Genomic DNA, 57,671 nt, shown 5'->3' with positions numbered 1-57,671 from the left:
GTGAGCCGGTTTACCTGAAGTCTGTACTGCATCCAGAATTTGGAATTTACGGGCCGGTAAAGCGTTCGGATATTGAAGCTGCCCTGGATGAGCACAGTGAGGCGCGCCTATTGGTAATTACCTCCTGCACCTATGATGGATTGCGTTACGACCTTAAGCCAATTATCGACTACGCCCATGAGCGTGGAGTGAAAGTGCTAGTGGATGAAGCCTGGTTTGCCCATGGTTTCTTCCATCCCGAGTTGCGGCCTACAGCACTGGAGTGTGGGGCGGATTATGTGACCCAAAGCACCCACAAAATGCTGTCGGCCTTTTCCCAGGCCAGTATGATCCACGTGCAAGACCCGGACTTTGATGAATTCCGTTTTCGCGAAAACCTGAATATGCACGCCTCTACCAGTCCTCAGTACGCAATGATTGCGAGCCTAGATGTGGCGCGTAAACAAATGGCGATGGAGGGGTATGGTCGTTTGAAGCAATGTCTAAAGATGGTGGAAGTTTTACGTAATGCCGTCAATGAGACAGGTGTGTTCCGCGCGCTAACACGTGATGACTTAATTGCTGACCCACTTGCCAGTGATAACATTCGCCTTGATCCCACCAAGGTGACTATTGATATTTCCAAGAGTGGTTACTCTGGCAATGAAATGCAGATTAAATTGTTTGATCAGTATGGCATCCAGGTGGAAAAGACCACCTACAATACCATTACTGTACTTGTAACCCTCGGTAGTACAGAGAGCAAATTACTTCGCTTGATTCATGCTCTTAAGCAATTGGCAGGAAATACTCACAAGCGTATTCATATCGGGTCGCCGAGGCGTTTGCCAGAATTTACCCGTTTTACATGTCTACCGGCAGATGCTTATTTTTCGGAAGCAGAAGAATTGCCGCTGATGGATAATGGCACAGAAGCTATTGAGAACCTGGTTGGTCGGACCAGTGCAGATGAAATTGTTCCCTATCCGCCAGGTATTCCGGTCCTTGTGCCGGGACAGGAAATTTCAGCCCAGATAGTGCAGTTTTTACAGCAGCTACTTCAGGGGCAGAATACGACAGAAATTCACGGTCTTATTTTCCGCTCTGATGAGCCGATGCTAAGGGTCGTTAAGGAAGCCTCCAAGGGCAAAGCTGAGAAAGTGTAGTCTTCTGGAGAGAAAAAGAAAGGAAAATAGTAAAACTCCATAATCCGGCATGGAGGCCGGTATGCTCGAAAGTCCACAATCTGTGTTGATAGCCGGTGCTTCCGGTGGCATAGCGCAGGCTATTGGCGCCGAAATTATTCGGCGCTATCCTCAAGTTACATTATTGACCTTGAGTCGAATCACAGTTGATATGATTCCTGGCCATGTCGGTGAGCGACACCATTTATCCGTTTGTTTAGAGCAAGCCGAGTCCATCGATATTGTTGAAAATTTTTTGGCCGAACACTCTGAGCCACCAAGTTGGGTAATCAACTGTTGTGGCATTTTACATGATGAGTTCCACGGACCGGAGAAGTCCCTATCGCAATGTGATGATCACTGGTTATTGCAGTCGATTCAGGTCAACGTACTTTCCCATTTACATTTAGCGCGCGCACTGGATGGATTCTTGAAGCGTAGACGCCCTTTGTTGTGGGCATCGCTTTCGGCAAAGGTGGGAAGTATCACGGATAACCAGCTCGGTGGCTGGTACAGCTACCGGTGTAGTAAGGCCGCATTAAATATGCTGGTTAAGAATCTGTCTATTGAGTGGGCGCGGAAACTGGAGGAAAGTTGTGTGGTAGCGATTCACCCAGGTACGACAGATACTTCACTATCCAAACCTTTTCAGTCTAATTTGCCCCCAGATAAACTCTACACCCCTGAATTAAGCGCGAATCGTATTGTAGATGTCTTGAGTCAACTGGCATCGGCAGACACCGGAAAATTACTGTCATGGGATGGAAGTTTTATACCCTGGTAGCGATCAGCGTGAAATAGGCGCGATAGTAGCTGTTATCGTATCTTAAGTTATAAGAGGGTTTCCCCGCTCCAGAATAGTGGCGATATCAATCCCAGTGGGTAGGCTTCCAGTATTGTGTGTGCCGTTAATCCCTATTCTTGATTTGATAAAGGCGTCAGTTACACAAGGGTTACTCCCCTGTAGCAGAAGGTGCGCCTGCATGGTCAGGGCCATTTGGTCAATAATATGACGGGCACGGTATTCAAATTGATTTAGGTCGGAAAGATCGTTTCTTAACTTGTCGACTGCCGTATCAAATTGTGTGTTTATGCCTCGACTAATGTTTAACTCATCAAACCAGTGGCTAATTACTGCAGGGGTTTTAGTGATGGCACGTAACACGTCCATCGCTTGAATGTTCCCTGAGCCCTCCCAGATTGCATTTATCGGAGCATCTCGGTACAGCCGTGCCGTAATAAAGTTTTCAATAGCTCCATTGCCTCCCAGGCACTCCATAGCCTCATAGGCGTGATGGGGACTGCGTTTGCATATCCAGTATTTTCCCACCGCGGCCCCGAGCCTGAGTAGCATCTTCTCGTGTTCGCTGCCCTCTTGATCCATTGCTCTGGCTATGCGCATGGTAAAGGCAATTGAGCCTTCCACCTCCAATTGAAGGTCGGCAAGCACATTTTGCATCAGTGGTTGATCAATCAGCTTTTTGCCAAATGCTTTGCGCTCACTAGCGTTGTAAATTGCCTGGATAACAGCTTGCCGCTGCCCTGCAGATGAGCCCATCATGCAATCAAACCGCGTAATCGCTACCATCTTGATGATGGCGCTGACCCCACGCCCTTCTTCGCCGATTAGCCAGCCCAATGCGCCGCGTATCTCAACTTCTGAAGAAGCATTGGAAACATTGCCACACTTTGTCTTCAGGCGTTGAATCTCCAGCTGGTTCTTCGAACCATTCGGCCTCCATCTTGGAACCAAGAAGCAGGATAAGCCGCCGGGCGCCTGGGCAAGAATTAAAAAGGCATCGCACATAGGGGCGGACATAAACCATTTGTGCCCTAATAATTCATAGGTTCCATCGGCGAGGGGAATTGCAGCGGTGGTATTTGCCCTGACATCTGAGCCCCCTTGTTTTTCGGTCATGCCCATACCGATCGTCAATGAGTTTTTCTCAAAATATGGGCGATTACTTCCATCGTAAGTGCGGCTGGTTATTTTGGGTATCCATTCGATGGCGATTTCAGAGTTTAGCTCGATAGTGGGCACTGAGGCGAAGGTCATAGTGATAGGACACCCGTGACCGGCTTCAAGCTGAGTGTGCAAGTAATTTTTTGCAGCTCTGGCCACGTGGGCACCTGCGCGTGGGTCGGTCCAGGGAGAGCTGTGTAAACCTTCTGAAAGTGCCAGCTGCATTAGCTGGTGATAAGAGGGATGGTATCGAACCAAATCAATGCGGTGGCCGGAACGATCGTGACTTTCGAAGATAGGTTTAAATTCATTGGCGGCATAACCCCGCTCAATCATTTCTGGCCTGCCACACACCTCCCCATACCGCTCCAGGTCATCTTCAGCCCAATGGGCCCCATTAATATGTACGGCTTCCTTTAACGCCTGATCAGTAATATAGAGGTTATGACCAGTAAGTGGGCGAGGCTGATTGCTAACTTGATATGTGGATTTGTAATCTGGCACATAGTTTTGACTGTTCATAACTTCACCTAAAGGACTTGAGATTTCAATTGGTGTAGCGACTTACTTTGTACAATTTTACCAATTAATTGAAGGTAATAATTCAAGAAATAGCTGAATATGAGCATAAAACAAGCTTTCCTTGATTACTATTTAAGCTGTTTGATTGTGGTCAGTTATTTTGTTGCTTTTATTTACAGGGCTGTATGTTTTGATTTGAGGGTAATGTTTACTCGATCAAATATGGTTTTAAAGTAATGAAATGAAATTTATATTTAATTGCTATCGAATACTATTTTTTCAGTTTATCTACTGTAGCTCTTGAATAGTTTGATGTTTGTCATCTCATTTTAGCTAAGGTTTTTTTTTATCTCAAATTGATCAAAATAAATTTAATAATACTGTGGACCAGTATAAAAAAATTGATATTTATGAGTTCTTGTTTGCTGGGAGAATCTATACCAAAGCATGTGAATTTTTCTTTTCGGTTCACCTTTCTATGATACCTTAGTATTACTAAATGGTATGAGGGAACCAAGTTGGCACACTTAAGATTGAATTTTTGATATCTAGATCACTACCGGTTGAAGTCATTGGGTTGATCGAATAGATTTAGCTCACAGCATAAGATGAGCGCGGAAACTTAAAAAATAGTTAGCCTGGCAACAGGCTTAAACATAAAAGGACTGCACATTGGGGGAACCCAGATGAATTTGCATAAGGATTATGCACCGCTAAAGGTTGTTAGCCCTAAGTCAGAAAAGACAGGGATTACAGTTGCCTTTTTAACCGCATGCGTCAATCTACAATCCTCAATATTTGCCGGGCGAATTGAAGATGAGTTTAAGACTACTTGCGCTATTTTGCAGCGCTCGACACTTTCTTCGCTGAGTGGCATTAAGGCTGAATACCTCCTTCTTGATTGTGCCGATGTCTCTGCTTCAGAGCTTGAATTACTCTTAAGGGAAATACACTCCCTGCCCAGTCCACCAAATATCGTATTGATCAATGTAGGTCAGAAATCGGATATTGATTTTGTTCTTCACTGGGAAAAAGTCTTGGGATTAATACCCTCTGAGTGCGAAGCAAAAGTCATTATGGAGAGGTTAGGGAGGATATTCTCAGGGGAATACTGGTTCCCAAGAGATGTGCTTCATAACTTCCTTAGGCAGCATAGAAAGCCAAAAAAATGGTGCGATAAAGTATCAAATCTTACTCAGCGGGAACGGCAAATTTTGCAGTTGATTTGTGACTGTAATACTAACGCTAATATAGCTGAAGCCTTGTGTGTCAGTGAACATACTGTTAAGAGCCATCTATATAAGATCTATAGAAAAATAGGCTGTAAGAATCGCCTAGAAGCAAGTAGCTGGGCCAGTCAAAACTTGTAATATTATGAAATCACTATTAATAAGTGCAGCTGTGTTTACAGTTGCACTTTCATGTATCGTATACAAAAGTTATGCCCAAGAAACAGGTGAGCAAATCTCAGAGGAGTCTCTGCTTACTGGACTGGTTATTGATAATACGGTAAGTGGTATCGGCCATGAGTTTGCGAGATCTCTTTCTATTTATATCACGACTAATTTCACTGGGTTTGATTACAATCTGACAGTGCATGAAAGGCCGTCGGCTAGATGGGGTAGTGTTGTTTGGGTGACCTTCGATAGCAAGCAGGTTTTTAAGACAGTTATTTACCCTGGGCGAAGAAAGTTCGGTGCAGTTGTTGAGCAGGCAGCATCGCAAATAAATAATAATGTACGTCAGCAGCGGTTACAGGAGCTGTTATCTCAAAATATTGATTTGGCGGGGGATGAAATATAATGAAATATATTTGCGCGGTAGCTATTTGTATTTTTTCTTGTTCAGTGTTTGCAACGGAGTTGGTGTATACGCCAGTTAACCCATCATTCGGGGGTAATCCTTTAAATGGTAATTATTTGTTGAATAATGCTAGCGCGCAGAACAGTAAGAAAGATCCTGATGCTAAGAATTCCCCCTATTCTGATTCTTCTTCCCTGGATAGATTTACAGACACTCTAGAATCTCGCTTGCTTTCACAGTTGTTGACAGATGTCGGGAACGGTAATGACGGGACTTTGGTGACTGATGACTACATTGTAAATATTGTTGATATTGATGGTGAGCTAACAATAACGATAACCGATGCTGTTACAGGTGAAATATCTGAGATTGTGGTAGTGGGTCTCAATCCTACCAATTAATAAAATTTTATCGATAGGCTTAGGTTTTTGTGGGGTGGTGCAATGTTGTTAAGAATATTGTTGTTTACTGTTATTTTTGGGTTGAGTGCGTGTAGCTCTGTAAAAGAAGCTTTATTTGGTCCCGGTCAACAAAAGGCAACGCTGACAGACCGAATGAGCACTTATTCTGATTTGGTTAGCTTGCCTGCTCCCAGGGGAAAAATAGTCGCAGCTGTTTATGGTTTTAGTGATCAGACTGGGCAGTATCGGCCTGCGCCTTCCAGTTCATTTTCGACAGCGGTTACTCAGGGAGCTGCTGCCATGCTTGTTCAGGTTCTGAATGAATCTGGATGGTTTGTAACGCTTGAGCGAGAGGGTCTTCAGAACCTATTGACGGAAAGGAAAATAATTAGGGCCGCAATAAAAGAACAGGATAGCCCTGCAAGTCCTGTGTTCGATTTACCTTCACTAATGTCAGCAAACATTATGCTTGAAGGTGGGATTGTTGGTTATGATACCAATATTAAGACTGGAGGAGCAGGTGCCCGTTACTTTGGTATTGGTATTTCCGAGCAGTATCGTGTCGATGAAGTGACCGTTAATTTACGTGCAGTAGATGTGCGAAGTGGTCGGGTGTTGAGTAGTGTTTTGACTAGCAAGAAAATTTTGTCGAGGCAGGTTCAGGGAGACGTTTACACTTTTGTTGAGTATAAGCGATTGCTTGAAATAGAAGCAGGTATGACAACTAATGATCCTACTCAGTTATGTGTTCTTTCGGCCATAGAGTCAGCGGTAATTCACCTTATTTCACAGGGGGTCAATGCTAACCTGTGGGCGCTAGAAGATAATAGCCAATACCCTATGTCTGTACTTAGCGAATATGCAGCAACTCCAGTTAAAATATTATAAATTTTTAAAGAATATTAAATTTTTCAATACATGTTTCTATTTGTTTGGTTGGTCTGGAGTAGTTTTATTTGTTAATTGTCAAATTTTATTTGTGAGCTTTAATGTTTTTGTGTGTAATTAGATGGAATGGGTTTACGTTGGCATTTTGTGTGTTTTGGGCTTGTGGTCTAAGTTAATACCAAAGTCTTATATTCTTCTTATTCTTTTTTATTAAATATAATCTTTCTTCTGATTCAATATTTCTCTTTTTTATCTATAGTTGTTCTCGTTGTTTTTTTAGTTGTTAACCGTTCTTTATTGAGAGGTGGTTGGTGATTGCTACAGCGAAACGAGTAACGGTAATTACACTTCTGTTCCTGGTTTTACCGCTTTCGGTGTGTTGGGCTTCTGATCTGGATAACCACGATGAACTGTCTGCGGGGCAGGGGGCCCTGGATCTTCTTTTATTAAGAAAAGATTCAATTGCGGGCAACTTGGCTCAGGTTTCACAAACGGGTGATTATAACGTTGCAGAGATTACCCAGTCCGGTTTTTATAACCAGGTCGTCCTGATACAAGGAGGTGAATCCAATGCTGCATTAGTGCAGCAAACAGGCGATTCTAATTATGCTGCGATATCGCAGTCTGGGGCCTACAACCAAGCTACAGCGATACAGAGTGGTGTGGGTAACGTGGCATTGATCAGTCAGGTTGGCTACGGAAATTCCGCAAACATTATTCAAAACGGTGATGGATTGTTTGGTTATGTCGCTCAGTTCGGTGACGACCATGCGGTGCAACTAGTGCAGTACGATTAAAGCACTGCACTCTTTTACTTGTATTTATAATTTTATTCCGAGGGAGATTGATAGATGAAAAAGGTTACACTTGCTGCTGCTATTGCTTTGGTTGTTGGCTCTAGCCAGGCACTAGCTGATAACAACTTTGGTGATCAGGTGCAGCTTGGAAATGACAATGATGCCAATGTTATCCAGGTGACAGCAGCTACCAATAATGCGGCGTACCAGTGGCAGGAAGGCGAGTCAAACTACGCCAGAGCCATTCAATCTAATGCTGATGACAACTACATTGACCAAACACAAATTGGCAACCGTAATTCAGCTAGAACAACCCAAGAATATGGCCAAGTAGGTAGTGAGGCAACTACTTATCAAGATGGTGAGGGAAACAACGGTGTAATTCATCAGTGGGAAGGTTCGTATAACACGACTCATATTGCTCAAATCGGTAGTGAAAACCAGCTGCATGTAGATCAGTTCTTTGGGTCTAATTTCAATTACTCTGACATGTATCAAGTGGGTAGCGATAACGCCGGACTCTTACAGCAAGAAGGTGATGGTAACTACTTTGTCAGCACCCAAGAAGGCGATAGTAACGGTGTTTGGAACAGCGCAGTTCTTTCTTCTACCGATGGATTTTATGGCGGTCAGCTAGGTGACTTCAACGTGGGGTCAGTCTATCAATATGGTTCTGCCAACAATGCTAATTTGATGCAAAGAGGCGACTTCAACCTATTAGACGTTGGACAGGCCGGAGCTAATAATACGGCTAATGTCTTACAAGAAGGCCTGGGAAATGCGGGAATGGGCTATCAATCTGGAGATAATAACGTTGTTAATATCAGCCAGAACGAAACCTTCAATTATGGTGTTATGAATCAAGTGGGTAATGATAATAGCGCTAATCTTGTTCAAACTGGTGACGCTAATGTGGCCGACTTCGGTCAGTATGGCGATTTGAATCTTGTTAACATTGACCAGGCTGGTATTAGTAATGAGACATACGGTTATAGTGCCGGTGTATCAAATATTGTAGATGTAGATCAGTTTGGGGAGCTGAACTTGGCTGAAGTGCATCAAGATTTTGGTGCTGATAACCTGGTAACCGTAGCTCAATCAGGCGCCGAGCACTTCGCTCACGTTGGTCAGTCTGGCTATGAAAACATTGCCACTGTTAACCAGACAAGTACCTTAAATATGGCTAGCATTGAGCAAGTTGGCGCCAACAATATGGCTACCATCACTCAGAACTGATCTTGAAAAGTTTCAGGTATGAGAAAAAACCGCCCTTTTGGGGCGGTTTTTCATGAGGCCAATGTGGTTTTAGGTAAACAAAAAGTGACTAGATTATCCGTTGACCAGAAAAGTTGAGGATCAGCTCTAATAGCCCTGTCCATGGAGATTGCTGCCCACTACCACCTTTGATAGAGACATCTATAGCCCGAGCGCGAATTAATAAGCTTTCTAGTTGCTTCCTATTAAGTCTATGTAGGGCTCCTTGGACCAATGGCTGTCGCTTTTGCAGCCGAACCAATCTCGCTAGAGGTTGGCCTTGATCCAGTTTTTCCATGATGTCGAGAAGAGTGCGAATTTCTCTTGCTATTGCCCAAAGTACAATGGGTGGTTCAATACCTTCGACCCTCAATCCGTCGAGTGTTTTGATTGCTTTGGCTGAATTGCCAGAGAGTGCTGTGTCAATTAGGTCAAAAACACTGTAACGGGCGGAGCTGGTAACACTATGCTCCATCATTTCCCGGGTAATTTCTTGCTCGGGGATGGAAAGCTTAAGTTTTTCTATCTCCTGGCTTGCGGCAAGCAGGTTGCCCTCTACTCTTTCTGCCAGGATTTGTACTGCTTCTGGCTCGGCTGAAAGGCCTGCAGATGCAAGGCGCTGGTTGATCCAGCGGGGCATTTCCTGAATCGTCACAGGCCATACCTGAACCAGTACTCCCGATTGTTCTAGGACTTTGACCCATTTGCTGTTGAGTTGCGATTTATCAAGTTTCGGTAATACCAATAAAAGTAAAAGATCTTCACTCGCCAGTGAAGCAAACTCTTGCAGGGCTTTACTGCCCTTATCCCCCGGTTTTCCTCCAGGCAAACGCAGCTCGACGAGTTTTTTTTCTGCGAAAAGAGACATATTTCCGGCTGAAGCAACCAGCGTGTTCCAGTCAAAATTATGCTCTGCGTGAATAAGTTCTCGCTCGGTGAAACCGTGCTTTTTCGCTGTTGAGCGGACTAAATCGCAGCACTCTTGTACTATTAAGGGCTCATCACCAGTGATAATAAAAATTGGCGATAGGCCCTTTTTTAGATTTTGCGATAATTGATGGGGGTTAACGCGCATTAATAAAACTAACCTAGTAGCTCTTTTCTTCTAATGAGGCATTCACATCGATACGCCGTAAGCGATCGATAATGCGCCCAATAAGCTCCCGCTGCATCTCCGCGCGCAAGGTATTTTCCTCTTCACTTTTACTGACAATTTCATCGACATCCCACTCCAAGGTGCGGTAAACATCTGCCTGTGCTTTATTTAGGAGGACTTGGCCTGAAGCTGTGCGTACGCTATAGATTGCACTGGTAATTAATTCGTATTCAGATGCTCGCCCTTCAGAGTCTACAGCTACGGTTAGTTTTCTCTCGGTTTCCTGGTGAATGATGAGTGTATAGTCAGCTTCTGCAGGTGATTCCGCCATAGGCACACCCGCATTATTGAGCAGTCGAGTTAATTGATCTGCGATATCACTGCGAGGGTCTACTGTGGATATATAGAGTGTACTACCGGGAGGAAAATTCTTAGGGGCTCCTCTTAGATGCCAGCCGCAACCGGCAATAGTGATAGCGAGAAGAAAAATAAAGGCTCGAATTGCGATTGTTTTCATAAACTACTTGCCTTGGTCTTGTCGGCTACAGCGAGCTGACTTAAGTGAGCCGGGAGTGAAACTCCCGACATCATATTGCGGGTCTCTACTTGGCGACAATATTAACCAGCTTGCCAGGAACGACGATTACTTTGCGCACCGTAGCTTCACCGATAAATTTCTGAACGTTCTCATCGGCGAGGGCGAGTTTTTCCAGGCTCTCTTTATCTGCATCAGCAGGCGCATCCAGTTTTGCGCGTACCTTGCCATTGACCTGGACGACCAAAGTAATCGAGGTGCGCACCAGTGCTTTTTCATCTGCCACTGGCCAAGGAGAATCGATTAGGGCACTGGTATTCCCCATAACCTGCCACAGTTGATGACAGATATGAGGAGTAACCGGAGCCAACAGCAAGACGGCGGTCTGTAGGGCTTCTCTCTCTACAGCCAGTCCTTGATCACTGTTGCGATCTGCCAGCTTGCCGACCTCATTGAGCAATTCCATTACTGCTGCGATAGCGGTATTAAAGGTTTGGCGGCGGCCATAGTCATCCCCCACTTTTTGGATGGTCTCGTGGGTTTTGCGGCGCAGCTGCTGTTGCTTGTCATTGAGGGACTGCTGGTCGATCTGTGCTTCACTGGAGCCCGCTGCAATATGGACGTGAACGGTCTTCCAGAGCTTACGCAGGAAGCGGCTGGCACCTTCCACACCGGCATCGTGCCACTCCAAAGTCTGCTCCGGAGGGGCGGCAAACATGGTGAACAGGCGAACGGTATCGGCACCGTACTCCTCAACCGCAGCGTGAGGGTCTATGCCATTGTTCTTGGATTTGGACATCTTTACCACGCCGCTGGCAATAATCTCTTCGCCGGTGGCTCGCTCAATCGCTTTGGTCGGCTTGCCCTTGTCATCGCGCTCGACGTCCACATCGGCGGGGTTGATCCAGGTCTTGTGGCCGTGCTCTTCCTTATAGAAGGATTCGGCTAACACCATGCCCTGACACAGCAGCTGCTTGAAGGGTTCATCGCTATTGACCAGGCCCTCATCCCGCATCAGCTTGTGGAAGAAGCGTGCGTAGAGAAGGTGTAAAATGGCATGTTCAATACCGCCGACATACTGGTCAACTGGCAACCAGTAGTTGGCGCGGTCCGGATCCAGCATGCCCTCTTCAAAATCGGGACAGGTATAACGGGCGTAGTACCAGCTGGACTCCATAAAGGTGTCGAAGGTATCGGTTTCACGTTCTACAGAAGTGCCGTTGAGTTCGTCTTTACGCCATTCGGGATCGGCTTTAATAGGTGATTGAACGCCGTCGAGCTCGACATCTTCCGGCAACAGGATCGGCAGCTTGTCTGCGGGTACTGGTATTTCTCCGCCGTCGGCCAGGTTGAACATGGGGATGGGCGCACCCCAGTAGCGCTGGCGGGAGACACCCCAGTCGCGCAGGCGGTAGTTGGTCTTAACCCGACCCTTACCTGCAGCAATCAGCGCTTCGGAGATCGCAGTAAAGGCGCGATCAAAATCCAGGCCGTCAAAACTGTCGGAATTTACCAGTTTGCCTTTCTCCGTATAGGCCTCTTTCTCCAAGTCGATGGACTCGCCGTCGGCAGCCTCGATAACCTGGATAACGGGCAGCTGGTATTTTTGCGCAAATTCCCAATCGCGCTGGTCGTGTGCCGGTACTGCCATCACTGCGCCTGAGCCGTAATCCATCAGAACATAGTTGGCCACCCATACGGAGACTTCTTCCCCACTGATGGGGTGAATCGCCTTGAGCCGGGTATCCATGCCTTTCTTGTCCATCGTGGCCATATCGGCTTCGGATAGGGACTGCTTTTTGCACTCGGCGATAAAAGTTTTGAGTTCGGGGTTGGACTCGGCAAGCTCCAGAGCGATGGGGTGCTCGGCGGCGAGGGAGACATAGGTAACGCCCATCAGTGTATCCGGACGGGTGGTATACACATCGAAGTGGTCCATACCCGCAATAGGCTTGGGCAGGGCAAAGCTCAGCTCTACTCCCCGGCTCTTGCCGATCCAGTTGCGCTGCATGGTGCGCACCTGCTCGGGCCACTCGGGCAGTTTGTCCAGGTCTTCGAGCAGCTCTTCGGCATAATCGGTGATCTTGATAAACCACTGGGCCAGCTCGCGGCGCTCAACGGTGGTGCCACAGCGCCAGCAGGCGCCATCTTCGACTTGCTCATTAGCCAGTACGGTCTGGTCGTGGGGGCACCAGTTCACTGCAGAGTTCTTCTTGTAGACCAGGCCTTTTTCGTAGAGGCGGGTGAAGAACCACTGCTCCCAGCGGTAGTAGGTGGGCTGGCAGGTGGCCAGTTCGCGGGACCAGTCAAAGCCAAAACCCAGGGCCTTCAGCTGGCCTTTCATGTACTCGATATTGGCATAGGTCCATTTGGCTGGAGCGGTCTTGTTCTGGATGGCCGCATTCTCTGCCGGCAGACCGAAAGCATCCCAGCCCATCGGATGCAACACGTTTTTGCCCTGCATGCGCTGATAGCGAGTAATTACATCGGTAATGGTGTAATTGCGCACATGCCCCATGTGCAGCTTGCCGCTGGGGTAGGGGAACATGGATAGGCAGTAGAACTTTTCCCTGCCGGCGTCTTCCTTTACTTCAAAGCTCTTCTCGGCCTCCCAGAATTCCTGGGCGGAAGCTTCGACTGCGGAGGGGTTGTACTGCTCTTCCATCGATTCGGGACCTATACTCTGTGATCAAAATTTGCGGGAAACTGTTCAGTGTTTATTGGGGGATGTGAACGCTTGTCAATCGGTAAAGATTGATCGCGATCAAGTTTCGCTCCCAGTGCATCTTTTACGATGCGTAAACGCGGGATTATAGGAGGGATACCGTGACGAAGGAACCAAAGTTGCCGCCGAAGGACGATCTGATTAATGAGTTTCGCGAAGACTTTGAAGATTTGGTCGAAGGTGAGCTGGCTGTTGAGAATCTCACCGCCAATAAGATGGCATTTTTGCGCGCTTGGCTGAAAGATGACCTGCATCGGGCTGCTGACTATATCCGGGGACTAGGTGGGGAATTGAAGACCCTGGAGGAGCGCAGCGGTGATTGGCTGCTGGATGCGGCGGACCCCACAGAAACCGCCTGGCCAAACTTAATGCGATGCATCAAAGAGGGCAAGCCCTGGGCTTTGGCCGGCGAGTTTGTAGGGCCGGATGAGGAGTTGCAGTGTTTGGGCTGTGGATACCGAGCTATGCCACCGGCAAATACCCAGATCACTCCCTGCCACCGGTGTGGTTATGGATGCTTTCGCCAGATTGAGGGTGGTCTCGAGTATTGAATGGGCTCTATACGGCGGCGGCCACGCTTCTGATGCCTCCAGCAGCCCCATTGTTGGGGCTGCTAGTTGCATTCCTTTTGCGATTCTCTTCATCCGGGTCCCTGCTTGAGAGATGCTCTCTACCCTTGGCTGTGATTTCCTTTTGTGTGCTTTGGTTAGGGGCGACCCCGGCATTCTCATCCTGGCTTGGGGATCGATTGGGCAAGGTACCTTATCAACCCCATGTAAGGCCTGAGGCCGTTGTAATCCTTGGTGCAGGGCGTTATCGCGACAGGTATTCGAATAGGGAGAGACTCTCTGCGGCGAGTCTTGAAAGAGTTGCCGGTGCTGTCGAGCAAGCACCAGAAGAGTTACCGATTCTGGTATCTGGCGGTCGGGTTCACAGCGGAGAGCGGCTGGCAGAGTCTGATTTAATGGCTGCGTTGTTGGAGGAGGAGTTTTCCACTCCGGTCACTTGGCGTGAAGATTGCAGTCGTACTACTGCAGAGAATGCAGTAAATAGTGCTGATATTTTGCACAGTGCTAATGTGAGGTCGGTTTTTTTGGCCACTCACTGGTGGCATATGCCTCGCGCAGCGGAAATTTTTTCCCGCGCTGGCTTAGAGGTACAGCCCCTGCCGGTTGGGAGTGCTGGAGAGTTGATGCCCCGCGCTCAAACAGGTGTGGGGCGTTGGCTGCCCAATGCTGTCTCCCTGCTAAGGACCCAGGTCTACTGGCGGGAAATACTGGCACGGATCTGGTATCGGTGGAGCTCGCTACCGTCCATCAGAAAATGTTGAGGATGGATAAGGAACTTTTTGATAAATGTAATCTCAGAGGCCTACAGGACTTGAGGGATCAGGCGTCGAGCCCAAATGTTTGAGAGCTCTTGATTGCTAGTTGTACCGGGCTTAGGATGACTGGCGCCACAGGACATACCCATTGATTACCTTTTTATATGGAGTAGCGGCTGTGGATAAGAAACATAACAATAATCGAGATAACCTTATGATGAAGGGCATCCCACTTTCTTTCTCTCCGATACAGTTACATAACCGGTTAAACCGGGCTGTTTGGATTGGCTTCAAGCGGGTTGAGCAAGATGGCCGCACACTGGTTTTTCTGTGTGCCGGTGGCGATAGCGGCGCCCAACTCAGTAAAAATTTTGAGACCTTTGCCGGGCAGATAGTCCGGGAGTTCGGTTTTGCTCCCGCCGAAGTGGAGTTCATCGAGCTGCGTTCCAAAGCCGAGGAGTCCCATTGGTATCGCTGGCATGCCCAATGGGTGGGGTCTGCGCCAATGGAGTGCCATGGCGACCTGGTGACCAGTGAATCTAGCCGACGCTACTTAGCCCAGGCACTTGAGAGCGATATGGCCGCTGCTTAAACTCACTTATTCAGGCGCTGGCTTTACTTTAGTGGCAGCGCCGTCACCCTTGAGCAGGTCTGAGAGGGCCTGCTCCAGAGTTGGAAACTGGAAGGTATAGCCGGTTTCCAGTGCTGTACAAGGCTCGACCCTGTCACTGGCTAGCAGTAATTCATCAGCCATCTCTCCAAAAGCTATCTTTAAAGCCCAGGCCGGTGAGCGTAAGAACGCCGGGCGATGCAGTTCTTTGGCCAGGATTCGGGCAAAGCTGTTGTTAGTTACAGGTTCCGGTGCACTTCCGTTAAATGGATGGCAAAGTTGATTGTCGATGGCGTGTAATATCAGCCCGACTTCGTCTTCTTCGTGAATCCAGCTCATCCAGTGTTCGCCCGAGCCCATGGGGCCGCCAAGCCCGAGCCGAAATGGTGGCAGCATTTGGGGAAGGGCGCCACCGCGCATGGAGAGAACGATAGCTGTGCGGATAATGCCTACCTTAACACCAGAGTGCTGCAGCGGGAGCGTGGCGGCCTCCCAGTCCCGACACAGCTGTGCGGCAAAGCCCCCTCCTGGAGCGCTGTCTTCTTTCAGTAACTCCCCTCCGCGATTGCCGTAATAGCCGATTGCGGAGCCGGACAAGAAGTAGGATGGCTTGTCTCTTTGGCCCAGGGTCCAGCGAACCAGCTTCTCTGTTGTGTCCAGGCGTGAACTGCGAATTTCAGTGCGATATTTTTCTGTCCAGCGACGGGAGATGGGGGCCCCGGCAAGGTTCACAATAACATCTACGGGCTGGTTTACCTCTGCGGGATCGCGGCAGGCGTTGGCTGATTCGCCACATAAGTTTCGAACCCTGTCCGGATGTCGGCTTAATACCGTAATAGTATGGCCTCGCTCCAGCCAGCGCCGACAAAAGAGTCTGCCTATAAGCCCGGTGCCACCGCTAATCAAGCAATGCATGGGGAATCACCTTGCCTTATATTCGCTAGAAAATTGAATGGAGCATAGCAGTGATATTCAGTGGCGGTAGCTTACCGATGGCCACCCCGGCAGGGGGTGGCCGCAGGGCTTGTTTTAATCGGGTAGCTCGCCACTGAGAGGGGAGTTGGATTGGGGTTCCACCCTGCGGCGTAAAAACAGGGCCAGGGCCAGCATTGGAAGCGCCAAGGCAAATACCAATGAGATGCCGGCTAGCATAAACGGGGTGGCGCCACCCATCGCTCTGATATCCCCGGTCATATTCGCGCGTTCGAATTGGGGGAGTTTTTTAATAATCCTCCCCTTGGGGTCCACAATTGCCGTCACACCAGTATTTGTCCCTCTCACCAGGTAGCGACCAGTTTCCAAAGCGCGCATCTGCGCCATTTGCATATGTTGTAAGGGGCCAATAGAGGTCCCGAACCATGCATCATTGCTAATGGTCAGCAAAACCTGGGAAGACAGTGCTGAGTCGGCAACCAGCCTGGGATAGACAACCTCATAGCAGATAAGCGGCGCCCAGCTTGCACCAGCAGCATTGAGCGGCGATTGTTCGTCCGGGCCTGAGCGGATAAAGGAAGTGGGGAGATTAAAAAACTCGATAGTGCCCCGAATAAAATCCTCCAGAGGTACATACTCACCAAAGGGGACCAGGTGGCGCTTGTGATACACGCTGGGGCTCTGGCCAAAAACTGCGGCGGAGTTGTGAATACTCAGTCCCCCCTGTGTCGAACCCCGGGTGTCATAGAGAATACCGGTGATCAAATCGATGTTGGTAGTCTCAGCATTGCGTTGCAGCGCCTGCATAAGGTTGGGGGCTTGCCCGTAGAGCATGGGCAGGGCGGCTTCGGGCCAGATAATAACGTCTACATCCTGATCGCTAAGGGCGCGAGTACCCTCCTGGTAGCGACTGATAGTTTCCCCGCGAAACTCTGGCAACCACTTCTTTTCCTGAGGAATATTAGCCTGCACCAGCCCAACGCTGATAAGAGGACCTTTTGCGGAGGTCCACTCCACTTGGGAGAGGGCAGCTCCTATTGGCCAGGGGGCCAGTGCCGCAGTGAGTAGAATGATATGGCTGTGTCGCTTGAGCGGGGATAGGCGGCCACTGACAACCAGGGCCAGCACTGCGCCGGTAAATGCCAATAGCAGGCCTATGCCGTAGACACTCAAAATCGGCGCCCAGCCCGCTAGCCAGGTTTCTGTATGGCCATAGCCGGCGAAGAGCCAGGGGAAACCGGTAAAGGCCCAGCTGCGCAGCCATTCACTGATAAACCACAATGCGGCAAAAGCCAGAGCGAAGCTGAATTTATTATCTGTGAAGCGGCCCAGAATGAAGAAGGGCGCGGCTAACAGCAGCGCCATAATAGCGACGAAGCTTCCGGTGAGGGCCAGTCCTAATGGCACCGATGAGTTGCCAAAATTTGTAATCGAAACGTAGACCCAGGAAGCCCCGCTGGCGAAGAGGCCCAATCCATAGCAGAGGGCGAGCCAGAAGCTTTTGCGACCCGGTAGCACCTGCCCTTTGGCTGCAGAGAGCAGAATCCAGGCGAATAGTGTCAGGGACAGCAGGCCACATACCCAATAGTTAAATGGGGCAAATGAAAGTGTCATCAACCCGCCAGCTACAACGCTGGCGAGAGGAGAAAATAATCTGCGCATAAAGTTGTTGTCAGGATACCCCGTTCGCTCAGGGTATCAGTGTGTTAAGGCTTGCAGTAATGAGCGGTACTCAGCTGTCTTCTTCTGGCGGTTTGCGCATATGGGCAACCCGCAAAAGGTGTATCTGACGGCTGTCTGCATAGAGTACCCGGAACATAAAGTCACCCAGTCGGGTGACTTCGTCACGGCCCGGCAAATGGCCGAATGATTGCATAATAAGACCGCCGACAGTGTCGAATTCTTCATCACTAAAGGCGCTCTCGAAAAATTCATTGAACTCTTCAATGGGAGTCAGAGCTTTAACGATAAAATCGTTTTCCCCAACTTTACGGATATAACTATCCGCTTCTTCCTCGTCGGTCTCGTCTTCGATTTCACCGACAATTTCCTCGAGGATATCTTCGATAGTCACAACACCGGATACACCGCCGTACTCGTCTATCACGACCGCCATATGGTAGCGGTTCTCACGGAACTCGCGCAGTAGGATATTGAGGCGCTTGCTCTCGGGAATAATATTGGCTGGGCGGATCAGGTCTTCGAGCTGAAATCCGTCGAAACCTTTCAACAGGAGAGGAAGCAGGTCTTTGGCGAGCAATATCCCGCGTATATCATCGACACTTTCGCCGACGACAGGGAATCGGGAGTGCCCCGAATCAATAATTTTGGGGAGGAACTCTTCCGGCTTATCGTGAAGGCCTACCACAACCATTTGCGAGCGTGGAATCATAATCTCGCGGACTTGCTGGCTGGAAACGTCCAGTGCGCCTTCGATAATAGAGAGCGCTTCAGCATCTACCAGCTGATTTTCAGCGGCGTCCTTAATGATGTCCAATAATTCGTCGCGAGACTTGGGTTCAGCTGAAAAGGCGCTGAACAGCTTTTCCAGCCAACTTTTTTCACTCGCGCGGGATTTGCTCGCTGAGTGACTACTTGGGGGCTCGTCTGTGGTCATGGAAGTGGCCATGCTCCGGGGTTCTCTCGTTTGTAGATAAAATTCAGTAGCAGTTTGCCATCACTTCGGTGGTACAGCGGCTATCATCCCACTTCATCCTGTGGGGCGTAGGGGTCTGCAATGCCGAGGTTGGCGAGCAACTTCGTTTCCAGGCTTTCCATAACCTGAGCGTCTGCATCTTCGATATGGTCATAACCTAGAAGGTGCAGTGTGCCATGGACCACCATATGTGCCCAGTGCGCCGATAGTGATTTGCTCTGTTGCTCCGCTTCCAGTTCAACTACTGGGGCACAGATCACAAGATCTCCAAGCATCGGGAGATCCAGCTCCGCAGGAAAATCTGTAGGGAAGGATAAAACGTTAGTGGGTTTATCCTTGCCACGATACTGGTGATTAAGTTCCTGGCTTTCACTTTCGTCCACGATTCGCACCGACAGTTCCGCTTCGTTGCGGTGGCCGGTCAAAGCCTTGGATACCCAGTTGCTGATAGCCTCATCGGAAGGGATGTCGTGGCAGCGGCTGACCCGCTGCACATCGAGTGTTAAATCAGTCATAACTCAGGTGCGGACTCTAAGCGGCATTCTCATCGGCTTTATTGGAAATTCGATCTGCCGAGGCCATTTCCAGCTCAGCTTCATGAATATCGTAGGCCTCCACAATGCGCTGCACGAGGGGGTGGCGAACCACATCCTTGGCTCCAAAGTGGGTAAAGCTGATTCCATTAACCCGCCCCAGTACTCCAACAGCATGGCGCAAACCGGAAGCTTGGCCACGGGGCAGGTCGACCTGGCTGGGGTCACCGGTAATTACGGCGGTGGAGCCAAAGCCAATCCGCGTGAGGAACATTTTCATCTGCTCGCGGGTGGTATTTTGGCTCTCATCGAGAATAACAAAGGCATTGTTCAGGGTGCGCCCGCGCATATAGGCAAGGGGAGCCACTTCGATAACGTTGCGCTCGATCAGCTTGCCAACAGTTTCAAAACCGAGCATTTCGTAGAGGGCGTCGTAGAGTGGGCGGAGGTAAGGGTCTACCTTTTGGCTCAAGTCACCGGGCAGGAAGCCCAATTTCTCGCCGGCTTCAACGGCGGGGCGGACCAGGAGGATTCGCTCAACTTCATCCTTGAGCAGAGACTCCACTGCACAGGCTACTGCCAGGTAGGTTTTACCGGTACCGGCGGGTCCGATACCGAAATTGATATCATTGGTCTGCACAGCGCGAACGTATTTACGCTGATTGAGCCCTCTGGGGCGTACCGAGCACTTCTTGGTGCGAATCAGCACTACTTGGTCAGCTTCACCGGATTCACCGCTGCCATCTTGGCCGGTGAGTTCTTCGACCCCCGCTTGCTGCAGAGCCAAGTGAATCTCGTCAGGAGTGAGATAGTCCTTGGTGCCGGTTTCCTTGTAGAGCCTACTGAGTAGTTCGCCAGCGGCACGCGCAGATTTGGCGTCGCCGAAAAATGAAAACTGGTTGCCGCGATTTCGAATTTCGATATCTAGGCGCTGTTCTATTTGGCGTAGGTGTTGGTCGAACTGACCGCAGAGATTGGCGAGACGGCGTGCGTCGTTGGGCTCGAGAGTGATGCTGTGAGCGAGGGTTTGTGTTTCCAAATTGGTTTCCGGCACCTTTAATCCAGGGGTTATATTGCTAGGGTATACCCATTTTCCCTAAAGGGGAAAGAGGTGATTCCTACAAATAGGTTCTAACTTTACCTGATTTTAATTACGGGGCGTAATTTGGGGGGTAAGTTGAGCCTAATTTGGCGGCAGGATGTGCTTTCGAAGTACATCTTGCCGCTATTTGAGGTAATCACAAAGTCTTAGAACAGATCTTCTTCCAGCTCAGATGTGACTAAAGTACCGCGCAGGGAGTTTGGCAGGGCCTCTTCAATCACAACATCGGCAAATTTGCCGATCAGGGCGAGATCGTCCGCACGGAAGTTGACTACCCGGTTGTTCTCGGTGCGGCCTTGCAGCTGTCCGGGGTCCTTTTTGGAAACGCCGGTTACCAGCACACGCTCGGTGTTGCCAACCATGCGGCGGGCAATAGCTGCCGCCTGCTGGTTAATCCGCGCTTGCAGCAGCTGTAGGCGCTGCTTTTTAACCTCCTCCGGCGTGTCATCGGCCAGGTCGGCAGCTGGAGTGCCTGGGCGAGGGGAATATATAAAGCTGAAGGAAATATCGAAGCCCACGTCCTGGATCAGGTTCATGGTCGCTTCAAAGTCCCTGTCAGTTTCGCCGGGGAAGCCGATAATAAAGTCTGAAGACAGGCAGATATCCGGGCGAATTTTCTTCAAGCGGCGGATCTTGGATTTGTACTCCAGGGCGGTGTGGCCGCGTTTCATTGCCATCAGAATGCGGTCGGAGCCACTTTGTACGGGCAGATGAAGGTGACTAACCAGTTCTGGCACCTGTCCGTAGACATCGATCAGCGCATCGGAGAACTCTACCGGGTGAGAGGTCGTATAGCGGATACGGTCGATTCCATCAATCGCTGCCACATAAGTGATCAGCTCGGCGAAATCCACTTCGTGGCCATCTTCTCCAGTAGCGCGGTAGGCGTTTACGTTTTGCCCAAGCAGGTTCACCTCGCGGACACCCTGGTCTGCCAGGTGGGCGATCTCTTCGAGTACATCGGCCACAGGGCGGCTGACTTCTTCGCCACGGGTGTAGGGAACCACGCAGAAAGTGCAGTACTTGGAGCAGCCCTCCATAATAGAGACAAATGCGGTGGCGCCGTCGGCCTCTGGCTGGGGCAGGCGATCAAACTTCTCGATCTCCGGGAAGCTCACATCGACGATAACTGCGCCGCTTTTTTGCTCTTTGGTCTCCATCATCTCCGGCAGGCGATGCAAGGTCTGGGGACCAAAGATCAAGTCTACATGGGGTGCGCGCTTGGCAATCGCCTCGCCTTCCTGACTGGCTACACAGCCGCCAACACCAATCACCAGGTCGGGATTTTTTTCCTTCAGGTGCTTCCAACGGCCCAGCTGGTGGAACAGCTTTTCCTGTGCTTTCTCGCGGATAGAACAGGTGTTGACCAATAGTACATCCGCCTCGTCGGGATCGTCGGTAGGTACCATGTCGTGGGACTCGCCGAGCAGATCGCGCATCCTCGCGGAATCGTACTCATTCATTTGGCAGCCGTGGGTCTTAATATATAGCTTTTTCACCGATGTTTCGGACATATCGCGCCTGGTTAAAAACTGGTCAACAATTAGGGTGGGGCATTATAGCGATACGACCCGGCACTGCATAGATGGCTATATTAGCTGTTGCGAACCTGTGCTATTCTTGCGCGCTTTTTCGGGCTTTGCCCGTTCTTTGATCAATTTGAGCTTCGGGGTCATCCCCATCCTGAGAGACTTATGGCCAACCCGATTTATAAAGTTATTTTCCACAATCAAAACCAAGTGTACGAACTCTACGCTCGGGCCATCTATCAAAGTGATATGTACGGCTTTATCGAGGTGGAGGAGTTTGTATTTGGGGAAAAGGCTCAGCTTGTGGTCGATCCCAGTGAGGAAAAGCTGAAAACCGAATTTGCTTCGGTAACCCGTTCCTATATTCCGATGCACAGCATCGTGCGTATCGATGAAGTGGAAAAAGAGGGCACCGGCAAGATTGTTGAAGTAAAGGGTGACAAAGTTGCCAAGTTTCCTTTTGCTCCGCCTATCCGTCATCCCCAGGACACAGAGTAAGCTTTATTTTTACTCTGAATCAGGCCGGGCTCTATGCCCGGTTTTTAGCGCCAAAATCATCCGCTGCACCTTTTTTTCCTCTGCAATATAAGCTTCAATAAAAATCCTCCTGACTGTCATCAAATCGCTGCAAAGTGGTTGCGCTGACGATCAACGACGTTCTGTATTTAGTTGATCTCAATTTGCTAGCAAGAGAGCAAATACGGATTTATCGATTTTTCTCAAGTTAGCTCAAGCGACGACCTATATTTTTGCCGCGTATCTGCCCTGATTTTTATGGGTTGATAACTGGTACAGACTGGAACTTTGCTATGAGCAATCGCTATCGCGCACTGTGGATTTCCGATGTCCATTTGGGCAGCAGAGACAGTGAGCCCCATCGACTTGCAGATTTTCTGGCTCAGAATCGCGCCGATACGGTCTATCTGGTTGGGGATATTTTTGATATGCAGGCACTCGCTCAAGGACGGGGTACATGGTGCCAGGCCTCTTCGCTGCTACTGGAAATGCTTTCCGAATTAAGTAGCCTGACGCCTGAAGTCATTTATATTCCTGGAAATCACGACGCTCCAATGCGCAGCTGGGCCGGAAAGCGGCTCGGCAATATCCGAATTGAAAAAGACTATATCCACACCGCTTCCAATGGGCGCCGCTTTTGGGTAACCCACGGCGATCAGTTTGAACACCGAATTAAAATAAATCCAATCAGTTACCATATCGGCGATCGCAGTTATTACCTGATGCTGCGCTTTAATCGCTGGATCAATTATTGGCGCAATCGGTTTAACAAGCCTTGGTGGTCGCTGGCCAGCCAAATAAAAAATCGTGTGGGTGCCGCTCGACAAATGATGAGTGATTTTGAGGATGTCGCCACCCGTGAAGCGATATCGCGGGGATTCGATGGTGTTATTTGTGGCCATATCCATAGGCCTGCCCTTAGAAATAAAACAGTGTGTGGGGATGCTGTGACCTATGCGAATTGTGGTGATTGGGTCGACTCTATGAGTGCGGTTGTAGAACAACAAGATGGCAATTTAGATCTTTTACATTGGTATCGGACTCCAAAAATTGCCAGCATAATGACAGAGGTGGTTGCGGCATGATTCATCTTGAGACTCTTTTGCAGAAAAACGCCTGGTACAGCGCGGCACCACAAAAAACCACGCGAAAATTGGTTTCTGCCACAGTAAAGAAAATCTGTTGTGAGGAGCAGCTACAGGAATTTACCAGCAGTTACCCTCATCTTGGCGGCCTGGATTTTATTCGCCAGGTATTCGATGACTTGAATTTTCGCTACGAATTAAATCCATCAGAGTTGGCTCGGGTTCCCACTAGTGGGCCGCTGGTGATTGTGTCTAATCACCCCTTAGGAAGCCTGGATGGTCTCGCTCTGATTGATATGGTGGCGCGGGTACGGAAAGATGTTCGAGCTGTCGCGAGCCAATTATTATGGAACATAAAATCCCTGCGCCCCTGTTTATTGCCCGTAGATAACTTTAATGGGCGTACCCGTCGAGCCGATATTGAAGGTATTTATAGCCATTTAGGTGACGGGGGAGCGATTATCATTTTCCCGGCGGGCGAAGTATCCAGGCTCACCCCCCATGGAGTTCGGGATGGACGCTGGAATTCAGGCTTTGCCCGTTTTGCGGAAAAAACCAATGCGCCGATATTGCCGGTGCAGGTTTTAGGGAGGAATTCCTGGTGGTTCTATGGCCTCTCCATGTTGAACAAGCCCCTCTCGACTTTATGGTTGATTAGGGAGATGTTTAAACAGGCCAGCCGCAGTATCGATATTCGTATAGGACGTCCCCTGGAAGCGGAACACTTTCGTAGTTGGCCGCTAACACCCCGCGCCAAGGCTGCCTTGTGGCGTAAACATGTCTACCAATTACATCGTTCGCCCGCCCCTCTGGGGCCGGAATTAATTGTTGAAGCTGAGCCAAAAGCCGATGTAGCGCGAGTGGTTGAGTCCTGTGTATCACTCTCTGAACTGGGTAATTTTTCTGTGCGTTTATATCGGCAGAAAGCAGATTGCCCCGTCATGCGGGAATTGGCCAGAGTGAGGGAGATTGCCTTTCGATCAGTGGGGGAAGGGACCGGGCAGAGCCGGGATTGGGATGCGTTTGATGCTCATTACGACCATCTATTGTTGTGGGATGCAGAAAATCGACAGATTGCAGGAGCTTACCGCATAGCAGCGACCGAGGCGCTCTCGGATGATCAGATATACAGCAGTACGCTATTTAATTACCCGCAGCCTCCTCGGCAGTGCCTGCCAGATTCTGCTGAGCTAGGGCGTAGCTTCCTACTGCCGGAATATTGGAGAGGGCGCGGGTTAGACCTGCTCTGGTGTGCTATTGGACAGTGGGTATTGCGCAATAAGGTACGCTACCTATTTGGCCCAGTGTCTATGCCCGGTACATTTTCCGTGAGAGCGAAGTCCGTTATTGTGCGCTATTTTTCCCATTATTTTGCTCCTGAAAACTCCTTGGGGGATGCTCGACTGCCATTTTCGGAAGCACAATCTGAACTGCCTGAATTACTTGGGGATTCGGTGTCAGATATGCGTCAATTGAAGCATATTTTGCGTGAGGAGGGCGTTATGCTACCTCCCCTATTTAAAAAGTATGCCTCTGTTACTAAAACTGGAGGGACCAGTTTCCACGCCTTTAATATTGACCCGGATTTTTGCGATGCTGTGGATGGGCTGGTCGTTGTTGATTTATCAAAAGTGGACGAGAAGTTTGCTAAACGTTATTTATCCAGCTGACTTAGAAGTGACTCTTTATGAAAAAGGCAGCGTAAAGCTGCCTTTTTTGAAGATTCAGGAAATCTCACCTGGCATTTTGGATGGTTAAATTTTGCCAAGCTTTTTACGTAGACTCACCAGTTTGACACAGAGGATGAAAACAGACATTGCGGTATCCAGTTCTTCCAGCGGTGGGAAACTGGGCGCAATACGAATATTGCTGTCCTCAGGGTCCTTACCATAAGGGAAGGTAGCGCCGGCAGGTGTTAATTTTACTCCGGCATCCGCAGCCATTTTAACCACTGCTTTTGCGCAACCGGGAAGGGTATTAAAGGAAACAAAATAACCCCCTTCAGGCTTTTCCCAAGTACCCATATCTGCATCGGTGAGGGCATTATGTAAATGCTCCAGAACACACTCGAACTTCGGGCGAAGAATATCTGCATGTTTATGCATGTGTTCTGTCAGGCTGGTGTATTCGGTAAAAAATCTCGAGTGACGCAATTGGTTGACTTTGTCAGGACCAATGGTCATTGCCTGCATTTGGTCTTTGAGGGAATCGAGATTTGCCTGGCTGGCGCTCACAAACGCAACACCTGCGCCAGCGTGGGTGACTTTTGAAGTTGAGGCAAACTGTATTACGGAGTCTGCAGTATCATTTTCCAGGGTTGCTGTGCGAATATTTTGCAGATTTACATAGTTGCCAATGTCGTGCACCGAATAGGCATTGTCCCAAAATATCCGGAAGCTAGCGCCGGCAAATTGTCCCAGCTGCGCCAATCTTTCTACAGTTTCCTTGCTGTAAGTGGCTCCTGTTGGATTTGAAAACTTGGGCACACACCAGATACCAACAATCTCTGCGTCTTCGCGCACGAGCTTTTCCACAAGCTCCATGTCGGGCCCCTGCTCTCCCATGGGCACGTTAATCATTTGGATACCCAGCTGCTCACAGATCGTAAAATGGCGGTCATAGCCGGGAACAGGGCAGAGAAATTTGGGAGCTTTTAATTCGCGCCAGGGGGTAGTGCCCGCAAAGCCGAACAGGTAACCGGTGACTAGGGCGTGATACATCAGTGTGAGAGAGCTGTTGCCTCCGGCAATCACTTCGTTGACCGGCACTTGAAGCATTTCGGCTCCCAGCTCCCTTGCGCAGGTCAGACCGATTAGGCCACCGTAGTTGCGAGTGTCGGTACCGTCTGCCGCTCGATAGTCACCGGAGAGAATTCCATCAAGTTTATCGGAAAGTTTTAATTGCTCCGCCGAGGGCTTTCCACGTGTGATATCCAGGCTTAACTCGTGTTGACAGATCTTGTTGTAGTGAGCGCTTAATTCTTTTTCCCACTCGATCAATTGTTCCTGTGTGGCGGATTCGATATGCACTTGAATTCCCCTGGCTGGTAATGTGAGTTGGCGAGCTTATCAGCCTTAGGTCGCTTTCGTCAGCAGGAAATCACACATGATTATTAGTTTCTCTTGAATCTATTGGGTGGAATTTATTCTGGATACGCTAGCTTTTTGAGCTCTCATGTCGTTCATTAGCTTGGCAGTGGTGTTGGGATCTGGGCATCTGATTATTGGCTGGCTAGAGAGCGGAAGTCCTGGGCATAGTCGCGCAGAGTTTTGCTTAGATGACGACGTTGTGTGGGGCTGGTACTGGATAGAATTTGTTCTCCCAGTTCGCGAGCTTGGGTTTTGCGCTGCTCTTGCGCCTTGCGATATTCGTCGGACCAAAGTTGGTCTGGGTTTTCCAGCAGACCGCGCAACTGTTGTTGGTATCCATCAGGCTTCTGTCGGAGAAGCTCAATGGCATGTTGCTGCCAAATCATATGTTGTTCGTTACGTAATACAGGGTTGTACTCTACCTGCTTTACCCAGGCTGCGATCAGCTGCTTTTGTTGCTCGGTTAAACTTCCCAGCCATCGCCTGCTCTCCCGGCGAATTTGCCGATCGCGGTGTCGTTGTATTTTCCACGGCGAGCGCTGCCTTTTTTCCAGTGTTTTCTGCTGCTTTTTGGCCAAGTTGTGTTGCAGGCGATCAATCTGTTGTGGCGTTAACTGCGCCACAATAGGAAGCATTAAGTTGAAGGCGTTGTTACTGGCGCTTTCGATGAAGTGGTACACCTCTTTTTCAACTGGGGCCAGCTGAGGATTCTCAAGTTGACCTTGATCTACTTTATCTGCCAGTTGGCTCAGGAAATCGGCATATTTTGGTAGCTGTGTTTGGCGGTGCCAGTGAAAAAAGCTGTTAAGAGCCCCTTGAAACTCCAGTTCTTGCTGGGAATTTAAGTCGACATAGTCACGAAGCTTCCAGCGTATCCAATAATCAATGTTGTTATAGGCGAATTGAATGCTGGAGCAGCTGCTAAGTAAGCTCGCAACTACAAGGAGAATGATTAAACGCCATTTTTGTGTGGTGCAACTGCCCGGGGTTTGGGGCATTGATCCTTCCTGTAGATATGATCGGCAGCGACTGATAGGGGTGCCTTAAGCATAGATTAAAAAGGTATACCCAATTCCAGTTTTGTTGTGACAGTAATGGGGTATCGGGTTGGCGTGCTAGCGGGCGTTTGAAAACAAAGCAGGATGATTAATGGCGTCAATTAACTGAGGTGAAGTACTGCTGGGCATAGACTGATTGATGGAGCTCGGTATTAATGTGAGAACTGAGTTCATATTTTGTGTGAGTCAGGTAGGAAGTATTATGGTTACCACGGTCATGGAGGCTGAGGCTCGTGAGGCGCCGGATAGGATTGCTGAACAGCTGCATTCCAATGCCAATATAATGTCTCATCTGGGAGAGCGGCTGCGCCAGAAGCCTCCTCGTTTTGTGATGATTGTGGGGAGGGGTTCTTCTGATCATGCGGGCGTCTTTGCCAAGTATCTGATAGAGATTGAAACTGGTACCCCTACTTTTGCTGCCGCACCGTCGGTCTCCAGTGTTTATGGTCGCAAATTAAAGCTCGATGAGGCCCTGGTTATCGTCATTTCCCAGTCTGGCAGAAGCCCAGATATTCTGACCCAGGCCCGCATGGCGAGAGAGCAGGGGGCTTATACAGTCGCTTTGCTTAACGATGAAGATGCGCCGATTAAAGATGTGGTTGACTTGGTAATTCCTTTAAAGGCTGGCCCGGAAAAAGCGGTTGCAGCTACGAAAAGTTATCTGGCGACCCTATCTGCGATACTGCAGATGGTCGCCAATTGGACGCAGGATCCTGCTCTTTGTAGTGCTCTGGAAAAGTTGCCGGAAACTTTGAGATCTGCGGTGCAGGCAGAAATTCAATTGCGCCCGGAAAACCTGGCCTCGGTACAAAATCTGGTAGTTTTGGGGCGGGGTCCCGGTTATGGGATTACCCGGGAACTGGCGCTGAAGTTAAAAGAAGTCTGCAATATCCATGCGGAGTCCTATTCCAGTGCGGAATTCTTGCACGGCCCCGTTACGCTGGTGGAAGGGAAATTGACAGTGGTGAATGTTCCAATCGAGGATGAGTCATTCCCCACACACAGCCAGCAGATCGATGAAATTCGACGGCGTGGGGCGGCGCTGATTAATTTGCATGTGCCGAGTAAGGGGGTTCACCCGAGGGTGGCTCCACTGGCGCTGTTGCAGCGTTTTTATATCGATGTGGCCCACGTAGCGGTAAGTCGAGGGATTAATCCCGATGAGCCGGCGGGTTTAAAGAAAGTTACTCAGACAGTCTGAATAAAACAGAAAATAGTATTTGGGAGGGGGAAGTGGGGGTTATCCTGATTGCTGAAAAGCTATTTGATGGCGAGCGCATACTTGCAGATGTTGCTATCACCATTGGAGATAGCGGACTGATTTCCGCAGTGGGTGGGGGTGTGAGTTCCGATGCTGAGCGCTTACCGGGTTTGTTGGTGCCGGGCTTTATTGATATCCAGGTCAATGGTGGAGGTGGTGTACTGTTTAATCAGGAGCCCTCAGTTAATGCGCTTCAGAAAATAAGCGAAGCCCATAGTCAGTTTGGTACCAGTGCTTTCCTGCCCACCTTGATTACGGATAGCTTTGCAGTGATGCAGCGGGCGGCCGATGCGGTAAGTGGGGCCTTGTCCAGCGGTGTTCCGGGTGTGATTGGAGTACATTTTGAGGGGCCGCATTTAAGTGAGGTCAAAAAGGGTACCCATGAAGGAGGGTTTATCCGCTCTTTGAGTCATGAGGAGCTTCTCCCTCTACGCCCGGGAAGACCTGGGAATCCGCTTGGTCACTCTGGCGCCAGAGTGTGTATCGGTATCCGATATCCGAAAGTTGGTTTCCCTGGGGGTTCATGTTTGTCTCGGCCATTCGAATGCGAGTGCTGAAATTGTTGAAGCTGCGTTGGATGCTGGAGCGACAGGATTTACCCACTTATACAATGCAATGTCCCCGCTTCATTCGCGTGAGCCGGGTATGGTGGGGGCAGCCCTGATCCGGGATGATGCCTGGTGTGGATTAATTGCCGATGGCCACCATGTCAGTACCGGCGCTATGGTGCTAGCTTTGAAAGCAAAACCTCGCGGTAAGTTGTTACTGGTAAGCGATGCAATGTCGCTAGTGGGCAGTGATGCCACCAGTTTTCCCCTATTTGATCGAGTGGTTACACGAGAAGGGGATAAACTGACCTCCAGTACCGGAGAATTAGCGGGTTCTCACTTGGATATGATCGGCGCGGTTAAAAATATCCGCGACTGGTGCGGGATTGAATTGCCGGAAGCACTGCGCATGGCAAGTTTGTATCCGGCGCAGTTCCTTGGTCTGGGAGCAGGTGTAATCACTGAAGGAGCCCGAGCGGATATGGTTTTATTAGGTGAGGATCTGCAAGTGAATAGGACCTGGAGCCTGGGGCGTGAAATTTATCGATGAAATTAACCTTCCAGATCTCTCTTAAGCTGAAGGGGTTATTTGGGCGCGGGGCCAGTGGATTGTCGAATAATTAACTCGGGGGTGAAGCTGCGGTACGTTTCTCCCTCTTGCCCTGAACCATTGAGTTCTTTTGAACTTTTACACTGAATTTTCTCAAGCAGTAATTCTGCTGCCGAACGGGCGATTTCCTGGTTGGGTTGGTGTGCGGTTGTAAGTTTGGGCCAGGTTTGTCGAGAAAATGGGCTGTCTTCAAATCCTGCGATAGAGACTTGCCCGGGAACATCAATCTTTAACATACGGGCGGCAAATAGAGCGCCCGCTGCGATTTCGTCATTAGCGGCAAATATTGCTGAGGGAGGTTTGTCGCTGTCGAGGATCTTTCTCGCATTGATCTGGCCCGATTCAAATGAATATTTCCCTTCAACAATTAAATGTCGGTCTACTGCTATTCCTGCATCTTCGAGTGCCTGGCTGTATCCATTTTGACGCCCCAATGTGGAAAGGTGCTCCTCGCCTCCGCTTAAATAAGCGATACGCTTGTGCCCGAGTGAAAGTAGGTGCTGGGTAATATTGTAGGCGGCCTGGCGGTCGTCAATCTGTATAGACTTTCCCTTTGCTTTCTCTGTATTGGTGGAGGAAATAATTCGCACAAATTCAACATTCATGGATTGGAGCGTATCGATAAAAGAAGGTGACTCTGAAAAAGGGGGGGTCAGGACCAATCCGGCTACTTTGCCGTGCTCGACCAGTTTATTTAAGTCGCTGTGGATAACTGGAGATTTCGAATTGCAAGGATGGATAAGTAGCTCATACCCTTTTGCTCTGCAGGCTTCCAATATGCCGTTTTGCATATCGATAACGTAGTGGGCATTAGGGTTGTCATAAATAAATGCGATGGAATAGGAGTGTGTCCCCGCCAGATTCCGCGCTGCCAGACTGGGTGTGTAGTTCAGGCTTTTGACTGCGTCGAGCACTTTTTGCCGAGTGGCTGCGCGTACAGAGGGCTCATTATTGATCACCCTGGACACTGTTTTGATAGATACGCCGGCGCGCTCGGCAACATCGTTAATTGTGACTTTCATGCATCAACTAGCTCTATCTGAGCCTTGGCCTCGCTGGCATCGACAAGTAAGTATTGCTGGAAGGTGGGATTTTAACAGTTATGAGTCTGCAATTAGCTTATGGGGTGCGCCTCCTTTCTTAATTTGTGGGTAATTTGTAGTTTTTTATCCCAATTCTTTGAGATTCCTAGACCTTATCATTTGCCTGTAAAAATCCTACACCTAAGTAAGGCCAATCTTTCACTTTGTGACTGAATGAAGGCATTAAGTTTCCCAGTATTAAAGAAAATGATGGCTTTTACGCCAAATACTTCCTATATGCCTGTCTCCCCTGGTCAACATCTTCAATCACTATTTGAAGCCTCTTGAAAATTTTTGTAGTTTTACTACATAATGCGCATCAATAAGATTGAGTGGCTACAGATTGGGTGAATTACTCAAGCCGGGCGTCCAAAGTCTCTACCACCTCGGTGGGGAGGAGGTTCCGGCATTGTTGGATCACTAACATTCAGCTCTAAGAGCGGGAAGAGGTTCGAAAGTGAGATTTCTACCCGATAACAGGATTTCCCATGAGTCTCCATAAGCAGTCTTGCGGTGGGCTGAAAGGTTGTCCACTGGAATGATTGGGTTTCCAGCGATCTGGTAAAAGCAACTTTGTTCCTCCTGCTTCAGATTTACGATTGGGCAATAGGACATTGATGGCACTACAACCAAAGGGTTGCAGTGGGAGCCATTCCGCCGAAAGGCGCTCCACGGAAAGATAATCACAGGTGGCTGATGCCACTGAAATGTGACCCTGGTGGTTTTTGTAACTAGAGACCACCTCAACAGAGTTATTACGGAATAGTCATGGTTCACAGCAAGCTTCAGACCGTTACCGAACGCATCATTAAGCGCAGCGAAGAAACTCGTGCAGAATATCTGGCGCAGGTTGAGAAAGCGCATATTGAAGGGCGGGCAGCGGCACATGTGTCTTGCGGAAACTTGGCCCACGCAATAGCCGCATCTCCAGAGGGTGATAAGCAGTTGATCGCCTCTGGTCGGGGACCGAACCTGGGTATCGTCAACGCCTACAACGATATGTTGTCCGCTCATCAGCCTTATGGTGCCTACCCTGCTCAATTGAAAGAGGCAGCTGCGCGCAATGGCGCAACGGCCCAGGTTGCCGGTGGCGTTCCGGCAATGTGCGATGGGGTGACTCAAGGGCGTGCAGGGATGGAACTCAGCCTGTTTTCGCGGGATGTGATTGCCATGTCCACAGCAATCGCGCTTTCGCATGATGTTTTCGAAGGAGCCATATTCCTGGGTATCTGCGACAAAATTGTCCCCGGCCTGGTTATTGGTGCTCTTTCTTTTGGCCACTTGCCTTCAATTTTTGTTCCTGCGGGTCCAATGCCCACAGGCTTGTCCAATGCGGAAAAAGTCCGGGTTCGCCAGCTGTATGCTGAAGGCAAAGTAGGGCGCTCTGAACTATTGGAAGCCGAGAGTGCTTCCTACCATAGTGCCGGCACCTGCACCTTTTACGGCACTGCCAACAGTAACCAGATGTTGGTAGAAATTATGGGGCTGCAATTGCCTGGCAGTTCCTTCGTAAACCCCGGTACTGATTTGCGCTCGGCATTAAATGAAGCTGCCGTGGCGCAATTGGTAAAAATTACTGAACCGAGCCAGCACACTTCGGTGGCTAAAATTCTCACCGAAAAAGCATTCGTCAACGGAGTGGTGGGTTTGCTCGCTACCGGCGGATCCACAAACCACACATTGCACCTTATTGCGATGGCGCGTGCAGCAGGTATTCAGTTGACTTGGCAGGATATGGCCGACCTCTCTGAAGTGGTGCCGCTGCTTTGTCATGTGTACCCGAACGGCACTGCGGATATCAACCACTTTGCCGCAGCCGGCGGTATGCAGTTCCTGATTCGCGAACTCCGCTCCGCTGGCCTTTTACACGATGATGTGCACACGGTACTCGGTAATTCCGGTCTCGAACCCTACTGTGAAGATCCCTTCCTCAACAGTGATGTTGGCGGTGTGGTTTGGAAACCCACTCCAGAAGAGAGCGGTGATACGACGGTCATTCGTCCAGCCACTGACCCTTTCTCCCAGCATGGTGGTTTGCAGTTGCTCGAAGGAAACCTTGGGCGCAGTGTAATCAAAGTCTCTGCGGTTAAATCTGAGCACCTCAAAGTGAAGGCGCCGGCCATTGTTCTGGATAACCAGGACGACCTGCTCAAGCGATTCAAAGCCGGTGAGCTAGAGCGTGACTTTGTCGCTGTAGTGAGATTCCAGGGACCTCGAGCCAACGGTATGCCGGAACTGCACAAGCTAACACCGACGTTGGGGGTGCTGCAGGATCGTGGCTTTAAAGTGGCGTTAGTCACTGATGGGCGTATGTCCGGCGCTTCCGGGAAAGTCCCTGCTGCCATTCATATGTCACCGGAAGCCGTAGAAGGCGGTGCGATTGCCAAGGTGCAAGAGGGCGACATGATTGAGCTCGATTCAGAGGCCGGTATTTTACGCGTGCTGGTAGATGAAGCTGAATTTAATACCCGCCAACCGGCCCAGTGTGATCTGTCTGAAAGTGCCCGTGGTACGGGCCGTGAACTTTTCGCTAATATGCGCGGGCTTGCCAGCGGTGCAGAGACCGGTGCAAGTATTCTTTATTGATTATTATGGAGCCAAACAGGCTCCGAGAAAAGAACGATCTCAGAGCAAAATTTATGATTAACCCTTTTGATATGGTGTTATTTGGTGGAGGCGGAGACCTTGCACTGCGCAAGTTACTACCGGCACTTTACCGAGCATTTAGAGAGGGCAGCTTGGTTGAGGGCTGTCGCATCCTTCCGGTGTGTCGCCGCCAATCAGATGTTGATCAATATATCGAAACAGCCCACCAGGCACTGCAAAAATATCTCCGTGAGGGTGAGTACAGTGCTTCGAGCTGGGACCAATTTAGCCAATTACTTTGTCCGATCGCACTGGACATTGCCGTACCGGATAGCCAGTGGGATCACCTGGCAGAAATTCTCGGTTCCGACTCAGAGCGGGTTCGTATTTTCTATTTGGCAATACCGCCCGCGGTATTCGGCCCCTGTTGTGAAAACCTCTCCGTAAAAGGCCTGATTACTGGAAATTCCAGAGTCGTAGTGGAAAAGCCACTGGGCTATAACGCCCAAACCTCTGATGAAATTAACAGTAAAATTGCCAGTTACTTCCCGGAAGATAGTATCTTCCGTATCGATCACTACCTGGGTAAAGAAACTGTCCAAAACCTTCTTGCACTGCGTTTTAGCAATGTATTGTTTGAGCATCTTTGGGATGCAAAAACCATTGATCATATCCAGATCAGTATTTCAGAAACCGTAGGCCTGGAAGGGCGTGCGGGTTTTTATGATGAAACTGGTGCTATGCGGGATATGGTGCAAAACCATCTGCTGCAACTGCTGTGCCTTATCGCCATGGAATCTCCCAACAGTATGTCGGCGAAGAATATCCGTGCAGAAAAAATTAAGGTGCTTGAGGCTTTGCGCCCGCTTACCGGTAATTTGGTCGATAAAAACGTTGTGCGTGGCCAGTATATAGCTGGGCAAATCAATGGCAGTGATGTTCCTGGTTATCTCGATGAACTCGACGGTGGAACCAGTTCAACCGAAACCTTCGTTGCCATTCGAGCGCATATCGATAGTTGGCGTTGGGCAGGGGTGCCGTTTTACTTGCGTACTGGTAAACGCATGGAAAAGCGCTGTGCCGAAATTGTAGTGCAGTACAAAAATGTTTCTCATCATGTGTACGATGAGTCAGCCGGAAAGATTGTTCCCAACCGTTTGGTTATTCGCTTACAGCCAGAAGAAAGTATCAAACTGGTTTTGATGGCGAAGAAAATGGACAGTCTCACCACCGAGTTGCAACCGGCTGAATTGAATTTAACCCTTTCTGATACTTACGACAGCTTCCGCAGCGACGCTTATAAGCGCCTGATGTTGGATGCTGCAGCAAATAATCCCGCGCTTTTTATCCACCGTGACGAAGTTGCTGCTGCCTGGGCGTGGGTGGATCCAATTATTGAGCATTGGCGCGAAACGGCTAATCAGCCGCAGCCCTATCCTGCAGGTAGCTGGGGGCCAGAAGAGGCAGAAAAACTGCTGTCACGCACTGATCGTCATTGGTTTAACGCGCAGTAATAATTTGGAAAGCCGGCGCAGCTATTAATTTTACCGCGCCGGTTTCCACTAAGAGAAATGGAAGAATCCATGGCTGAAGAAAAATTTTTCCAAGATCGCGAGCGCCTGGTGCAGGCTCTAGCCCACGATTGTGCTTGCGAACTGCAAAAAGGTATTAAAGAAAATAATCACGCAAGTTTCCTGGTATCTGGCGGCAGTACGCCGGAACCAGTATATCGCGAGCTATCCAAACGCCCGCTTCCGTGGTCGCAAATTACAGCTGCTCTCGTTGATGAGCGCTGGGTAGAAAAAACCGAAAGCGGTAGTAACGCAGCTTTTATTGAAAAGTCGCTTTTACAGAATTTTGGAGCCGAAGCCAATTTTCTGGGTATGAAAAATTCACATGCATCAGCCGCTGAAGGTGAAGAGGCCTGTGAGCGCGCATATGGCGAGTTGCAGAAACCATTTGATGTTTGTTTGCTGGGTATGGGCAGTGACGGCCACACCGCATCACTATTCCCCCATGCACAGGGCTTACAGGATGCACTAAATCCTGAATCACAAAAGTTGTGCAAGGCAATTACTGCTAATCAAAGTGAAGTTACCGGCTCCAATACCGAGCGTATGACTTTGACCCTGAGTGCAATTTTGCAAGCGCGCAATATCAAGTTATTGATCACTGGCGAAGAGAAGCTAAAAGTTTATCGCGAGGCGTTGCTCGGCAGTGATGAGTTAGAAATGCCGGTGCGCAGTATTCTTAAGCAGGGGCTGAAACCAGTCACTGTTTACTGGGCGCCTTAACGAAAGATTTGGAATTATCTGATGCAGAAAAATATCGCCGAGATTTTGCAGGTAGCTGGCGTTGTCCCAGTACTGGTTGTAGATAAAGTTGAAGATGCCCTCCCTCTTGCCGGCGCTTTGATTGAAGGTGGCCTGAAAGTACTTGAGGTAACCCTGCGCACTGAGGCAGCCCTGGAAGTTGTTGAACAAATTGCAAAACACATGCCGGAAGCCCATGTGGGAACTGGCACGGTGCTAAATGGTGATGATCTGCGTCGCTCTATCGAAGCCGGCGCCAGCTTTATGGTGAGCCCCGGCGCAACCGACCGCCTACTGAATGCTGCTGAAGGCAGTGAAGTACCGTTGCTGCCCGGTGCTGCCAGTGTTTCAGAAGTGATGCGCCTCTACGAGCGTGGTTATCGCTACCAGAAATTTTTCCCAGCCCAGGCGGCAGGGGGAGTGCCAATGCTGAAATCCATTGGCGGTCCGCTACAGGACGTTCGCTTTTGTCCCACCGGTGGTATAGGGCCTCAAAATGCCCCGGACTTTCTGGCTCTGAACAATGTGGTTTGTGTCGGTGGTTCCTGGATGGCGAGCAGCACTCTGGTTCGTGAAAAGAACTGGGCAGAGATTACTCGTCTGGCAAAACAAGCTGCGGAATTGAAATAACACACACTCGGTATGGTGCACTCGCAAGCGGGTGCCACTTGAAAAACCAGAAGCATATAAAGAGGGTAAAGCGAGATGAAAATTAAAATTGCCATTAATGGTTACGGTCGTATCGGTAGAAATGTCACCCGAGCTATCTACGAATCAGGCTACAGCGATCGTGTTCAATTGGTCGCGATTAATGATCTCGCTCCGGTAGCTTCTAATGCTCACCTGACTCGCTTCGATACTATTCACGGTCGCTTTAGTACAGACGTCAAAGTCGATGGTGATGCTCTGGTTATTGGTGGTGATCGAGTTCAGGTTTGCCAGGAGCGCGATCCTTCCAAATTGCCTTGGAAGCAATTGGGTGTGGATTTAGTCCTGGAGTGTACTGGCCGCTTTACCGATCGCGCTTCCGCTTCTGCCCATATTGAAGCCGGTGCCGCTGCAGTGCTGATTTCTGCACCCTCAAAAGATGCGGATCTCACAGTTGTTTACGGTGTAAACGACAGCAATCTCACTGCGGATCACCGTGTGGTGTCCAATGCATCCTGCACCACCAACTGTCTGGCACCTGTAGCTCAAGCACTGCATCGTGAATTGGGTATTGAGCGCGGCTTTATGACCACCGTGCACGCTTATACCAATGACCAGAATACCCAAGATGCGGTGCACGCAGATATTTATCGTGCCCGTGCGGCGGCGGATAATATGATCCCTACCAAAACAGGTGCGGCTGCAGCGGTAGGTTTGGTATTGCCTGAGTTAAAAGGTCGCCTCGATGGTATGGCCGTCCGTGTGCCGGTAAGCAATGTGTCTCTGGTGGACTGCCAGTTTATTGCCGGCCGTGACACCACCGCCGAAGAAGTTAACCGCATCATGCAGGAAGCTGCTAAGGCCAGTGGCGGTGTACTGACCTACTGCGATCAGCCTTTGGTATCTGTGGACTTCAATCACACCAGTGCCTCCAGTCACTTTGATGCCAACCATACCCGTGTGAATGGTAACTTGGTGAAGGTCATGGCCTGGTACGATAATGAGTGGGGCTTCTCCCACCGCATGTTGGATACCAGTCTGGCGATGGCTGAAACGCTTCAGTTGAACCAGCCTGTTGCTGAATCCGCCTGATCCCCTTCATTTGGCATATTTTGGTAATTCAATTACTGAGGGCCATTAAATGGACATAGAATTCCTGTTTGTTAGCCCTCTGAACCTCCTTCTCAAATTATTAGATGACGGGATCTTATGATTCGCCATACAAAAATCGTAGCAACCTTAGGCCCGGGTACGGACAAGCCTCGCGTAATCGATGAAATGATTCGCGCAGGGGTGAACGTTGTACGTCTGAACTTTTCTCACGGATCGGCGGAGGATCACCGACGCCGCGTTACAGAGGTGCGCAACGCCGCCGAAGCGCAGGGAAAAATTGTTGCGGTTTTGGGGGACTTGCAGGGTCCCAAAATTCGTATTGCCCGTTTTGCCAAGGGCAGTGTACAACTGGAAAACAATGACGAATTTACCCTCGACCTGGATTGCCCGGTTGAAGGGGGGGATGAGCACCGTGTTGGAGTGGATTATCCAAGCCTGATCAGCGACTGCCAGTCCGGCAATATCCTGCTGTTGGATGATGGCAAGATTCGCCTTGAAGTAACCGGCACTACGCCAAGCAAGCTCTATTGCCGGGTTTTACAAGGCGGTAAGCTGTCGAATAACAAGGGCATCAACTTGTTGGGCGGGGGCCTGTCTGCACCGGCACTGACAGAAAAAGACTACCGGGATATCAAGCTGGCAGCAGATCTCGAAGTGGATTTCCTCGCAGTCAGTTTCCCGCGTTGTGCGGAAGACCTGGATACTGCTCGCAAAGCCATGGCAGAGGCTGGTAGCCAAGCAGCGATCGTCGCCAAAGTTGAAAGGGCCGAAGCAGTTGCCGATGATGAGCAAATGGACAGCCTAATCCTGGCTTCCGATGCGATTATGGTAGCTCGAGGTGACCTGGGGGTAGAGATCGGTGATCCCGCTCTGGTCGGGGTGCAGAAAAAACTGATCAACCGCGCAAATGCTCTCAATCGCGCCGTAATCACTGCAACACAAATGATGGAGTCGATGATTACCAGCCCGACTCCCACCCGTGCCGAGGTGATGGATGTTGCCAATGCGGTGCTGGACGGTACCGATGCAGTTATGCTGTCGGCGGAAACAGCTGCAGGCGATTACCCGGTTGCCGCTGTGGAATCTATGAGTGAAGTGATTATCGGCGCTGAACAGTATTTGGGCAGTGTTCCCTACACTGCAGAGGACCACGGTTCTTCAGCTCTAATCGATACTGTAATTGCCCAGGCGGCGATTGATGTTGCAACGCGCGTGGAGAATCTCTGTGCTGTAGCCGCACTGACCGAGTCTGGCCGCACACCGAGAATGATGTCCCGTGCAAATACTCGCTTGCCGATCTATGCACTAACCCGGCATCCTAAGATCGCTCGCCAGCTGATGCTGTTACGGGGAGTAGAGACAGTGAGCTTTGATCCGGCTTCAGTTCCCCTGGGACATTTAACCGAAGCGGTTATCGAGGTATTAAGCTCTAGAATCGATTTGCAGAAAGGGCAGCGGGTACTTATTACCCAGGGGGAACGCCTCAATATGGGTGGGCATACCAACTCCATGCGGATCAAAGAGATCGAATAGGCTTTCTGAAAAAAGGCTCAGGCACCTGATCATGAGGTTACTGGGCCTACTTCAACCCATACCGCGCTTTATTGCAGTTCCAGGCAATCCCGTCCGCTGATTTCCCCGTTCACCCTGCTTGTAACTGGGATACCCCTGTGATGAGTGTCACAAATTTAAAGATCCAATTTCGCAGCCTGCCAAAAGCTATCCAATTAGTTACTTTTATCAATAACGGAATATTGATACTCGCTGTAGAGAAATTATCCAATTACGGTAAACAAATGAATAATAATTGTTCATAGGGTTTGTATTACGGGATATTTTTTTAATACACGGGTACTATTTTTATTGGTTTATTAAAAATTAATCGAGGATAACTTTGGCTCGGTTTTGTGTTATCGAAGTTTTAATTTCTGCTCCCGAAAGCTTCGCTACTCAGCTTAACACTTGCTATCTACCGTATTTACCTAATTTGCGGTAACCTCGCGAAGTAGATCTCAGTCCTATGTTTTATTTGGCGCCACCTAGATTCTTAATTTCTTAAGAGTGAAAAGGAAGATAAGAATCTAGTCGTTAGTTTTCTTCTAGCACAGCAGCCCTTAAGCTCCCTTTTTTGGATAGAGAATGTTCTTCTCAGCGGCTTCGTTGTGTAATGGCGTGGTATTGGCTGATCTTGCGATTTCGATTTTAATCGACGCCGACAAAGCTCGGAGGAATCACCAGTTGAAGTCTGGTTGACTTCAGCTTAAGGGTATTTTGCTCGAAAAATAGACGGAATCGAAAGCTTACCGGAGTTCTTTGGGGGTTCCCTAATGTTCGCGGGTGAGAATTAACTGAATTAGGTCCCCACTAGGTCCAGATAGGCGAAAGTGTTTAAAGGATTATCATGCAGCTACGTGTTGAAAATAAGCAAGGCATCCAGTACGAAGTGAGAGTAGGGTGGACGTACCCGCAGGGGATTCCGATGCAGGTCGATGCCGGCCACTTGCTTTCGATGTTCGACGATGCGGTTATTGAGAAAATTTACCAGCACTTTTTCAGCCTGGGAGGTAGCTCCTGCAATTTGCTCAGTACCAGTATTCAAGCGGGTACCTCGGGCGCAATCTTTCTGGGGCCCCTATCTGAGCCGCCCGGCTACTTGTCCTCTTCTGAACGAGAGATTTATCGCGCTTTAATCCAGAATCGACTGATTATTGAAGAAGCGCCAATGGCAGCTACCGTAATTGCGGAGAAACAGGCTGAGTTGATTGCCAAGATTCGTATCGGCCTACAGCAAATTATTGCCCAGGAGAGGGCAGAGGCGGCCCAAATCCAGCAGCAACATGAGAAGCGCTCAATGCTGGAAAAAGTGGGTGCCTATATTGAAAGTGGCGCGACCGGTTTTGGCAATGCCGCCTGGGGCTTGGCGGTATGGACAAAAGATGTGCTTGAAGTGGCGCAAATGCTGAATCCTCTGCGTCAGTCGCATAGGTTGGGTGTTGCCACAGCAAATTACTTCTGGAATGACAAGAGCTTCGCAGAATCTGGCCAGGAGTACGTTACGGATCTGCAAAAAGAAGTGGTGGATGTACTCGGTTTTGACCCTTCAAAGGTTACTCGGCAGCAATTGGATTTGGCATTCGACGTTGCTCAAATTATTTACGATGATCCGGCCCTGCGCGGGGTTATCTTCCGTTTTGCCGAGGATTATGTAAAAGCACAACACAGCCTGGAAATTACTGAAATTGCTGGTGGTGGAGCCTTTGAAATTATCCTCACTATCGTCCTTGCGGCGATTACTGGAGGCGTCGGCGCCGCTGTAGCTATGGCCAAAAATGCGCGCTTGCTAAAGTCCTTTAAAAATGTCGGCGAACTGATGTTGGACTTGGCCAAACTGAAGAAGCAGCAACAGTTAGTTTCCAATAAAAAGGGTGGCAACGCTAAGGGGGGGGAAGGCGCTAACTTCTCCGATTTGAGTTCCTCTGAAGCCGCAGCCCCGCTAGCCAGCTCCAGTGGGCTCTCTTCAAGTAGCTCCAGCTCCGGCAGTTCTGGCGGCTCAGGGGCCAGCAGCGCTGCCTCAAATTCCAATCAAAGCAATAGCGGCTCCAATAATAATTCAAGTGAGTCGCAAGGTAGCCAAGCGAATAATAGCAACGAGCCGGACAATACCAATAGCGACACCGGGGAAAACCAGAACGGTGACACCTCCCAATGCAATGCCAATGCCTGTGAAGGTGGTGAACCGATTAACTTAAAAACGGGTGAAGAGCGTCTGACTTTGGTGGATACGGTGCTGGATGGCCCACTGCCATTAACTCTGGCGCGCACTTACCGCAGCAGTAACGCCAGGGATTTCGGTTTGGGCCACGGCTGGACCCACACTTTGAATGAGCGCCTGGTATGGCGTCCGGGTAAAGCGGTTCAGTTTCATGATGCCGAGGGCCGGGTAATTAGCCTACCTGCACCGGGTAATAGCGGCTGCAGCCACAATGTGGTGGAAAATTTATCGTTGAGTCGTATTAACGATGAGCACTGGGTTGTAACCCCTTACGGAGCCCAAAATGGTGTGCAAAAACACTTTAAGGCGACAGGTAATAATGGTGCCTTAAAACTGTCCGAGATTCGCGATGGTTACGGTAACTATTACCTCTTCCACTATATCGACGAGCGCCTGATTTGTATCGAGAGCAGCCTTGGTGAAGCTCTGCATATCAGCCCGCCCGAAGGGCAGTCGAATAGTCTGCGCATTGGCGAGCTGAAGAAAGAAACTCGCGATGGTCGCATTAAAATACTGGCCCAGTACGAATACAGTGATGAAGGTGATTTGATAAAAGCCACTGATGCGGATGGCTACAGTGAGCAATATGAATATCACCAGCATGTTATTTCGAAGCGTACTTTAAAAACCGGTTACCGCTTCTACTTTGAATGGGATAGAGAGGGCCCCTCTGCCCGCTGTGTACGCCAATGGGGTGACTCTATCGATGGGCAGGCCACCTACAACTACGAGTTTGCCTGGGATGAGGATGGTCACGGGGTTACCGTTACGGATACTCGTGGGGGGCAGGAACGTTACCGCTTTAACGATCGAGCCCTACCGATTTATCACCGCGATCCTGAAGGCGGAGAGACTCTCTACAGCTACAACGATCTGGGCCAAGTTACCAAAGTACAATTGCCCAGCGATGATGGCAGTCGGCGTGAGGAGCTCTATAAATATGATGAACAAGGGCGCTTGATACAAAAGACTGATGCTGCCGGCAATAGCCACCGCATCGAATACAATAGTGAAGGTCTGCCGGCAAAAGTCACAGACCCCAGTGGTAACACCTGGCAGCGTGAATACAACCAGAAAGGCCAAATCGTCACCACCAAAGACCCCCTTGGTAGTAGCACCCGATATAGCTATAACCCGGTGGGCTTGATAGGCTGTGTTACAGACCCATTAGGTAATGCCACCCGCTATCTATGGAACCCCGAGGGCAAGCTGGCAGCGGTCAAAGACCCCATGGGCCGTACCCAGCACTATCGCTATGACGATGCCCGTCGTCTGGAAGAAGTGCAGCATACCCCAGGCCAAATTACTCGCTATGAATACGATGCCCAGGATCGTATCCACGCAGTTATTACCCCAGATGGATCTAGGACTCAGTACAGCTATAACCCCCAAGGGCTGCTTGCGGAAGTTATGGACTCCGAAGGCCGCAGCACCTGCTACGCCTACGACGGCCTCAGTCAGGTTAAGGCACGCACCAACCCGGATGGCAGCCGCCTGGAATACCACTACGACGGCGAGCGCAACCTGGTGGGCCTCACCAACGAAAATGGTGAGCGGTACCAGCTCAAATACGACCTGAACGAACGCCTGATTGAAGAAGTGGGCTTCGACGGACGCGTAACTCGCTACGCCTATAACCGCGCCGGGCACCTGATCAGTTCCAGGGCAGTCACGGATGCTGATACCGGCAAAGGTGTGGACACCATCTTTGAACGCGACCCCTTTGGCCGCCTGTTGGAAGAAGTCACCCCGGATGGTGTAACCAATTTTCGCTATAACCGCAGTGGCCAGTTAATCGAAGCGGAAAACACCCACCGTAAACTGCGCTGGGAATACGATGCTAATGGCCGTGTAACTGCGGATTGGCAGGGCAAAGATAAACTCACCCATAACTACGATGCCGCAGGCAACCGCATTGCCACCACCTTGCCTGATGGTGAAGTGCTCAACTTCGCCTTTAACCCCGCCGGCCAATTCAAGAGCCTGCACCGTCGCCCGGTAGGCAGTAACACCGATCAGCTGATTACTAGCATTAATCACGATGAGCAGGGCAGGGAGAGTCAGCGCCAGCACGGCAATGGGCTGGAGAGCCAGCGAGATTATGATCCTCAAGGGCGCCTGCAAAAGCTGAGCCTGGGCAAGGCCGGTGGTCCAGTGTCAGATCCGACCCAGGAATCTAACTCAATCCTGGAGCGTAGCTACCAGTACAATAAAGCTGGGCAGATTGCCAAAATCGAGGACAGCCTGCGCGGTACTCGCAGCTACCACTACGACGCCCTGGATCGCCTCACCCAGGTTGATGGGCCCAACCCCGAATATTTTGTGCACGACCCTGCCCATAATATTTTGGCCGCCGCTAGATCAGAAGATGAAGCCAAACAGCGGGCCAGTGCCACCCAAGTCAAAGGCAACCGTTTAGCCTTCCGTGGTGATACCCACTACCGTTACGATATCCACGGCAATCGTATCGCCGAGCTACGGGGTAAAGGACAGAAGCTACAGACCCGATACCATTACAATGCTCGTCAACAGTTGGTATGGGTAGAAAAGCTCAAGGTAGAGGAAGGAGCTGAGCAGCTTCAACAAGAGATTCACTACCAATACGACCCTTTGGGTCGTCGCATTGGTAAATCTGCAAACAATGAAAGAGTTGACTTCCTCTGGGATGGTGACGTCCTGCTACGGGAAAACAAAAACGATACGCAAACCAAGCAGGATCTGAATACCCGCACCTACTACTTCGAACCGGGCACCTTTAAACCGGTTGCGCTAAAAGAAGATGAGCAGGTTTACTATTACCACCTGGATCACCTAGGAACGCCTGACACCCTTACTGATAAGGAAGGTGAAGTCGTATGGAGTGTCGCCTATAAAAGCTATGGCAATATTGCTTTAGCCCATAATAATCAGATAGAACAGCCGATCCGCTTCCAAGGGCAGTACTTCGATGAGGAGACTGGGCTGCACTACAATCGGTTTAGGTATTATGATCCTGAGGTTGGGGAGTTTACTCAGCAGGATCCAATTGGGCTATTGGGGGGGGCAAATAATTATCGGTATGTGCCGAATCCAGTTAGATGGATAGACCCCTTTGGACTTTCTTGCAAAGAGGGTTCCGCAGTAATAAAAATGTATAAAGAGGGAAGGCAAGTACACTTTGTTGTTGAAGTGCATCACAATGATACCATCATGGTAACAGAGCAGCAAAGCTCAGGTAACTTTGGAAGCACAGCAGAAATTGTAGATGAAGATTTCTCAGCAATGTTGGGAATGGAACCTGAAAATTTAATAACTATTAAATTGCCTGATGCCCAGGCTGCAATTGAATATCAGAAGAGCAGAGCGGGAACACCTGATGGAGCTTATTGTGTAGAGAGTAATAGTTGCCTTACACATGTTTTTGATGTTCTAAAAGCTGGTGGTAAAGAAGATGCTCCAAATAACTCTAAGAGTTTAACCGCAGCTAAGTATCTAAAAAAACTTGAAAAAGAGGGGGGGTAAATTTTGAGTGAAAGAGATGAATTGGTGAGAATGGGGGAAAAACTCGTTGAAAAATTTAGTGAAAAATTAGATCAAAGAGAGGGGGGAGATTTATGGCGAAAAGATGTAGTTTTGGCATGTGAGATATTGCTGGATTATCTGCGTGCCAAGCCAGTTGAAATAGATAAAGTTTTGCTTTTAGCCCACGTTTTTCAAAAAAAACATGAGCTAAATAAACCCCCGGTAGTTTCTTATTGGTGCAGAAAAATAACTGAGTGCTTGTTGCAAGAGCAGTCTTAATCTAAGGCTATAGATAAATATTAAGTATGCAGTTTTAATCTTGTATGCCCAGAGAGTTAGATTTTGAAAAATAATATTAATAGACTGAGCATTAGCGGTTAATTTTTGGGGTGGGGCTAACAGGAAACGTAAATCCTTTGGGGAATACTGAGGTAAGCCTTGGGCGGTTAAAGGTATACCTTATCCTGTAATATAGCATCTAGGATGCCCTCTAATTAGATGATTGTTAATTAATGCTAGCAGAGTATTTCCCAGCGATTTTAGAGGTGAAAGGAAACTTGATTCTGATTAGTATGGTTCAGGAACGGGTGATATAACGAAGTCAGCACAGGTAATTTGCAATGATATTATCGGATCGGTGGAATAGCATCGAATTAGTCAGGGGTAGCGAATTTGCCCCACGTACTCAACCTTTGTTTAGCATGCAGCAGACTTCTCACACTGCCTTCCTCGTCCTCACCAAGCCTTTAAAGTAGCTTTCATTGTTTAGATAGAATCAGCATTTTGGTGAGATGTTAAGCTGATTGAGGGTGGTGGGAGAATTATAGCAAAATACAACCCGTTTTTTTGGGTTTAGATTTCAGCTACTCCAGCTTATCAGCTCCGAATATCAATCCATCTCAATAGGAAGTTGTTTAGGGTTATTCGGGCCCTCGTTGCATATAGATGATTGAATTTCTTTTGGCTGGCGGCCGGTATTGCATAAATATATAGTCGCATAACGCCGTGTCTATGTTTTATACACATCTTTTAAGGTTGCACCGCAGCACTAGCTTAATGTAGCCCCAAAAAGTTACATAGTTTATATCCAATAGTACCGTTTGTAGACCTGAAGGCCATCAAAACCTATAACAAATAGTGGATTCTCTCAGACTTGTACGTTTATAGGACAAGTAAGATCCTCTTTCTCGCCTTATTTTACATCTGAATTGATTGAGGAAATATTTCTTTTACTAGTTCAGAGCTTAACCAGAGGGCTGATATGAACAGAAATACTTGTGTATAAAATTTAGCGCCGTGTTGGTAGATCATAAAGTAAGCTTAACTATCAATACCGTACCGCCTATATCCTATGCCTGATAATGAAATGCTCAATTGCGCCTATAACTTGACTGGCTAGCTTCCGCACAATTGTTCCCTAGACAGTGATGCCGAGTATACTTGATCTCTAAAGAAGAATTTCTTGTAACTCCATTGGAAACAAGATTAGGGGCATGAATGCCAAGCCTACAAATAGAAGTAAGCTTGATGCAACGCTAGAAAAATATAAAGAGGCTCATAAAATGGGAGAGAAGATGAATGATAGAGAGGTAAGGATACCTCGAATATATTTAAGAAAGATCGAAAAAGTAATTGGTGTTGTTACTCCAGATGAAGAAAGTAAGTTTGCTGATTTTCAGGAAGTCGATGAATTAACGAGGAATCGTGTTAGAGAAATTTATTATCAGCTGGATGAGTTGAGGGCTGAGGCATATCTTAAATATCTTTTATCAAGAAATATTGATCGTGGACATATGTTTTCTTTTGTACTCGATGTCATAATTGGGGGTATGGACCAGGATGAATGGCTTAAAGAAAAGCTTGGGCAATCAGATAGCGATTAAGTTTGGAGCTTGATTTAGGGGGGCCATAGAATGTAGAAAGAGATGAACAATCCTGGACGCCCAGAGATAGGAGGGAGGTGCTAACAGCAAACTGGATATCTAAAGAATGGAGAACCTGAAGCTAGGCTAGAATTCTTGCGCTACTGCCTGGTAGTCGGTATATCTTTCTCAAATTAAATGGCGATTTGGCGTTAAAAGTTTTTCTGGGGAGCCCATAGAGGATCAAGTGGAGTGTAGAGTCGAGAGCGATGAAATCTAGGGATAGTTGAAGCGGATTTCAGTAATTTAGCTAAGAAACGCTGGCAATCGCGCCGCCCGTGTACCCAGCGTTTATTTTGCTGAGCACAGGCCTGATGTACCGCTTCCGCCGAGCCCACCAAACGTTTAAAGCGGCTTTCAAAATTGCAGTTTAAGTAGAGCCAGTGTTTTGGCGAAATACCCAGCCGATTTAAAATAGGTGGGATGTTTTCGGAAATAGCGCCGCGCTTTTTAGGGTGCAGCTGCCGGCCACTCCATTCTAGCAGCTCTAAATAGTGATCCAGCTGAAAAGGCAAGATCCTGGCGCTCCCCGTCCACCAGTGGGAGTAGGCTTTTGGGCTGCTGGCCTGAGATGACTGTGTGAAAGCGTTGCTAGATCGAAATGTAATCGGACTCTTCTGGAGTTTTAGTGATACCGGCACGGATAGGGTTGAGGTCCACATAAGCGAGGCAGGCGGCAAGGGCTCTTTCATCCAGCAAGGCCTGAGACTTGAAACGCCCTTTCCAGAAACGACCGGTGCAGTTGTCCTCGGCATTGGCCTGGCGTGCGATGGACTCGTTCAGGCAGTGCATAAACCAGCTGATATTCATTAGGCGCTCCCGCCATTGGGACAAGAATTCTTTTAGCCTGTTTACTTCACCGTGATCGAAGGCATCGCCTTGAAGATAGCGTTGGGCCAAGTTAGAGGCTTTGAAGAGCTTTTGTCAGCGAGTAATTATCTCTGCGGCCACTTATCAGCAGATTCTGTGTCGATGTATAGGACTATATGGTAATGATTACTCATTACCGCATAGGCAGCAATATCTAGCGCAAACGCCTCGACCAACTTATGCATATGGCTTTCAATCCATTCGTGCCGATGCTCGAAATCTTTTCCGGATTCAGCATCTCTGACACAAAGAAATGCACGCAGCACACAGATGGCAACACTTAAAGATAGAAAAGTATCAGGAAGGAAAAACTTGTAACCTGAATTTGACCTGATGAGGCACATTTTTAAAAGCTGATAACTGTCATAAAAAGTCTGAACTACTACATTTTATACACACCCTTTAAGTCGATTTAAAGTCTCCGCTGCCTCCAAGTAATAAAGCAGTTTAGTGTGTCCCTGCCAAACAGTTTTGACGCCAGGCTCACCACCGCTTCTTCGCCCCAGAAAGCCTCCAATTTCTACCTGCATACGATTTATATCTCTCATATTTGGAGGTTAATTTGGTGAGGAGTTTTTATCTTGTTTTATCCATACCATATGCCACTCTTTTTCAGCTTAGACATTCCTCCACAGCTCATCAATTCTTTCTTATCAGCTTAAAATAGTAATCCAACTGAAAGGGTAGGCCGTCAAGCTGTTTAAGTCTTAGCCGTCTGTGAGAGATTTCTCTCTAGTATGTTTGTAAAAAAATAACTCTACATTTCATATAGTGTTGCTTATGTTGTCAATCTAGGCTTTTGTAGCTTATTGACCTCTATTTCTAGAACAATGATGAGGGGTGGCATGCCCTCCACCTCTAATTTTAATCAAAAAGAATTGAATAAAGAGTTTACTAGGTGTGCTTAACTGTATGATGGTTTTAACAGGTAAGAATATTGTCTTTTATGTGTAATAGAACTTTTGTTATGCGAAATTTAGTCTCAGTTTCTCGAAGGTGACATAACCATTTTTTGTGAGGTTGTTCATTTAGCTTAAATCCTTTTACTCCTAGCTTGAAATGTGGATGAAAAATTCCTTAATTGAGGTTTTGTAATTTTTTTGGGTTTTTGTATGATGTTTATTTCGCAGCTGTTGGTTTTTCTACTTTTTCTGATTATAGTTTTGCTTTAATTAGAGGGTGGCAATGAAGGTTGGATTTCAGTCACTTACGTAGATTCTATTTCCATTGATCTAATTTTGTTTATCTGCAACTATTAAAAACAGTTAAGCCTAGCTTGAAATGAAGAATTTAAAATTTATGACCGTGTCTTGGTGTTGTGGTCAAGAAATAGGTTCTGTAACCTTTGAATAATAGGGATTGTGATGAAAACCATTCAGTTTGGAAAAGTAATAATTCATAAAAAAGAGCAAGCCAATGGTAAAGAGGCGATTCTTTACGCACATGGTTCATATGATAAGGGATCTTTTGGCGAGGCCAAAGTGCCAGAGACATTAGCTCTGTACTTCTACTCCTTCCATGGTTCTGCATCTTCTGATCATGCAGTCAGAAGCTTGACAAAAACAGGTGAGCCTGCGGACGGAAAAAATAGTATGGCAGATTTCGGAGCAAAACAGTTTCTCAATATGGGATCAGGAAAAGTGCACTCTATAGCTGGTGGTGGTTCTGAGGTTTATAATTATAATCTTTCATATAATGAAAAAAGTCCTGGTCATATGGATAATATAAAAAAGGCATGGGAGAGCGGTCTTCATAATCATGATTTGATTTTGGTTGAAGAAGGAGCCCGTATTCATTTGGATGATGTCCTAAAAGTCATTACTGAAAATAAGCTAGGTTATAACAAGCTTCACTTTACTGCCTGCCGCTCGCCGAGCAGCGGAAATGATCTTAGCTCTCAAAAACAGTGGGGCTAATTTAGAGTAGAGTGTTCACTCTAGTTTAAAGGCTGCAAAATTTATAAAGGCCACTTACCTCCATGACCACAGGAGGTAGGTGGTCTTTGTTATTTGTGATTGGCCTTTTGAATTAGATACTCTAGTGATTGGAATATCTTTTTATTATTAACCCCAGTTGGTGCGAGCTATTTTTGCGATGATGTATCATAAAAAATATAACTGTCCGCTTTGTTGAAATAAAATTCGGTATATTTTATTGGAATTTTACCTGTCAGTAATTACAGGTTCCTAAATTTTTTTGTTCGCATTTTTAAGTGAGTCGCACCTTGTGTTTTCCGTGAAAAAATTTCATATGTAACTAATTTCATGGAAAAATGTATCTACATTTTGTTTTTTTGAGTTTTTATTTTTTTATATTTACATTTTTCTTGTTGAACGTTACGCCTTATTAAAGAGTTTGATGTCATTATCATCAATTTAAGAATTGGTGCTATTGACAAAAGTTTATGGAAGCGTGGAAAGTTGGCGGGCTCTTATGGGAGTGTAAATAAATAATAAAATTAAGGCTTAGGTTATGAGAAAGACTGTTTCCAATATCTCGATAAAAACTGCTCTATCATTGTGCGTGCTTGCGTCATCAACTATAGGTTTTGCTCAAAGTGTTTCTTCGGTTGAGGCTGCCAACAATAGCGTTGGGCTAAAGCGCTGCGGTACAGACCACCCATCAATTCAGGAAGCCGTATTAAAAGAACAGCATTTTTCTACTCTGCGTGGTGTATCAAGTGATAGAAGTGTGGCGCACACATTACGCCCCGCAGGTTCTGTAGAAGTTGATGTTTACTTTCATGTAATTACTGACACTGCTAATAATGGAGCGCTTTCTAATAGTGAGATTAATGCGCAAATGGATGTATTGAATGACGCTTACGTAAATACTCCATTTACCTTTAATTTAGTTTCAGCCACTGTTACAGCAAATAATTCTTGGTATAACGTTGGTTACAATTCTTCGGCTGAGCAGTCAATGAAATCTTCCTTGCGAGTTGGCGATGCAGGGGATTTGAATATCTATGTAGCTGAAATTAGTGATGGCCTACTTGGGTGGGCTACATTCCCAAGCAGTTATTCCTCTGATCCACTTGATGACGGCGTAGTAATTTTAACTGGTTCTGTGCCTGGAGGTGATGCTGCACCCTACAATGAGGGGGACACCTTAACTCACGAGGTTGGCCACTGGTTAGGTCTTTATCATACGTTCCAAGGTGGATGTTTTGGCCGGGGGGACTACGTCTCAGATACTCCTGCGGAGAGATCGGCTGCTTATGGCTGCCCTGTTGGTCGGGATACCTGTACCAGGGGAAGAAATGCTGAAGGGGAAGATCCGGTAACTAACTTTATGGATTACACTGACGATAGCTGTATGTACGAGTTCACTGAAGGTCAGGCCACTCGCGCAGATGAACAAAGCGCGACTTATCGTGGTCTTTAACAGTTAAGGGGGGCTTGTCCCCCCTTCTTTAATTATGAATAAAGAACATTATTTATTTTTAGTGCTGAGTTTATTTGTTTTTGCTAGCCCGGGTCTATTGGCTCAAAGGCTAGCTGTTCCAGAGTACGTGACTTGTAATCGAAACCAATTAACTTCATGGCAGGGAGATATCACAAAACTTGTGCGAGCGAAAGATGGAGTCATGCTTTGGATTGCTACTGACCATGGAACAAATGAGGTTCTAAACCTAACTATGCCAAATTGGAAGGAGGTTCTCGGGCAGTTCCGCATCCATGGCCGTAATTTTCATTCCAGCGATTGGGGGAAACTCATTGATACTAAGGGGAAGCTTAAGGTGGGAATGAAAGCGATTGTTTGGTTATGTAATACTGAAGGTATAAGCCCGGTAATCAATTGGCAGCCACCCTCAGGGTGAAATCTTACTACAGGCGGAGAAAGAAAATTTTTGAATCTTATGCTTAAGCGATTATTTTGAGTACATAAGGTTCTGAGATCAAAAGTATATTGGTGTGATTTTATCCGTGACATAAATTGCAAGAAATAGAACTATAAAAGTGCCCGCTATCCATATACTCGATTCCACTAAAGATAAAGAATACATTTCCATTTTAGGCGTTTCTGCTTGTGAGGTAGCATGGATGTGCGGTGCTGAATTTGAGGCGCATTCATGTGAGCAATGACCAAAATTGGGCGCGGCTCCATCTTTTCCCGGAAGAGTCATACATCCATGTTTTAAGTGATTTTTTACCAACCAATAGTTAATAGGGTAAGCAATGATACCCCCAACAATGGTTGCCAAGCTCATACGAAACCAAAAGGTAGCATTTGTTGGGTCTTCAGAGTGTGGCCATATGGAAGTCAGTATCACCATAGCGGGTATCATTCCAGCCATAACCATATTCATCGATACAGTTTCAGCAAAGAAAGTTTTACCCACTGCTTTTAAGTAGTTTCCCTGATACATACTTCGCATCATCAATGCCTGAAAAATAAACAAACCACAAACAAAGCCAGCCAAGTACTCAATTATGGAGTCCCATCCATTGGTGAGGCCCAGTGTGGGTACAATAGATGCTGCGATAAGGATCCCTGTTGCATCACCTGCAAGACAATGCATTTCGCTATTTACACTTTGCTTCCATGTGGCCCTAGTGAATTGATCGTGGCCGCCAGGAAAAGGACGGCGACAGGTGAGTAGGTAGAAGATTAAGCCGATAACACCGGTATAAAGAATTACTAATACCCAAGCCAGGCGCTGAACCCAGCTGGTTGGCGCATTAGTGATTGAGTCCCAAATAATAAAAACTAGGCTGAGACTCGTAAGAATAAACCAAACAAGCATTGCTCCGGTTAACATATAGGCTACCCATGATTGAGGGGGCGATATAAAACAATTATATCTTCTGAGCAATCAAGTAGGCGTGTAATTCTGGTGGTTGATCGTACTCCAGATGTCTACAAATACAACCAGATGAAATAAGAAGTTGTATAAATTTATTTGTGCCTAACGTAGAGTAGTATAATTCCGATCCCATCGCATTATTCGTATGATAGTCCTCTTTATCTGTTCCACCAAAGGAGAATATTAGAACGCCTTCCTTGTTTAAGTAAGACGCTAGATTCCTTATTGTTTCCTCTTGTTTTTCAATTGGTATATGCCAGATGCTATCCCACGCACTTATAAAGTCATATTTTCTTGTGGCTTTCCACTTACATATATCCTCTAGATAGAAGTTGACAGTAGGGTGCTTATCCCTGGCGATCTCTATCATTTTCTCAGAAACATCAATTCCCTCGGGAGAAAATCCTTCAGTTAGCAGAAGCTCGATATGCCTTCCTGTACAACCACACCCTACATCTAGTGCAGAGCCTCTATTTTTTACAAAGCCAAGTGCCCGCTTATACTGGCTAATACCGTTGTTCCTGTTGAACTCTTTACGTTCCCATAGATGTGTGATGGTATCGTATGCTATCCCGGTTTGTTTCGGTTCCATAATTGTAAATTCTGTTTATGAGTTTTATATAATGATTGCTGCACGTTTTTTGTTTTTTAGATTCGTTAGAGTTTGATTTATTTGAGGCGAATACTTCAACACCTATAATTATAACGGTCGCCATGAGTATCCACGCGAGCCACTTCATGCCATTTTAAGCTAGTGTAACTTGTAGTGGGTTGCCAATAAGGTAATCCATCAATGGTTGCCTCATAAGGGCGCCGTGAATGGCTGTTAATAGAGCTGAAAAAATTAGAATTCTAAATGGAAGTCTGTATTTGAACAGTTTGTCCTGTATCAGGATATATAGAACTATTGCAGTGACGCCATACATCGATTGATGTCAATAGAGCTATATATGCTTCTATTTTGGTATTCCCTGGTCGATAAATCCAGAATCAACACCAAACCAAAAGCTTCCATCCATATTGTTAAAATACATATATCTTATATTTCCACCACTTGGAACTGGGGTCTTGCTTGTAAATTTCTCTTTTTCTGTGTTAAAGGCAAAAATGATATTTGGAACCTCTCCAGTATCAGCGAGCCAAAGTTGGTTATTGTTGTCCAGTGCTGTTCCGTAGGGGCGTGGATTCTTACTGGGTAGCTTCCACTCTTTAAACTCCTTGGTCGTCGGAGTATAACGCCCCAAATAGCCTTCTGGATAATCTACGTACCAAATATTGCCGGTAGGATCGATTTCCAGTCTGCGAGGGCGAGCATTTGGGCGTGGCAGGTTAACCTCATTTATGGTCATGGTTTTTGCGTCTACGCGAGCTAACTTATTGGTGCCGAATAGCGCTATCCAGGGGTTTCCCTGGGCATCAATCTTAATACCATAGGGGCGGGCATTAGCGGTTGTTGGGGTGACACTTAGAACTTTGCCACTCTGTACATTTAGCAGGCCTATGCGGTTACTTTGCTGGGCTGTGAACCAGATATTTCCCTCTCGATTGAAGACTAGCGTATGTGGGTCTTTGATACCTTCAGGCATTGGATATTGTTTAATTTGTCCATTATTGGTGTCTAATCGCCCAATATGCGCATTGCGATTACCTGCATACCAAACAATATCGTTTGAATCCACAATCAGGTTATGAGGATGAGTACCTTCAGGTATTTCATACTGCTTAAACTCTTCAGAAGTGGGTGTAAACTTCCCGATGTAGTTACCCGCTTGTCCACAGAACCAGACATTCCCTTTACTGTCCACATGCGGGTCTCTGGGGAGCCCCTCCCAAGGCACCTTCCATTCGTTTAATTTAAGTTTGTCAGGTAAGTTATCTTCTTGAACAACGGCGTTCGCCAGTAGGAAAGGGAGTGTGGTAAATAGCATGACTAAGGGAAGATGATAAATTCGCCAGGAATGAATACGCATTTTTCTCTCCAAGAGTTATCTATGTTAGTAATCAGTCATGCTGTGATATAAGGCGCCTAGATATATAGCATTTAAAGCATAGGTGAATTTAGGTTAGAGTTGTCTGACTCCAGTCATTATATGTAGTGAGCTGAGCTTCCTCATCTCATTAAAAATATATGATTTGCGGGAATTTATACATAATTAGATTGCTTGCTAATCTGCCAATTGGTACGTCTTTTTCACCGATTTTTCGAGTAGTTAAGCAAGTGGTTGGTCTGTGTTACCACTATTTAGCAGCTTAATTAGTATTTAATTTTATGAGCTGCAATATTCTCGAAAAAACTTATTCTTCAGTACTATTTTTATAATTTTACAGTTGGATATTGAGGGCGTATATTGCGGGCCTTAGCTATAGGAGGTCATTTATGCTACAACGTCTTCGCCGGCCTGAAATTCTTTTGCTTATTCTGGCAGCTTCAATGCCGCTCTCATTTGCTGTTTGGAATACGCTACTTAATAACTTTGTCATTGAAAAGGCAGCATTTACCGGTGCAGATATTGGTTTGTTGCAAAGTGTGCGTGAGATACCTGGCTTTTTAGCCTTCCTGGTAGTCTTTGTTTTGCTTTTTGTCAGGGAGCAGAGGCTGGCGATAATCTCCCTGGTAGCAACTGGCCTTGGAGTGATGCTAACGGGACTGTATCCATCATTGACCGGGTTGTTACTCACTACACTTTTAATGTCTACGGGATTTCATTTTTATGAGACCTTGCAGACTTCCCTGGCACTCCAGTGGTTTCCCAAACAAACAGCAGCAGTTTGGATGGGACGCATGGCTGCCGCAGGTTCCTTTGCTGCGCTTCTGGCTTATGGTTTGGTGTGGGGTTTAATGAACTTCGCGGGTTTGGATTATTCCTGGGTTTATCTAATTGGTGGTGGCGCGACCATTGTCATTGCTTTAGGTGCCTGGGTCCTTTTCCCTCAGTTTGCTCAGCCCCACAGCCAGCATAAGAAGCTTATTCTGCGAAAACGCTATTGGCTCTATTATGCGCTCACGATGATGAGTGGGGCTCGCAGGCAAATCTTTATAGTATTCGCTGGTTTTTTGATGGTGGAGAAATTTGGATACAGCGTGGGGGAGATTGCTGCTCTCTATACGGTAAACCATTTACTTAATTTGTATATCGCACCGAAGATCGGACAGTTTATCGTTCGGTTTGGCGAGCGCCGTATCCTCACTTTGGAATATATTGGCCTGATACTGGTATTTGCGGGTTATGCGCTGGTAGAAAGTGCTGCGCTGGCAGCGGCATTATATATTGTTGACCATTTATTCTTTTCTATGGCAATTGCGATTAAAACCTACTTCCAGAAGATAGTCGACGAGCGGGATATCGCGGCTTCGGCTGGAGTCAGCTTTACTATTAATCATATTGCCGCAGTAGTTATCCCTGTAGTATTTGGCTTGCTGTGGCTTGTCTCTCCGCCAATGGTATTCTTTGCGGGGTCTTTAATGGCCTTAATTTCTCTTGGGTTGGCACAGCTGGTTCCAGAGCAGCCGTTGCCCGGTAATGAGATTAGGGTTGGGCAGTATTCTGGGGCTACCTAGAAAGAGTTGAAATGGAGTTTTTGTTCCATTATCCTTGGCGGCAACTTGAACAAGACAATTTACTATGAAATACGCGCAAGAACTTCTTTTTATATGTTGCTGCCAGGCAACCTGCGTGCTTCTGTAAATTTATTCGGAAGCGTTTTTTGCTTCCGGAGAGTCAAAGAACCCGGAGCGGAAGCGCCGGGTTTTTTTATGGCCAGGTGGCAGAGAGGAAATGCGACGGTCTGCAACACCGTTTTTCACCGGTTCGAATCCGGTCCTGGCCTCCATCTATTCTGTTGATCTATGGATATATGCTTGGCAAGCTGTCTTTTGTATAGCCATACCCCTTTTCTTTTCTCAGCTTGCTTTTAAATTCCGTCGATAGCGCCAAAGAGCCAATAGTTGTCTGGATTATCCGGGCAGGCAGTAGGTCCACACTCTGCGAAAGTTATAAATATATTAAGTGCGGTAATTGAAAATGCAGTTACTATGGCCATTTTTCCGAGAGCTCCCTGATCGCGGAAACTGATAAATATGGGTTTTCCATATTGCTTATCAAATGCACCGATAATCGCGATGCCAATAACTGTCATGTAGAAGATAATTAGTGCCCAAGTGTAATAGTGATATCCCATTAATGGATCGCCATAACCTGGTGTTCCGGGAATAACATGTAGGCTGACTTGGCGCAGTGCGGTAGCGGCGCCAAATAGCGCTGACAGTGTAGCCAGGCTGTAGTGTAGAGGGCGGTTGCCATAGAGTACATTTAGCATCAGGCCAAATAAGACTCCTGTGAGCCCAATTCGTTGAAGTAAACAGAGAGGGCAAGGCATTTCTCCATTCACTAATTGAAAGTACTCTGCGGCGACGAGTACGGCACATACGGCAAGTATGCCCAGTGCATTAAGCTCTCGAAATATTTGCCCCATTCACCCTCCTCTACAAGGCTAAGTTGAGATTGTCGCCGGTGTGATAGCCCAGCCAGGCGATGCTTGATATCAAGGCAAAAATGAATGTTGCGGTTGCTAGGGTGTGGTAATTCTTCACGGCTAGAGACATTGCTAGGAGGTAAAAAATGAATAGTAGGCTCATCATAGTGAGGCGCCCCTCGGTTTTGACATCAAACTCACTCCAACCACTTCTTCAATCGTATAAAAAAGCACCACTTGTTACGATAGCTGTAGAGGTGAGGGAGGGCTGATACAGGTAATGCGCTACCTGTCAGGGTAGGCTAACTAATACTCGATTCGTTGATTTTGAAGGTTGCCGGGTCATTTTAAGGGGGGAGCAGTGAATTTAATTGGTTCGGCAGTCTTGAATTGTGTGAATTTAACCAAATAAATTTGTCTTTAGGTTGTTGTTGGTGGACTTTGTTTGCCAGTTGGGCTTCTTCCCTGTTTAATGCTGGCTTTGGTTTCCGGCGACTGTCGGGAAGCACTTGTCATCGTAGATGCGTAGAAGAGTGGTACGTTAGGGTATCTCTGAAAATTTAGTAACTATAAAAGTAGCT

At 47.9% G+C, this 57,671-nt stretch carries 52 protein-coding genes and 1 tRNA gene (1 of these 53 only partly in view); 31 read left to right on the top strand and 22 right to left on the bottom strand.

Features of this window, described 5'->3' with window-relative positions:
* Positions 1 to 1,145: the 3' portion of an aminotransferase class I/II-fold pyridoxal phosphate-dependent enzyme gene (locus tag ACJJIY_RS00545; protein ID WP_445358879.1), read on the top strand. The gene continues 874 nt to the left of window position 1, outside the view; only the last 1,145 of its 2,019 coding nucleotides appear in the window; the start codon falls outside the window, past its left edge; its stop codon occupies positions 1,143 to 1,145.
* Between the two features lie 61 nt (positions 1,146 to 1,206).
* Positions 1,207 to 1,947, top strand: a complete 741-nt coding sequence (locus tag ACJJIY_RS00540) for an SDR family NAD(P)-dependent oxidoreductase (protein WP_413663122.1) — start codon at positions 1,207 to 1,209, stop codon at positions 1,945 to 1,947.
* 42 nt (positions 1,948 to 1,989) lie between these two features.
* On the opposite strand, the gene ACJJIY_RS00535 is transcribed toward ACJJIY_RS00540, so the two are convergent.
* Positions 1,990 to 3,648 carry an acyl-CoA dehydrogenase family protein gene (locus ACJJIY_RS00535; protein ID WP_445358878.1) on the bottom strand — a complete coding sequence of 553 codons (1,659 nt, stop codon included), beginning with the start codon at positions 3,646 to 3,648 and terminating at the stop codon, positions 1,990 to 1,992.
* Between the two features lie 686 nt (positions 3,649 to 4,334).
* On the opposite strand from ACJJIY_RS00535, the gene ACJJIY_RS00530 reads away from it, so the two are divergent.
* From ACJJIY_RS00530 to ACJJIY_RS00505, 6 genes are all read left to right on the top strand, one after another.
* Positions 4,335 to 5,018 (top strand): helix-turn-helix transcriptional regulator, encoded by a 684-nt coding sequence (locus ACJJIY_RS00530; protein ID WP_444896277.1) that lies wholly within the window; start codon positions 4,335 to 4,337, stop codon positions 5,016 to 5,018.
* 4 nt (positions 5,019 to 5,022) lie between these two features.
* Positions 5,023 to 5,451 carry a CsgE family curli-type amyloid fiber assembly protein gene (locus ACJJIY_RS00525; protein WP_444896278.1) on the top strand — a complete coding sequence of 143 codons (429 nt, stop codon included), beginning with the start codon at positions 5,023 to 5,025 and terminating at the stop codon, positions 5,449 to 5,451.
* Entirely contained in the window at positions 5,451 to 5,852 is a 402-nt protein-coding gene (locus ACJJIY_RS00520) for a curli assembly protein CsgF (RefSeq protein WP_444896279.1), read from the top strand. Before ACJJIY_RS00525 ends, ACJJIY_RS00520 begins: the two co-directional genes overlap by 1 nt.
* A gap of 42 nt (positions 5,853 to 5,894) precedes the next feature.
* The gene (locus ACJJIY_RS00515; RefSeq protein WP_444896280.1) at positions 5,895 to 6,740 is read left to right on the top strand and encodes a CsgG/HfaB family protein; all 846 of its coding nucleotides are present in this window, start codon (positions 5,895 to 5,897) and stop codon (positions 6,738 to 6,740) included.
* Between the two features lie 311 nt (positions 6,741 to 7,051).
* The gene (locus ACJJIY_RS00510) at positions 7,052 to 7,537 is read left to right on the top strand and encodes a hypothetical protein (RefSeq protein WP_444896281.1); all 486 of its coding nucleotides are present in this window, start codon (positions 7,052 to 7,054) and stop codon (positions 7,535 to 7,537) included.
* A gap of 54 nt (positions 7,538 to 7,591) precedes the next feature.
* On the top strand, positions 7,592 to 8,773 hold the full coding sequence (locus ACJJIY_RS00505; protein ID WP_444896282.1) for a hypothetical protein: 1,182 nt from the start codon (positions 7,592 to 7,594) through the stop codon (positions 8,771 to 8,773).
* Between the two features lie 88 nt (positions 8,774 to 8,861).
* On the opposite strand, the gene holA is transcribed toward ACJJIY_RS00505, so the two are convergent.
* The 3 genes from holA to leuS all read right to left on the bottom strand — a co-directional run bounded on the left by holA (position 8,862) and on the right by leuS (position 13,087).
* Positions 8,862 to 9,866, bottom strand: a complete 1,005-nt coding sequence (gene holA, locus ACJJIY_RS00500) for a DNA polymerase III subunit delta (RefSeq protein ID WP_444896283.1) — start codon at positions 9,864 to 9,866, stop codon at positions 8,862 to 8,864.
* A 13-nt stretch (positions 9,867 to 9,879) separates the two neighbouring features.
* Positions 9,880 to 10,404, bottom strand: a complete 525-nt coding sequence (locus tag ACJJIY_RS00495) for an LPS-assembly lipoprotein LptE (protein ID WP_444896284.1) — start codon at positions 10,402 to 10,404, stop codon at positions 9,880 to 9,882.
* An 85-nt stretch (positions 10,405 to 10,489) separates the two neighbouring features.
* Positions 10,490 to 13,087, bottom strand: coding sequence for a leucine--tRNA ligase (gene leuS / locus ACJJIY_RS00490; RefSeq protein ID WP_444896285.1), 2,598 nt, complete (start codon positions 13,085 to 13,087; stop codon positions 10,490 to 10,492).
* Positions 13,088 to 13,248: 161 nt separating this feature from the next.
* On the opposite strand from leuS, the gene ACJJIY_RS00485 reads away from it, so the two are divergent.
* The 3 genes from ACJJIY_RS00485 (at position 13,249) to ACJJIY_RS00475 (ending at position 15,063) form a co-directional block, all read left to right on the top strand.
* Positions 13,249 to 13,698 (top strand): zinc ribbon-containing protein, encoded by a 450-nt coding sequence (locus tag ACJJIY_RS00485; protein ID WP_108734284.1) that lies wholly within the window; start codon positions 13,249 to 13,251, stop codon positions 13,696 to 13,698.
* A gap of 197 nt (positions 13,699 to 13,895) precedes the next feature.
* Entirely contained in the window at positions 13,896 to 14,477 is a 582-nt protein-coding gene (locus ACJJIY_RS00480) for a YdcF family protein (RefSeq protein ID WP_444896286.1), read from the top strand.
* 172 nt (positions 14,478 to 14,649) lie between these two features.
* A complete protein-coding gene (locus tag ACJJIY_RS00475; protein WP_413663111.1) occupies positions 14,650 to 15,063 on the top strand; it encodes a hypothetical protein in 414 nt (137 codons plus the stop codon).
* A 6-nt stretch (positions 15,064 to 15,069) separates the two neighbouring features.
* On the opposite strand, the gene ACJJIY_RS00470 is transcribed toward ACJJIY_RS00475, so the two are convergent.
* From ACJJIY_RS00470 to miaB, 6 genes are all read right to left on the bottom strand, one after another.
* On the bottom strand, positions 15,070 to 15,996 hold the full coding sequence (locus ACJJIY_RS00470; protein ID WP_444896287.1) for a TIGR01777 family oxidoreductase: 927 nt from the start codon (positions 15,994 to 15,996) through the stop codon (positions 15,070 to 15,072).
* A 114-nt stretch (positions 15,997 to 16,110) separates the two neighbouring features.
* Complete coding sequence (lnt, locus tag ACJJIY_RS00465; protein WP_445358877.1) at positions 16,111 to 17,676, bottom strand: apolipoprotein N-acyltransferase; 1,566 nt, start codon at positions 17,674 to 17,676, stop codon at positions 16,111 to 16,113.
* A 70-nt stretch (positions 17,677 to 17,746) separates the two neighbouring features.
* Complete coding sequence (locus tag ACJJIY_RS00460) at positions 17,747 to 18,643, bottom strand: CorC family transporter (RefSeq protein ID WP_413663108.1); 897 nt, start codon at positions 18,641 to 18,643, stop codon at positions 17,747 to 17,749.
* Positions 18,644 to 18,714: 71 nt separating this feature from the next.
* Positions 18,715 to 19,185 (bottom strand): rRNA maturation RNase YbeY, encoded by a 471-nt coding sequence (gene ybeY, locus ACJJIY_RS00455; RefSeq protein ID WP_444940901.1) that lies wholly within the window; start codon positions 19,183 to 19,185, stop codon positions 18,715 to 18,717.
* Positions 19,186 to 19,201: 16 nt separating this feature from the next.
* On the bottom strand, positions 19,202 to 20,257 hold the full coding sequence (locus ACJJIY_RS00450) for a PhoH family protein (RefSeq protein WP_445358876.1): 1,056 nt from the start codon (positions 20,255 to 20,257) through the stop codon (positions 19,202 to 19,204).
* Between the two features lie 194 nt (positions 20,258 to 20,451).
* Complete coding sequence (gene miaB, locus ACJJIY_RS00445) at positions 20,452 to 21,819, bottom strand: tRNA (N6-isopentenyl adenosine(37)-C2)-methylthiotransferase MiaB (RefSeq protein WP_413663105.1); 1,368 nt, start codon at positions 21,817 to 21,819, stop codon at positions 20,452 to 20,454.
* 180 nt (positions 21,820 to 21,999) lie between these two features.
* On the opposite strand from miaB, the gene ACJJIY_RS00440 reads away from it, so the two are divergent.
* The 3 genes from ACJJIY_RS00440 (at position 22,000) to olsF (ending at position 25,105) form a co-directional block, all read left to right on the top strand.
* On the top strand, positions 22,000 to 22,332 hold the full coding sequence (locus ACJJIY_RS00440) for a DUF1820 family protein (RefSeq protein ID WP_172975496.1): 333 nt from the start codon (positions 22,000 to 22,002) through the stop codon (positions 22,330 to 22,332).
* A gap of 311 nt (positions 22,333 to 22,643) precedes the next feature.
* Positions 22,644 to 23,435, top strand: a complete 792-nt coding sequence (locus tag ACJJIY_RS00435) for a UDP-2,3-diacylglucosamine diphosphatase (RefSeq protein WP_444896292.1) — start codon at positions 22,644 to 22,646, stop codon at positions 23,433 to 23,435.
* Positions 23,432 to 25,105 carry a bifunctional ornithine lipid synthase OlsF gene (gene olsF, locus ACJJIY_RS00430; protein WP_444896293.1) on the top strand — a complete coding sequence of 558 codons (1,674 nt, stop codon included), beginning with the start codon at positions 23,432 to 23,434 and terminating at the stop codon, positions 25,103 to 25,105. Before ACJJIY_RS00435 ends, olsF begins: the two co-directional genes overlap by 4 nt.
* A gap of 84 nt (positions 25,106 to 25,189) precedes the next feature.
* Here olsF and ACJJIY_RS00425 read toward each other — a convergent pair whose 3' ends face one another.
* Both ACJJIY_RS00425 and ACJJIY_RS00420 read right to left on the bottom strand, forming a co-directional pair.
* The gene (locus tag ACJJIY_RS00425; protein WP_444896294.1) at positions 25,190 to 26,464 is read right to left on the bottom strand and encodes an aspartate aminotransferase type Ic; all 1,275 of its coding nucleotides are present in this window, start codon (positions 26,462 to 26,464) and stop codon (positions 25,190 to 25,192) included.
* 191 nt (positions 26,465 to 26,655) lie between these two features.
* Positions 26,656 to 27,522, bottom strand: a complete 867-nt coding sequence (locus tag ACJJIY_RS00420; RefSeq protein ID WP_444896295.1) for a DUF6279 family lipoprotein — start codon at positions 27,520 to 27,522, stop codon at positions 26,656 to 26,658.
* Positions 27,523 to 27,784: 262 nt separating this feature from the next.
* Here ACJJIY_RS00420 and nagB-II point away from each other — a divergent pair, with 262 nt between their 5' ends.
* From nagB-II to ACJJIY_RS00405, 3 genes are read left to right on the top strand one after another with little or no spacing between them, the layout of a single operon-like run.
* The gene (gene nagB-II, locus ACJJIY_RS00415) at positions 27,785 to 28,783 is read left to right on the top strand and encodes a glucosamine-6-phosphate deaminase NagB-II (RefSeq protein ID WP_444896296.1); all 999 of its coding nucleotides are present in this window, start codon (positions 27,785 to 27,787) and stop codon (positions 28,781 to 28,783) included.
* A 32-nt stretch (positions 28,784 to 28,815) separates the two neighbouring features.
* Positions 28,816 to 29,400 carry a hypothetical protein gene (locus ACJJIY_RS00410; RefSeq protein WP_444896297.1) on the top strand — a complete coding sequence of 195 codons (585 nt, stop codon included), beginning with the start codon at positions 28,816 to 28,818 and terminating at the stop codon, positions 29,398 to 29,400.
* Positions 29,300 to 29,941 (top strand): N-acetylglucosamine-6-phosphate deacetylase, encoded by a 642-nt coding sequence (locus ACJJIY_RS00405; RefSeq protein WP_444896298.1) that lies wholly within the window; start codon positions 29,300 to 29,302, stop codon positions 29,939 to 29,941. Before ACJJIY_RS00410 ends, ACJJIY_RS00405 begins: the two co-directional genes overlap by 101 nt.
* A 35-nt stretch (positions 29,942 to 29,976) precedes the next feature.
* Here the strand turns inward: ACJJIY_RS00405 and ACJJIY_RS00400 are convergent, their stop codons facing one another.
* The gene (locus ACJJIY_RS00400; protein WP_444896299.1) at positions 29,977 to 31,023 is read right to left on the bottom strand and encodes a LacI family DNA-binding transcriptional regulator; all 1,047 of its coding nucleotides are present in this window, start codon (positions 31,021 to 31,023) and stop codon (positions 29,977 to 29,979) included.
* A gap of 828 nt (positions 31,024 to 31,851) precedes the next feature.
* On the opposite strand from ACJJIY_RS00400, the gene edd reads away from it, so the two are divergent.
* From edd to ACJJIY_RS00355, 9 genes are all read left to right on the top strand, one after another.
* Positions 31,852 to 33,669, top strand: a complete 1,818-nt coding sequence (gene edd / locus ACJJIY_RS00395) for a phosphogluconate dehydratase (protein ID WP_444896300.1) — start codon at positions 31,852 to 31,854, stop codon at positions 33,667 to 33,669.
* Between the two features lie 53 nt (positions 33,670 to 33,722).
* On the top strand, positions 33,723 to 35,183 hold the full coding sequence (gene zwf, locus ACJJIY_RS00390; protein WP_445358875.1) for a glucose-6-phosphate dehydrogenase: 1,461 nt from the start codon (positions 33,723 to 33,725) through the stop codon (positions 35,181 to 35,183).
* 69 nt (positions 35,184 to 35,252) lie between these two features.
* Positions 35,253 to 35,963: a 6-phosphogluconolactonase gene (gene pgl / locus ACJJIY_RS00385; protein WP_413663095.1), complete on the top strand. Its 711-nt coding sequence runs from the start codon at positions 35,253 to 35,255 to the stop codon at positions 35,961 to 35,963.
* 21 nt (positions 35,964 to 35,984) lie between these two features.
* Positions 35,985 to 36,611, top strand: coding sequence for a bifunctional 4-hydroxy-2-oxoglutarate aldolase/2-dehydro-3-deoxy-phosphogluconate aldolase (gene eda, locus ACJJIY_RS00380; protein WP_445358874.1), 627 nt, complete (start codon positions 35,985 to 35,987; stop codon positions 36,609 to 36,611).
* A 75-nt stretch (positions 36,612 to 36,686) separates the two neighbouring features.
* Entirely contained in the window at positions 36,687 to 37,721 is a 1,035-nt protein-coding gene (gene gap / locus ACJJIY_RS00375; RefSeq protein ID WP_445358873.1) for a type I glyceraldehyde-3-phosphate dehydrogenase, read from the top strand.
* 117 nt (positions 37,722 to 37,838) lie between these two features.
* Positions 37,839 to 39,275, top strand: coding sequence for a pyruvate kinase (gene pyk, locus ACJJIY_RS00370; RefSeq protein WP_444907446.1), 1,437 nt, complete (start codon positions 37,839 to 37,841; stop codon positions 39,273 to 39,275).
* An 868-nt stretch (positions 39,276 to 40,143) separates the two neighbouring features.
* Positions 40,144 to 45,015, top strand: a complete 4,872-nt coding sequence (locus ACJJIY_RS00365) for an RHS repeat-associated core domain-containing protein (RefSeq protein ID WP_445358872.1) — start codon at positions 40,144 to 40,146, stop codon at positions 45,013 to 45,015.
* 3 nt (positions 45,016 to 45,018) lie between these two features.
* Complete coding sequence (locus ACJJIY_RS00360) at positions 45,019 to 45,294, top strand: hypothetical protein (RefSeq protein WP_444896306.1); 276 nt, start codon at positions 45,019 to 45,021, stop codon at positions 45,292 to 45,294.
* Positions 45,295 to 46,508: 1,214 nt separating this feature from the next.
* The gene (locus ACJJIY_RS00355; protein WP_445358871.1) at positions 46,509 to 46,898 is read left to right on the top strand and encodes a hypothetical protein; all 390 of its coding nucleotides are present in this window, start codon (positions 46,509 to 46,511) and stop codon (positions 46,896 to 46,898) included.
* Between the two features lie 191 nt (positions 46,899 to 47,089).
* Here ACJJIY_RS00355 and ACJJIY_RS00350 read toward each other — a convergent pair whose 3' ends face one another.
* From ACJJIY_RS00350 to ACJJIY_RS00335, 4 genes are all read right to left on the bottom strand, one after another.
* Positions 47,090 to 47,452, bottom strand: coding sequence for a hypothetical protein (locus ACJJIY_RS00350; protein WP_444896308.1), 363 nt, complete (start codon positions 47,450 to 47,452; stop codon positions 47,090 to 47,092).
* Positions 47,453 to 47,528: 76 nt separating this feature from the next.
* Positions 47,529 to 47,837, bottom strand: coding sequence for a hypothetical protein (locus ACJJIY_RS00345; protein ID WP_445358870.1), 309 nt, complete (start codon positions 47,835 to 47,837; stop codon positions 47,529 to 47,531).
* A gap of 35 nt (positions 47,838 to 47,872) precedes the next feature.
* Positions 47,873 to 48,073: a hypothetical protein gene (locus ACJJIY_RS00340; RefSeq protein ID WP_445358869.1), complete on the bottom strand. Its 201-nt coding sequence runs from the start codon at positions 48,071 to 48,073 to the stop codon at positions 47,873 to 47,875.
* 123 nt (positions 48,074 to 48,196) lie between these two features.
* The gene (locus ACJJIY_RS00335) at positions 48,197 to 48,337 is read right to left on the bottom strand and encodes a hypothetical protein (RefSeq protein ID WP_445358868.1); all 141 of its coding nucleotides are present in this window, start codon (positions 48,335 to 48,337) and stop codon (positions 48,197 to 48,199) included.
* Between the two features lie 834 nt (positions 48,338 to 49,171).
* Between ACJJIY_RS00335 and ACJJIY_RS00330 the strand changes: the two genes are divergently transcribed.
* The 3 genes from ACJJIY_RS00330 (at position 49,172) to ACJJIY_RS00320 (ending at position 51,630) form a co-directional block, all read left to right on the top strand.
* Positions 49,172 to 49,723 (top strand): putative adhesin, encoded by a 552-nt coding sequence (locus ACJJIY_RS00330; protein ID WP_445358867.1) that lies wholly within the window; start codon positions 49,172 to 49,174, stop codon positions 49,721 to 49,723.
* Between the two features lie 556 nt (positions 49,724 to 50,279).
* Positions 50,280 to 51,194: a zinc metalloprotease gene (locus ACJJIY_RS00325; RefSeq protein ID WP_445358866.1), complete on the top strand. Its 915-nt coding sequence runs from the start codon at positions 50,280 to 50,282 to the stop codon at positions 51,192 to 51,194.
* Positions 51,195 to 51,228: 34 nt separating this feature from the next.
* A complete protein-coding gene (locus tag ACJJIY_RS00320) occupies positions 51,229 to 51,630 on the top strand; it encodes a hypothetical protein (protein ID WP_444896312.1) in 402 nt (133 codons plus the stop codon).
* 78 nt (positions 51,631 to 51,708) lie between these two features.
* Here the strand turns inward: ACJJIY_RS00320 and ACJJIY_RS00315 are convergent, their stop codons facing one another.
* The 3 genes from ACJJIY_RS00315 to ACJJIY_RS00305 form a co-directional block, all read right to left on the bottom strand.
* On the bottom strand, positions 51,709 to 52,572 hold the full coding sequence (locus tag ACJJIY_RS00315; RefSeq protein ID WP_444896313.1) for a DUF4396 domain-containing protein: 864 nt from the start codon (positions 52,570 to 52,572) through the stop codon (positions 51,709 to 51,711).
* 37 nt (positions 52,573 to 52,609) lie between these two features.
* Positions 52,610 to 53,209: a class I SAM-dependent DNA methyltransferase gene (locus ACJJIY_RS00310; protein WP_445358865.1), complete on the bottom strand. Its 600-nt coding sequence runs from the start codon at positions 53,207 to 53,209 to the stop codon at positions 52,610 to 52,612.
* 364 nt (positions 53,210 to 53,573) lie between these two features.
* Positions 53,574 to 54,587, bottom strand: a complete 1,014-nt coding sequence (locus ACJJIY_RS00305) for a Vgb family protein (RefSeq protein WP_445358864.1) — start codon at positions 54,585 to 54,587, stop codon at positions 53,574 to 53,576.
* Positions 54,588 to 54,994: 407 nt separating this feature from the next.
* Here ACJJIY_RS00305 and ACJJIY_RS00300 point away from each other — a divergent pair, with 407 nt between their 5' ends.
* Positions 54,995 to 56,176 carry an MFS transporter gene (locus ACJJIY_RS00300; protein ID WP_444896316.1) on the top strand — a complete coding sequence of 394 codons (1,182 nt, stop codon included), beginning with the start codon at positions 54,995 to 54,997 and terminating at the stop codon, positions 56,174 to 56,176.
* A 197-nt stretch (positions 56,177 to 56,373) separates the two neighbouring features.
* Positions 56,374 to 56,448, top strand: a tRNA-Cys gene (locus ACJJIY_RS00295).
* A gap of 81 nt (positions 56,449 to 56,529) precedes the next feature.
* Here the strand turns inward: ACJJIY_RS00295 and ACJJIY_RS00290 are convergent.
* Both ACJJIY_RS00290 and ACJJIY_RS00285 read right to left on the bottom strand, forming a co-directional pair.
* Positions 56,530 to 57,090 carry a disulfide bond formation protein B gene (locus tag ACJJIY_RS00290; RefSeq protein ID WP_445358863.1) on the bottom strand — a complete coding sequence of 187 codons (561 nt, stop codon included), beginning with the start codon at positions 57,088 to 57,090 and terminating at the stop codon, positions 56,530 to 56,532.
* A 10-nt stretch (positions 57,091 to 57,100) separates the two neighbouring features.
* A complete protein-coding gene (locus ACJJIY_RS00285; protein ID WP_445359684.1) occupies positions 57,101 to 57,220 on the bottom strand; it encodes a DUF5993 family protein in 120 nt (39 codons plus the stop codon).
* Positions 57,221 to 57,671 lie beyond the last annotated feature (451 nt).

The sequence above is a fragment of the Microbulbifer maximicatervae (SeqCode) genome, assembly GCF_052468155.1.
This window is presented reverse-complemented; position numbering and strand designations above follow the sequence as displayed.

Excerpts from the sequence above, each read along its gene's own strand:
- ACJJIY_RS00285 (WP_445359684.1), bottom strand. The coding sequence starts at position 57,220 with ATGTCTCTAGCCGTGAAGAATTACCACACCCTAGCAACCGCAACATTC.
- ACJJIY_RS00365 (WP_445358872.1), top strand. The coding sequence starts at position 40,144 with ATGCAGCTACGTGTTGAAAATAAGCAAGGCATCCAGTACGAAGTGAGA.
- ACJJIY_RS00460 (WP_413663108.1), bottom strand. The coding sequence starts at position 18,643 with ATGGCCACTTCCATGACCACAGACGAGCCCCCAAGTAGTCACTCAGCG.
- gap (WP_445358873.1), top strand. The coding sequence starts at position 36,687 with ATGAAAATTAAAATTGCCATTAATGGTTACGGTCGTATCGGTAGAAAT.
- ybeY (WP_444940901.1), bottom strand. The coding sequence starts at position 19,185 with ATGACTGATTTAACACTCGATGTGCAGCGGGTCAGCCGCTGCCACGAC.
- ACJJIY_RS00540 (WP_413663122.1), top strand. The coding sequence starts at position 1,207 with ATGCTCGAAAGTCCACAATCTGTGTTGATAGCCGGTGCTTCCGGTGGC.
- ACJJIY_RS00320 (WP_444896312.1), top strand. The coding sequence starts at position 51,229 with ATGAATAAAGAACATTATTTATTTTTAGTGCTGAGTTTATTTGTTTTT.
- ACJJIY_RS00335 (WP_445358868.1), bottom strand. The coding sequence starts at position 48,337 with ATGCAGGTAGAAATTGGAGGCTTTCTGGGGCGAAGAAGCGGTGGTGAG.
- ACJJIY_RS00330 (WP_445358867.1), top strand. The coding sequence starts at position 49,172 with ATGAAAACCATTCAGTTTGGAAAAGTAATAATTCATAAAAAAGAGCAA.
- ACJJIY_RS00530 (WP_444896277.1), top strand. The coding sequence starts at position 4,335 with ATGAATTTGCATAAGGATTATGCACCGCTAAAGGTTGTTAGCCCTAAG.
- pgl (WP_413663095.1), top strand. The coding sequence starts at position 35,253 with ATGGCTGAAGAAAAATTTTTCCAAGATCGCGAGCGCCTGGTGCAGGCT.
- ACJJIY_RS00355 (WP_445358871.1), top strand. The coding sequence starts at position 46,509 with ATGAATGCCAAGCCTACAAATAGAAGTAAGCTTGATGCAACGCTAGAA.
- ACJJIY_RS00400 (WP_444896299.1), bottom strand. The coding sequence starts at position 31,023 with ATGAAAGTCACAATTAACGATGTTGCCGAGCGCGCCGGCGTATCTATC.
- ACJJIY_RS00315 (WP_444896313.1), bottom strand. The coding sequence starts at position 52,572 with ATGTTAACCGGAGCAATGCTTGTTTGGTTTATTCTTACGAGTCTCAGC.
- ACJJIY_RS00420 (WP_444896295.1), bottom strand. The coding sequence starts at position 27,522 with ATGCCCCAAACCCCGGGCAGTTGCACCACACAAAAATGGCGTTTAATC.
- ACJJIY_RS00310 (WP_445358865.1), bottom strand. The coding sequence starts at position 53,209 with ATGGAACCGAAACAAACCGGGATAGCATACGATACCATCACACATCTA.
- ACJJIY_RS00305 (WP_445358864.1), bottom strand. The coding sequence starts at position 54,587 with ATGCGTATTCATTCCTGGCGAATTTATCATCTTCCCTTAGTCATGCTA.
- ACJJIY_RS00435 (WP_444896292.1), top strand. The coding sequence starts at position 22,644 with ATGAGCAATCGCTATCGCGCACTGTGGATTTCCGATGTCCATTTGGGC.
- ACJJIY_RS00325 (WP_445358866.1), top strand. The coding sequence starts at position 50,280 with ATGAGAAAGACTGTTTCCAATATCTCGATAAAAACTGCTCTATCATTG.
- miaB (WP_413663105.1), bottom strand. The coding sequence starts at position 21,819 with ATGTCCGAAACATCGGTGAAAAAGCTATATATTAAGACCCACGGCTGC.
- ACJJIY_RS00440 (WP_172975496.1), top strand. The coding sequence starts at position 22,000 with ATGGCCAACCCGATTTATAAAGTTATTTTCCACAATCAAAACCAAGTG.
- nagB-II (WP_444896296.1), top strand. The coding sequence starts at position 27,785 with ATGGTTACCACGGTCATGGAGGCTGAGGCTCGTGAGGCGCCGGATAGG.
- ACJJIY_RS00520 (WP_444896279.1), top strand. The coding sequence starts at position 5,451 with ATGAAATATATTTGCGCGGTAGCTATTTGTATTTTTTCTTGTTCAGTG.
- eda (WP_445358874.1), top strand. The coding sequence starts at position 35,985 with ATGCAGAAAAATATCGCCGAGATTTTGCAGGTAGCTGGCGTTGTCCCA.
- ACJJIY_RS00495 (WP_444896284.1), bottom strand. The coding sequence starts at position 10,404 with ATGAAAACAATCGCAATTCGAGCCTTTATTTTTCTTCTCGCTATCACT.
- olsF (WP_444896293.1), top strand. The coding sequence starts at position 23,432 with ATGATTCATCTTGAGACTCTTTTGCAGAAAAACGCCTGGTACAGCGCG.
- edd (WP_444896300.1), top strand. The coding sequence starts at position 31,852 with ATGGTTCACAGCAAGCTTCAGACCGTTACCGAACGCATCATTAAGCGC.
- ACJJIY_RS00525 (WP_444896278.1), top strand. The coding sequence starts at position 5,023 with ATGAAATCACTATTAATAAGTGCAGCTGTGTTTACAGTTGCACTTTCA.
- ACJJIY_RS00515 (WP_444896280.1), top strand. The coding sequence starts at position 5,895 with ATGTTGTTAAGAATATTGTTGTTTACTGTTATTTTTGGGTTGAGTGCG.
- ACJJIY_RS00300 (WP_444896316.1), top strand. The coding sequence starts at position 54,995 with ATGCTACAACGTCTTCGCCGGCCTGAAATTCTTTTGCTTATTCTGGCA.
- holA (WP_444896283.1), bottom strand. The coding sequence starts at position 9,866 with ATGCGCGTTAACCCCCATCAATTATCGCAAAATCTAAAAAAGGGCCTA.
- ACJJIY_RS00470 (WP_444896287.1), bottom strand. The coding sequence starts at position 15,996 with ATGCATTGCTTGATTAGCGGTGGCACCGGGCTTATAGGCAGACTCTTT.
- zwf (WP_445358875.1), top strand. The coding sequence starts at position 33,723 with ATGATTAACCCTTTTGATATGGTGTTATTTGGTGGAGGCGGAGACCTT.
- leuS (WP_444896285.1), bottom strand. The coding sequence starts at position 13,087 with ATGGAAGAGCAGTACAACCCCTCCGCAGTCGAAGCTTCCGCCCAGGAA.
- lnt (WP_445358877.1), bottom strand. The coding sequence starts at position 17,676 with ATGCGCAGATTATTTTCTCCTCTCGCCAGCGTTGTAGCTGGCGGGTTG.
- ACJJIY_RS00290 (WP_445358863.1), bottom strand. The coding sequence starts at position 57,090 with ATGGGGCAAATATTTCGAGAGCTTAATGCACTGGGCATACTTGCCGTA.
- pyk (WP_444907446.1), top strand. The coding sequence starts at position 37,839 with ATGATTCGCCATACAAAAATCGTAGCAACCTTAGGCCCGGGTACGGAC.
- ACJJIY_RS00505 (WP_444896282.1), top strand. The coding sequence starts at position 7,592 with ATGAAAAAGGTTACACTTGCTGCTGCTATTGCTTTGGTTGTTGGCTCT.
- ACJJIY_RS00535 (WP_445358878.1), bottom strand. The coding sequence starts at position 3,648 with ATGAACAGTCAAAACTATGTGCCAGATTACAAATCCACATATCAAGTT.